This window comes from Streptomyces kronopolitis, assembly GCF_014646275.1.
GTDB lineage: Bacteria > Actinomycetota > Actinomycetes > Streptomycetales > Streptomycetaceae > Streptomyces > Streptomyces kronopolitis.
The window spans coordinates 1-51331 of sequence record NZ_BMND01000040.1 but is presented as its reverse complement, the minus strand read 5'-3'; the positions used below and the strand labels follow the sequence as shown (position 1 = coordinate 51331).

The window sequence follows — 51331 nt, the reverse complement described above, 5'->3', positions numbered from 1 at the left end:
CCCCGGCGGCCGCGGCCCCGGTGGCCACCAGCACGGCGGGCCGCCGGGCGCGGACGCCGGTGCGGCGCGGCGCGGACCGGGCGCCGCCGGACGCCTGCCCCTCGGCGGCGTCGACCGTCCGGGAGGTCGGCCCGGAGCGGCGGCGGGACCGCGGGAGGAGAGGGCCGGGGGAGGCGGCGGGAGGGGCAGCGGGGGCAGCGGGAGTGGACGTGGTGGAGGGGGCGGACGGGGCGGAGGCGTCGGCCCGGTGCACCGCCGCGTCCACCCCGGGTAAGTCGTCCAGCCGGTCGCCCGGCCCGGCGCTCCGTATGCCGTCCCCGCCCGCGCGCCCCTCGCCCATGCGCCTCGCGCCCGCCTCGTCCGCGTCCTCCTCCCCGTCGGGCAGTGACACGTACGGCCGAACGCGCAGCGGGTCGAAGTCGTCCGCGCCGATGGCCGCGCACAGGCAGGACGGGCGGCCGCCGCCGCGTACCGGGGCGGAGCAGTGCGGGCAGTGCCGTGCCGTCACGAGTGGACCCCTCCCTGGATGCCTCGAACCGGCAGCGATTATCCAGACGCCACCCGCCCCGCGCAGGCACTCGGCGACATCCGCCCGGCGGACCGAGGCTGCCCCGGCCCACCCGGCGACGCCCCGACTGTCCCCCGTACGGCCCCGGATGGCGGACGCCGCTCGGCAAGCCATATCCGGCACCACCACCCAGGATGGAAGGGATCCGAAGGCCGCCCCCTCATGGGGCGGGCGGCCGACGGCGGCCCGTAACGGGACGGCGCGCCCCGCCCGGCGGTCGCCGCGCAGTCCGCCGAAACGGCCACCGGGGCCCCGCCGCCCCGGACCCGGTACCGCAAGGGACACTCCGGCACAGAGGGAGAGGCTCATGGCGCAGGACACCGGCGCTCCCGCCGTGCCCGGCGGGGAGCGGTCCCGGCGGACGATCCTCGTCGCGATCGGCGCGCTGCTGCTCGGCATGCTCCTCGCGGCGCTCGACCAGACCATCGTCGCCACCGCGCTGCCCACCATCGTCAGCGAACTCGGCGGCCTCGACCATCTGTCCTGGGTGGTCACCGCCTACCTGCTGGCCTCGACGGCGGCGACGCCGCTGTGGGGCAAGCTCGGTGACCAGTACGGCCGCAAGAGGCTGTTCCAGACCGCCATCGTGATCTTCCTGATCGGGTCGGTGCTGTGCGGCATCGCGCAGAACATCGGGGAGCTGATCGCCTTCCGGGCCCTGCAGGGACTGGGCGGCGGCGGCCTGATCGCGCTGTCGATGGCGATCGTCGGGGACATCGTTCCGCCCCGCGAACGCGGCAAGTACCAGGGGCTGTTCGGCTTCGTCTTCGGCGGTGCGAGCGTGCTCGGCCCGCTGCTCGGCGGGCTGTTCGTGGACCACCTCAGCTGGCGCTGGGTGTTCTACATCAACGTGCCCGTCGGCATCGTCGCGCTCGCCGTCATCGCCGCCGTGCTGCACATCCCGCGCAGCCGCACCCCGCACCGGATCGACTACCTCGGCACCGCCACCATCGCCGCGGCCGCCGCCTGCCTGGTCCTGATGGCCTCGCTCGGCGGGGTCAGCTATGCCTGGGGCTCCTGGCAGATCATCGGGTTCGGGGTGCTCGGCGCCGTGCTGCTGGTGGCGTTCGTGGCCATCGAGCGACGGGCCGTCGAACCGGTGCTGCCGCTGCGGCTGTTCCGGCTGCGCACCTTCACGCTCACCGCCGTCATCGGCTTCGTCGTCGGCTTCGCGATGTTCGGCTCGATGACCTACCTCCCGACGTTCTTGCAGGTCGTGCAGGGAGTGACGCCGACGCTGTCCGGGGTCCACATGCTGCCGATGGTGCTCGGCATGCTGCTGGCCTCCACCGGCTCCGGCCAGATCGTCAGCCGCACCGGCCACTACAAGGTCTTCCCGATCGCCGGCACCGGCGTCGTCGCGCTCGGCCTGCTGTTGCTGCACCGGCTCGAACCGTCCAGCGGCGTGGGCGAGATGAGCGCCTACTTCTTCGTCTTCGGCTTCGGGCTGGGCCTGGTGATGCAGGTGCTGGTGCTCATCGCGCAGAACGCCGTCCCCTACCGCGACCTGGGCGTCGCCACCTCCGGCGCCACCTTCTTCCGCTCCATCGGCGCCTCGTTCGGCGTCTCGCTCTTCGGCACGGCCTTCGCCAACAACCTCCGCCCGCGGATCGCCGACGCCCTCGCCGGGCACCCCCTGCCCCCGGGCGTCGACCCGGCGGGGATCGCCGAGGATCCGCGGACCGTGGCGCGGCTGCCGGCCGGGCAGGCCGCCGGTGTCCTGAACGCCTACGCCGTCTCCATCACCGATGTGTTCCTCTACGCCGTGCCGCTGGTCCTGGTGGCGTTCGTGCTGGCCTGGTTCCTCAAGGAGGAGCCGCTGCGCGGCAGCGTCACCGCCCCCGACGCCAGCGAGGTGCTCTCCTCCAACCCCGTCGAACGCTCCTCCCGTGACGAGGTCGCCCGCGCGCTGTCCAAACTCGGCAGCATGGAGGGCCGCAAGGACATCTACGAGAAGATCACCGCCCGGGCCGGACTGGACCTCAAACCGGCCGCCAGCTGGCTGATCCTGCGCATCCACCGCTACGGCTCGGTGGAGCCGGGGCTGCTGGCCGAACGCACCACCGTGCCGTACGGGGTGGTCGCCGAGGGCGTCCGGCAGATCGAGGAGCGCGGACTCGGCGCCCGCGCGGGGCTGATGCTGCTGCTCACCGACCGCGGCCGGGACATCGCGGACCGGCTCTCGGCGACCCGTCAGCAGTCACTCGCGGAGCTGCTGGGCGACTGGTGGACCGAGGACCGCCCCACCGATCTCACCGAACTCGTCCGGGAGCTGACGGCGGAGCTGTGCGGCTCGGACGCGGAGGAACCGCAGCGCAACGGCACCCGCCGCAGCACGCCCCGCACCCCGCCGCCCGCCGCGCACCCACCCGACCTGGCGAAGTGACCACGTCCGTAAGGCAGTTGGGCGCCCTCGGATCGGCCCCGGCCCCGCCCGCTCAGCCCGGCAGCGGGCCGCCGCCCAGCCCCTTCTCGAAGAAGACCTCCGCGTAAGGGTCGTCGTGGTACGGCGCGATCTCCGCGAAGCCGTGCCGCCGGTAGAGCGCGACCGCCTCCACCAGGTCCCGCCGGGTGTCCAGCCGGATCCGCCCGGCCCCCAGCCGCACCGCGGCCGCCTCGGCGGCCCCCAGCAGCAGCCCCGCCCCGCCCCGTCCACGCCGCCCGGCCCGCACGAACATCCGCTTCAGCTCCGCGGTGCGCCCGTCCAGCAGCCGCACCCCGGCGCAGCCCGCCGCCTCCCCGCCGTGCCGGGCCACCAGCAGCACGCCCCGCGGCGGCAGCAGCGCGGCACCGGGGTACTCCGCCACCCCCTGTGCGATCTCCCGCGGCGTGGAGCGGCGCCCCTCGTGCAGCAGGAAGTAGCGGTCGGCGACCTCGGTGTAGTACTCCCGCAGCAGCGCCACCGCGTCCGGCGAATCCACCGGCTCCACCGTGACGGACCACGGCGAACGGAGCGGAACGACGACCTCACTCATGCCCGCATTCTCGCGGCGGCGACTGCCCATCACACAACGCTTTTCGACGGCTGCTGCCGCCGGGGGCTCAGTCCTTCCGGGGCCCGGCCTGCTGCACGACCTCGAAGGACCACAGGGTCGACCCGGAGGCGGCGGGCTTGGGCCGCTCGCCGCCCTGGTCGCCGCCGCCCTGCTGGTGCGCGGCCTTCATCGGCCCCTCCATCCAGGCCTGGAACGACTCCTCGTCGCGCCAGCGGGTGTAGACGAGGTACTGGTCGGTACCCTCCACGGGGCGCAGCAGCTCGAACCACTCGAAGCCGTCGGAGGAGTCCACGGTGCCGGCGCGCGAGGCGAAGCGCTTCTCCAGCACCTCACGCTGCTCGGCGGGGACGGTCAGCACATTGATCTTCACGATGCTCATGGCGACCATCGTGCCGCATGGTGCACACCGAACGCAGGCCAGGTCGCACGCCACGGGCCGTCAGCCGTGCAGTTTCAGCCCCTTGGTGATCTTGTCGACGATGCCGCGCGGCCCGTACACGGCGAGTCCCACCAGGTCGAGGTCGCCGGCGGGCACCGCCCGCACCGCCGCCCGGTTGTCGTCGTCGTTGCCCGTCGCGAACATCTCCGAGGTGTACAGCGCGGTCGGTACGGCGCGGCTGAGCGCGCGGCCGTGCGTACGGGCCAGCGCCGCGGCATCGGCGGTGTAGCACAGCACCGGCTCCCGCAGCAGCGCCAGATAGCCGTTTCCCGAGGCGTCCTCGTAGGGCTCGCCCATGATGTCGCCGCGGGCGTGCGCGATGCCGCTCGCCAGAAACGCGGTGACATTCAGCTTCTGCCAGTCGGCGAGGCCGTCCCGGACGATCACGGCGATCTTGGTGTCGAAGCGGGGAGCGGCCGGCGTCGTACGAGGGGATGCGGATGCGGTGGCGGTCGGTGCGGTAGTCATGGGGGGAGTCTCCTGCGGCGTCCGGGGCCCGTCTTGAACGCTGGTGCGGAGGGAACGCCGGTGCGGAACCGGCAGACTGGGGCGATGAGTCGGCAGCACGACGGGGACTGGGTGCGCTACTGGCGCGATCCGCACCGTCCCCTGGAAGCGATGCACGCGCACTTCGTCCGCCATACCTTCCATCCGCACAGCCATGACGCCTATTCGTTCGCCGTGACGGAGACCGGCGCCCAGCGCTTCACCTGCCGGGGCGCGGGGCACACCAGCGCCGCCGGCATGGTGATGGCGTTCAATCCGGACGATCCGCACGACGGGGAGTCCGCCGTCGAACTCGGCTTCACCTACCGGATCATGCACATCGGCCCGGACGTGGTCCGCGCCGTCCTCGACGATGTCACTGACGGCCGGGGCGCCTTGCCGCTGTTCGACCGTCCGGTGGTGGACGACCCGGTGCTGGCCCGCGCGCTGCGCAGACTGCATCCGGCGCTTGTCGGCGACGCGGATCCCCTGGTACGGGAGGAGCGGCTCACCGCGGCCGTCGAAGCCATGGTGCGGCGCAACGCCGCCGGCGCCAGGGCGGGCGGCGCGCGCGTACTCCCTCCGGGCGCGCAGGCCAGGGCGGCCCGGAGAGCACGCGACCTGCTCGTGGCGGACCACGACCGGCAGCTGACCGCCCAGGAACTCGCCGACGCCGCGGGGTGCAGCCGCTTCGCGCTCTACCGGGCGTTCCGCACCGAGTACGGGATGGCGCCCAGCGATTTCCAGCGGCTGCTGCGGCTGCGCCGGGCCCGCGCGCTGCTCGTCGAGGGCCGGCCCACGGCCGAGGCGGCCACCGTGGCCGGCTTCGCCGACCAGGCCCACTTCCACCGCTGGTTCGTGCGCTGCTTCGGCGTCACTCCGGGCGCGTTCCGCCGGGCCGCGTCACGCGCGTAGAGGGACCGGACCGCCGGGTTCGGCCGGGGGCGCCGCGGCGACCGCCCGTGCCCGGGAACGCCGAGGGCCCGCCCGGAATGCTCCGGGCGGGCCCTCGGGGGGTGGTGGTGCGGGTCAGGCCTTCGCGGTGGCCGGGGCGGGGTGGTGGGCCGCTTCGCGGACCTCCTGGGCCTCGGCCTCGGTCTCGACGGCGGGGGGCGAGCCGGGCAGCGGCTTGCGGGCGCTCTCCGACATCATCAGGACGGCGATGCCGCCGATCACGGCCGCCGCCATCATGTAGTAGGCGGGCATCATCTTGTTGCCGGTCGCCCCGATCAGGGCGGTGACCACCAGCGGCGTCGTGCCGCCGAAGAGCGACACCGAGACGTTGAAGCCGATCGACAGCGAGCCGTAGCGCACCTTGGTCGGGAACAGCGCGGGCAGCGTGGACGGCATCGCCGAGGTGAAGGTGACCAGCAGCAGGCCGAGCGCGGACATGCCCAGCGCGATGGCGACCAGCGAGCCCTGCCGGATCAGCAGCAGCGCGGGCACCGACAGCACCAGGAAGCCCAGGCAGCCCGCGCCGATGACCGGGCGGCGGCCGAAGCGGTCGGTGAGCCGGCCCGCGAGCGGCTGGACGACCATCATCAGGACCATCACGGCGAGCACGACCAGCAGCCCGTGCGTCTCGTCGTACTTCAGCTCCGAGGTCAGGTAGCTCGGCATGTACGACAGCAGCATGTAGTCCGTGACGTTGAAGACCAGGACCAGGCCGATGCACAGCAGCATGGACCGCCACTGGCCGAAGATCATCTCGCGGATGCCGATCCGCTTCTCGGCCTCGCGGCGCTCCTTCTCCTTGCTCCGCGCCGCCTTCTCCAGCTGCGCGAAGGCCGGGGTCTCCTCCAGCCGCAGCCGCAGGTAGAGGCCGATGATGCCCATCGGTCCGGCGATCAGGAACGGGATGCGCCAGCCCCACGAGGTCAGGTCGCTGGTGGACAGCAGCGCGGTCATCAGGGTGACCAGGCCGGCACCGCCGACGTAGCCGGCCAGCGTGCCGAACTCCAGCCAGCTGCCGAGGAAGCCGCGCTTCTTGTCGGGCGCGTACTCGGCGATGAAGGTGGAGGCGCCGCCGTATTCGCCACCGGTGGAGAAGCCCTGCACCAGGCGGGCGACGAGCAGCAGGATGGGCGCGCCCACGCCGATGGAGGCGTAGGAGGGGATCAGGCCGATGGCGAAGGTGCCCGCCGCCATCATGATCATGGTGATCGCGAGGACCTTCTGCCGGCCGATGCGGTCACCGAGCGGCCCGAAGACCATGCCGCCGATGGGGCGCACCAGGAAGGCGGCCGCGAACGCTCCGAACGTCGACAGCAACTGCGCGGTCGGGTTCCCGGACGGGAAGAAGACATGCCCGAGGGTGACCGCGATGTAGCTGTACACGCCGAAGTCGAACCACTCCATCGCGTTGCCGAGCGCGGCCGCCGACACGGCGCGCTTGACCATCGCGGGGTCGACGACGGTCACCTCGCCGGAGCCCGGTGCGGCCGCGTCCGCCGCCGGCTTCCGCTGCGGATCGGGTGCGGTCTCGGCACCGCGGCCGACGGGATCTCGGGGCCCGGGGACGACGGGGGACTGCGTCGGCACGTGCTCGCTCGCCTGCGCTCTCTTTGGACGACAACATGACACCGCCCGCCATGGCGTGGCGGGCCAGAGCCCGTCGTGATGCGACGGGCAAAGGTCGACCATAGGGGCAGACCGGATCATCACGGACGGTGTGCGGATGACCGCGCAGTCGGCCGTATACCCGCTCCTTGCTGGGTAAACGCACTGTGCGTGAGCGATTCCCGGCACTTATGTCTGTGATCCATATCGCGGCGATCCGCTGCAACCGTCGGTAGATTGTGACGTGCGCCACGCGAGGTCGGGGGTGGCCCACGGCCGGGGCCGGGCCGGGCACGCGAACGGCGCGGCGGCACTGTGCACCGCCGCGCCGAAGTGGATCGTCGCGTTCCCTCAAGGATCGGCCATGACCGCCCGCCCCGCCACTCGGACGTGGGCCCGGCCGGGGAGCGGGGGCGTACCCCTGCCGTTGCCACTCCCGCCGGGCTCCCCGCAAGGCACCGGCGGGAGCGTCCGTCACGGCATCCAGGCCTCGTACGACATCACGTCGCCGGCCCTGGTGCGGAACTCCGGCTGGGTCTTGGTGAAGGTGACCTCCAGGCCCAGGAGTTCGCCGGTGCGCGGGTCGAAGATCGCCATCTGGCGGGTGACGTCCATGGCGCCGTCGGGGCCGTCGTACACGTAGGCCTGTCCGCGGCGGCCCAGCCGGTCGGTGACCGTGCCCGCCTGGCGCAGCCCGCCCGCGTCGGCCAGCATCCGGACGATGGCCGCGGACTCCCGGGGCCCCGGCGTCCACTCCTGGCGGAACGAGGAGAGCGCCGAGAGGAGCTCCCCCGTGGTGCGGTTGCCGTCCAGACCGCCGTAGAGCCACGACAGCTGTTCGCGCAGCTTCGCCGGGTTGGTCGAGGGCCGGGTGCGGGAGGCCAGGCCGCTGTGCTGCGCCTCCGAGCCGGCCGGATAGGTCTTGTCGTGGAGGACCTGGCCGTCGCTGACCTGCCGCCAGTGGCCGTCGTTGTCGTGGATCACCGGGCGGCCCGGGTGCCGGGGGTCGGTGGCCACGACCAGTTCCGAGCCGCTGCCGTCGGCGTTCCAGTGGGTGATCCGCTCCTCGGGCACGGTGATCGGCGGCGCGGCGTGCGGGCCGGCCTCCATGTGCATGTACCAGGTCTGCAGATGGCTGCCGCGCCGCGGTCCGTCCGCGGGGCCGGCCGACCGCGCCCGGGCCTCGGCCCGGCGGGCGAGGGTGTCCAGCGAGACGGACGCGGCACCGGTGTGGAGGGTCAGGGCGGTGGGCGCGGCGACGGCGGGGGTGCTGCCGGCGCCGGAGAAGGTGAGCGCGAGGGCGGCGACGGCGGCCAGTGACGCGGCGGTCAGGCCCAGCACCAGGCGCCGCCGGGGCACGGGGCGCGGGCGGGTCCGGCGGCCGTCGCCGGTCGCCGGCGCCGCCGGGTCCGTCGGCCGGGTCAGCTCCGCCAGCCGGTGCTCCGCCCGAGCGGTCAGCGGACGGTCGCGCCAGGGGCCGTCCCCGGCCGGGGCGGGGTCGGCCTGCCGCAGCAGCTGAAGTTCGTCAGTCATGGCGGCGGCCTCCCGCTCGGGTCGGTACGGGCTGGGGGGACAGCGGGCGGGGGAGGGCGGGGCGGCGGGGAGCGGCCTCGCTCCGGGCGGTGTCCTCGCCCGGGCCGGTGTCGCTCTGCCGCGGCCGCGCCGCCTGCATCCGTTCTATCTGCGTACGGAGCCGGCCGCGTGCCCGGTGCAGCCGCATGGCGGCCGCGCTCTGCCCGCACCCGAGGGTCACCGCCAGTTCCCCGACGGTCAGTTCCTCCCAGGCGGTCAGCCGCAGCACCTCCTGGTCGGCGGGGGAGAGGCGGGCCAGCGCCTCGTGCACCCAGGACCCGGGCCGCTCCGCCGCCGGGCCGTTGTCCACGGGCTGCCGCTGCCGCGCCGCCTCGTGGTGGCCGAGCCGGAGCAGCAGCCGCCGGTAGCGGCCCATCCCCCGCACGGTGTTGGCCAGGCAGTTGCGGGCCACGCCGTACAGCCAGGGCAGTGGCGCGTCGGGGAGTTCGGCGCGGCGTCGCCAGGCGGTGGAGAAGACCTCCGCCACGACTTCCTCGACCTCGTGTGCCTGCCCGTCCAGCCGTCGCGCCACGAAGCGGCTGACCGCCCAGTAGTGCGCGCGATAGGCCTCGGCGAAGGCGTCGTCCGTGCTCATGAAACCTTGGTGTCCGGCATGGACCGGATCATCACACCCGGCTCGGTGAGACTTCCCACCCCCTCCCGCGGGCCCCGGATCCCGTGGGCGGTGAAGCGTGCGGCGGTGCCGGACACCTAACGGGCATGAGGTTTCCCGTGAAGTGGTTGACGACCACCGACCACAAGACGATCGGCACGCTCTACCTGGCCACCGCGTTCGGCTTCTTCTGCGTCGGCGGACTGCTGGCGCTGGTGATGCGCGCCGAACTGGCCCGGCCGGGCCACCAGATCATGTCGAACGAGCAGTTCAACCAGGCGTTCACGATGCACGGCACGATCATGCTGCTGATGTTCGCGACGCCGCTGTTCGCCGGTTTCGCGAACTGGATCATGCCGCTGCAGATCGGCGCGCCCGATGTCGCCTTTCCCCGGCTGAACATGTTCGCCTACTGGCTCTATCTCTTCGGCTCGCTCATCGCGGTGGGCGCTTTCCTGACGCCGCAGGGCGCGGCGGACTTCGGCTGGTTCGCCTATGCGCCGCTGTCCGATTCCATGCATTCCCCCGGAATCGGCGCCGATATGTGGATCATGGGTCTGGCTTTCTCCGGCTTCGGCACGATCCTCGGTTCGGTCAACTTCATCACGACGATCATCTGCATGCGGGCACCCGGCATGACGATGTTCCGGATGCCGATCTTCTGCTGGAATGTGCTGCTGACCGGTGTGTTGGCGCTGCTGGCCTTCCCAGTGCTGGCGGCGGCACTGTTCGCGCTGGAGGTGGACCGCAAATTCGGGGCGCACATCTTTGACGCGGCGAATGGCGGTGCGTTGCTCTGGCAGCACCTCTTCTGGTTCTTCGGCCATCCGGAGGTGTACATCATCGCCCTGCCGTTCTTCGGCATCATTTCCGAGGTCATTCCGGTGTTCTCCCGGAAGCCGATGTTCGGTTACGTCGGTCTGATCGCGGCGACGGTGTCGATCGCGGGTCTGTCGGTGACGGTGTGGGCGCACCACATGTACGTGACGGGTGGCGTGCTGTTGCCGTTCTTCTCGTTCATGACGTTCCTGATCGCGGTGCCGACAGGTGTGAAGTTCTTCAACTGGATCGGCACGATGTGGAAGGGCTCACTGTCCTTCGAGACGCCGATGCTGTGGGCGATCGGCTTCCTGATCACCTTTGCGTTCGGTGGTCTGACGGGTGTCATCCTGGCGTCGCCGCCGATGGACTTCCATGTCTCGGACTCGTACTTCGTGGTGGCGCACTTCCACTACGTGGTGTTCGGCACGGTGGTCTTCGCGATGTTCGCGGGTTTCCATTTCTGGTGGCCGAAGATGACCGGCAAGATGCTGGACGAGCGGCTCGGCAAGATCACGTTCTGGACGCTGTTCGTGGGTTTCCACGGCACCTTCCTCGTCCAGCACTGGCTCGGCGCGGAAGGAATGGTGCGGCGTATCCCCGACTATCTCGCGGCCGACGGCTTCACCACCCTGAACACCGTCTCCAGCATCTTCTCCTTCCTTCTCGGGCTCTCCCTGCTGCCGTTCCTCTACAACGTGTGGAAGACCGCGAAGTTCGGCGAGAAGATCGAGGTCGACGACCCGTGGGGATACGGCCGTTCGCTGGAATGGGCGACGTCCTGCCCGCCTCCCCGGCACAACTTCCGTACGCTGCCGCGTATCCGCTCCGAATCCCCGGCGTTCGATCTGCACCACCCGGAGATCGGACGCGGGATCGAGGCCTTGGCGGACGCCGAGGACGCGCCCACCACCGGAATCGGGGCCCGCACATGAACGAGGGAACGCAGCGGGGCCAGGGCCGGCGGAGCGGCGAAGGCGCGGGAACGGGCGGCGAACTGCCCGGCGGGGCGGGCCTGCCGCACCTGGAGGACATGCCGGGGGCCGACGGCGCCGCGATGGACCGGGCCATCAACGAGATCGAGGGATTTCTCCTCTGGGAGGCGGAGAAGGACCGGGCCCGCCTTCGCGCGGAGGCCTTCTGCGCCGGTCTGCCCTGGCTCACCGACACCCAGCGCCGGGAGGTCGAGCAGCACTACTGCCGCGACCAGCGCGACGCCGCCTGGGCGTATCTGGAGCGCATCGCGCACCGCAGCACCACCCTGCGGACCGAGTACGAGGGCGTCTACCGGGCCCTGCGGCGGCGGCTGATCACCGCGGTCCTCAGCGGCACGCTGGCGGTGGCGGCGCTGGTGGCGGTGGCGGTCGCCGGGATGGCCGTGCGTTGAGGGACGCCCCGGGCCGTCCCTGGAGGGGGAACGTCCGGGGCGTGCGCCGAGGGTGACGGCCGTGCGGGGCACGGACGTCACCCCGGCCTTTGTACCGGTGGCGCGCCGCTCAGCCGGTGACGGTGATCTGGGAGGCGGGCGCGGTGGTGTCGGCGACCTTGTAGGTGGCGTTGAAGACCGAGCTGGTCGCGGTGGTCGGGCAGCCGAACCCGCCGACGACCTTCACCGGCACCGCGGCGTTGGTGAAGGTGAGCGTGGAGGGTGCGCCGTTGGCCCAGGTGCCGGGCACGGTCGCCGCCGCGGTGGGGGCCGCGGTGACCGTGCAGGACGCCAGCCCGCTGGTCTTGAGGACGAAACCGCCGGTGGGGATGGTCAGTCCGGCGGTCACCGGCGCCCCCATCTGCATGGCGACGCCCCAGGTGCCGCTGGTGGTGACGCTCGCGCTGACCCCCGGCAGGCTCGTCGTGCAGGAGCTGTAGGTCGCCGGAGTGGTGGAACTGCTCACCGGTCCGGCCGCGTTGTGGTTGCCGGGCGCGGCCGGGACCTGCCCGCTGGAGGTCGAGACCGTGCAGGTCACCACCACCGAACCGGCCTTGAAGGTGGCCTTGCCGCTGAGCGTGGCGGTGAAGCCGTGTCCCGCCGGGAGCACGGTCGTCGACGCGGCGAGCGGCGCCGCTCCGGCGGGCAGGGCCGCCGCCGGGCCCGTCACGGCGAGCGGCAGGGCGAGGGCCGCGGCGATACCGGTGCCGGCGGCCCACCACACGCGTCTGCGGTGGGTGGGGCGGGCGGGGTGCGTCATCGTCATCGTGGGTCTCCTTCAAGGGGGGTGGGTGCCGCAGGGGCCTCGGCCGCGGCGGCGGCCTCGGGAGCCGTACCGGTCTCGGGGGCCGTGCCGTTCGCGGGTGTCGTGCCGTTCTCGGGGTCCCCGGACGCCGTGGGGTCCCCGGACGCCGTGGGGGCGCCGGATTCCGCGGGGGCGGCCGGTTGCCAGGCGAAGATCATCGAGCCGCCGAGAACCCCGAGGACCGTGCCGAGCAGAAAGCCCCCGAGGTTGGACATCACCAGCGCGGCCGCCGCGCACAGCACCGTGAGCACCCCCGCCATGCCCCGGTAGTGCGGGGCGAACCACGCCGAGAGCCCCATCACGATCATCACCAGCCCCATCAGCACGGACGGGATGCCGGCGATGCCCTGCTGCAGCATGATCTTCAACGGTGCCAGCGGCAGGGCGCAGATCTCGACGCCGGCGAGGACCGCCGCCAGGCCGCCCCAGAAGGGCCGGCCCTTCCGCCAGCGCCGCCAGGTCAGAAGCATTCCTTGGTGCCCTTGGAGATCTTCATGTTCAGGCCGGACAGCTTGAAGGTCCCCGCGTTGGTGGCCCAGGCCGTCTGCCGCAGGCTGCCGATGCTGACGTCGTCGGCCTGCTGGGCGAAGAGGTCCTGCATGCCCTGGCCGCCGTCCGGTCCCTTGTCGAGGGTGGAGGCGTCCCGGCCGATCTCGATGCCGTGGAACGACGCGTCGCCGGAGAGCTGGGTGGCGTCCACGAACAGGTTGGTCGCCTCGACGGGCGTGCTGCCCGTGCCGGCGCTGAGGTGGAGCGAGATATCGCCGATGACGGGCAGATGCGTGACCACCGACTGGCACAGGTGGTGCATCCGTGCGGACTTGATGGCGGTGACGGCGACCGGCAGGAGGTCGCCCCTGGCGTTCGTGTCCACGCTGCCGTACTGGGCGAAGCCGTCGCCCGTGAGGCTGTCGGCGGAAACCTTGAACTGCTGTCCCGAGACGGCGAACGAGGCCGCCAGTGCCCCGTTGGCCAGCGCGATGCCCAGGGCGGCGGTGCCGACGAGGGCCGGGACGGACAGCGCCGCGAACCTGCGCCATCTGATGCGTCCCGTGACGGGTCTGCCGTGTGCGTCCTTCATAACGGTGTGTCCCCTTCGAAGAGCAAGAAAGCGCGCTGTCGAACCGTGTGGGGGGCCGTGCGTGGTGCGGCGTGGGTGCGGCGTACTGCGGGGTGCGCGGCGCGGTGCGTGGGTCGGCGGCGCGCGGGCCGGCGGATGCGGGTGTGGGGAGGAGCGTGCGGTCCGGCCGGAGACGGCTGCGGAGCGGTGCGCCGAGAAGCCGAACCGCCACGTGTTACCGGTGAGTTGAATGTAAGTCTGAGCATGACAACTGACAAGGCGGAGGCGGCGGCCGTTTTCGGACATACCGCGCGCCCGGTTTCCCCGGCCCGCCCGCCACGCGCCGGGCGCCGCACCGGGTTTGCCCCCGCATGACGGCGGGGCGCCCACCCGTCCCTCCGGGTGCGCGCCCCTGCCGCCGCTCGCCGTGCCGCCGGTCAGCCGTAGTGCACCCGGAGTTCCTTGACGCCGTTGAGCCAGGCCGAGCGCAGCCGGCGCGGGTCGCCCGCCAGGGTGATGTCGGGCAGGGCGTCCGCGAGGGCGTTGAAGATCAGGTTGATCTCCAGCACCGCGAGGGACTTGCCCAGGCAGAAGTGCGGTCCGCCGCCGCCGAATCCCAGATGGGGGTTGGGGTCGCGGGTGATGTCGAAGACGCCGGGGTCGGTGAAGACCTCCGGGTCGTGGTTGGCGGAGGAGTAGAAGATCCCCACCCGCTGCCCCTCCTTGATCTTCGCGCCGCCGAGTTCGGTGTCCTGGGTGGCGGTGCGCTGGAAGGAGACCACCGGCGTCGCCCACCGCACGATCTCCTCGGCCGCGGTCGCCGGGCGCTCGCGCTTGAAGAGTTCCCACTGGTCGGGGTGGGTGAGGAAGGCGTGCATCCCGTGGGTGATGGCGTTGCGCGTGGTCTCGTTGCCGGCCACCGCCAGCAGCAGCACGAAGAAGCCGAACTCGTCCGAGCCGAGGTTCCCCTCGTGCTCGGCCGCCACCAGCCGGCTGACGATGTCCTCGGCGGGGCACTCCTTGCGCGCCGCGGCGAGGTTCATCGCGTACGAGATCAGCTCCATGGCCGCGTTGGCGCCGACCTCTTCGGTGATCGCCAGCTCGGGGTCGTCGTAGGCGACCATCTTGTTGGACCAGTCGAAGATCCGGGCCCGGTCGTCCTGCGGGATGCCGATCAGCTCCGCGATGGCCTGGAGGGGGAGTTCGCAGGCGATGTCGGTGACGAAGTCGCCGGTGCCGCCGCGCCGCGCCTCGTCGACGATGTGCGCCGCCCGGCGGCGCAGCGCGTCCTCCAGGCCGCGGATGGCGCGCGGGGTGAAGCCGCGCTGCACGATCTGCCGGACCCGGGTGTGCTCGGGCGGGTCCATGTTCAGCATGATGAGTTTCTGTACGTCGATCTGCTCACGGGTCATGGACGCGTTGAACCGGATGATCGAGGTGTTGCGGCTGGCGGAGAAGAGGTCCGGCTTGGTGGACACCTCCTTGACGTCCTGGTGCCGGGTGACGACCCAGTAGCCGTCGTCGCCGAAGCCGGCAATGCCGTGCGGCTGGGCGTTCCACCACACGGGAGCGGTCTGCCGCAGCTGCGCGAACTCGGGGAGCGGGACACGGGTCCGGTAGACGTCGGGGTCGGTGAAGTCGAACCCCTCGGGCAACGCTGGGCATGGCATCGGCGACTCCTGGTCCATCCAAAATTTCTGACGGTTCATCAGGTCATGGATCGCGGTGAAGGTAGTGACGAGTTCTCCAGGTCGCAAGAGCCGCGGCGACTCCCTTTGCGGACAAGGGCGTTGCAGGCCCCTTGCGCCCCGGAGGGCGGCTCATGAGACTGTCGTGGAACTAGAACGCGTACTAGTTCTTCTTCCGTGGGTGCCGGGACCCGCGGACGCGAGGAGAGGACGAGTCAGTCATGGCCGCGGAACCCGTCATCGTCGAAGCAGTACGCACCCCGATCGGCAGGCGCCAGGGCGCCCTCGCCAACCTGCACCCCGCCTATCTCCTGGGCGAGACCTACCGCGAACTCCTCTCCCGCACGGGCATCCAGCCCGACTGCATCGAACAGATCGTCAGCGGCACCGTCACCCACGCCGGGGAGCAGTCCATGAACCCGGCCCGCAACGCCTGGCTGGCGATGGGCCTTCCGTACGAGACCGCCGCGACCACCGTGGACTGCCAGTGCGGATCCTCCCAGCAAGCTAACCACATGGTCGCCAACATGATCGCGAGTGGCGTCATCGACGTCGGCATCGGCTGCGGGGTCGAGGCGATGTCCCGGGTGCCGCTCGGCAGCGCCTCCAAACACGGTCCCGGCAAGCCCTGGCCGGACGAGTGGAACGTCGATCTGCCCAACCAGTTCGAGGCGGCCGAACGCATCGCCCGCCACCGGGGGCTGACCCGCGAGAACGTCGACTCGCTCGGCCTGATCTCCCAGGAGCGGGCGGCCACCGCCTGGGCCGAGGAGCGCTTCAAACGGGAGACCTTCGCCGTCCAGGTGCCCACCACCGAGGAGGAGCAGGCCGCGGGCCAGGGCATGTGGCGGCTGGTCGACCGGGACGAGGGGCTGCGCGACACCAGCATGGAGGCGCTGGCCGGACTCAAGCCCGTGATGCCGACCGCCGTCCACACGGCGGGCAACTCCTCGCAGATCTCCGACGGCGCCGCCGCGGTCATGTGGGCCTCCAAGCGGATGGCCCGTGCCCTCAAGCTCAAGCCGCGCGCCCGGATCGTGGCGCAGGCGCTGGTCGGCTCCGATCCGCACTTCCACCTCGACGGGCCCGTCGACGCCACCCGCGCGGTGCTCGGCAAGGCCGGGATGTCCCTCAAGGACATCGACCTCGTCGAGATCAACGAGGCCTTCGCCTCCGTGGTGCTCTCCTGGGCGCAGACCTTCGACCAGGACCTGGAGAAGGTGAACGTCAACGGCGGGGCCATCGCCCTGGGCCACCCGGTCGGCGCCACCGGCGCCCGGCTCCTGGCCACCGCGCTCCACGAACTCGAACGCCGGGACAAGGAGTTCGCCCTGATCACCATGTGCGCGGGCGGCGCACTGGCGACCGGGACGATCATCCAGCGGCTGTAGCGGGGCCCGTCACGGGGAGCCGGTCTCCCGCGACGGGCCGGGCGTGAAGGAGACGGGGGCGTCGAAGGCGGCACGGCGGGTGGCGCGGCGCAGCGCCTTGAGCACTGTGCCGCCCAGCACGAAGGTGAGGACCACCGTGACCAGGGCCCGGGGCAGGTCCCAGCCCAGGGAGGTGGTCAGGCAGTAGGCGAGGAAGCGGGTGAGGTTCTGCCCGACCGGGTCGCCGGGGACGAAGGAGACCCCCGAGGCCATGCCGCCGATATACGGCCAGCCCTGGAGGTTCATCACCAGGCCGTAGAGGACGGCGGAGACGGCTCCGTAGGCGGCGAGCAGGGCCAGTTCCCGGCGGCCGCGCAGCCGGTCGGGCCCGGGCAGCAGGCCGGCGCCCATCGACACCCACCCCATCGTCAGCATCTGGAACGGCATCCAGGGCCCGACGCCCCCGGTCAGCAGCGCGGACGCGAACATCGCCACCGACCCCAGCACGAACCCGAACCCCGGCCCGAGCACCCGCCCCGCCAGCACCATCAGGAAGAACATCGGCTCGATGCCGGCCGTCCCCGCGCCCAGCGGCCGCAGCGCCGCCCCGGCCGCGGCCAGCACGCCGAGCATCGCGATGGCCTTCGCGTCCAGGCCGGTGTCGGCGATGGTCGCCACGACGACGGCGAGCAGCATCGGCAGCAGCGCGGCGAACAGCCAGGGCGCGTCCTGGGAATGGGCCAGACCGGACGCGGAGTCGGCCAGCAGCGGCCAGCCGAAGGCCATCACGCCGATGGCCGAGACCAGGCACAGCGCGGCGACGGAGCGGGGGCCCAGGCGCACGGCACGCACCCGGCGCCCCGGGGCCCGAGCGGCGCCCGACGGCGGCCCGTCGCCTCCGGCGCGCTGTGGTGGAAGGCCGGTCATGCGGTGGCCTCCAGCGCATCGGCCACCTGCGGCACGGTCAGCCAGGGCAGCGGCGCGAGGACCTTGGCGACCTGCGGCGCGAACGACGGCGAGGAGACCACCACCTCGTCGGTGGGGCCGTCGGCGACGATCTCGCCCTCGGCCAGGATCACCACCCGGTGGGCGAGTTCGGCGGCCAGCTCCACATCGTGGGTGGCCAGGACGATCGCGTGGCCCTCGGCGGCCAGCGCGCGCAGCACCTCGACCAGCCGGGCCTTCGCCGCGTAGTCCAGGCCGCGGGTGGGCTCGTCGAGCAGGAGCAGCGGCGGACGGGCGGTCAGCACGACCGCCAGGGCCAGGGCGAGGCGCTGGCCCTCGGACAGATCGCGGGGGTGGACGGAATCCGGCACGTCCGGCAGCAGCCGGGTGACCTGGGCCCGGCAGCTGCCGGCCGGGGCACCCGCGTCCTGATCGGCCGCGGCGCACTCGGCGGCGACGGTGTCCGCGCAGAGCAGGTCACGCGGCTCCTGCGGGACCAGGCCGACCTGCCGCAGCAGCTCCCGGGGGCCGGCGCGGTGCGGGGTGAGGCCGCCGACCCGCACCGCGCCGGACGACGGCTCGTGCATCCCGACGAGGGTGGACAACAGCGTCGACTTCCCCGCCCCGTTGCGGCCCATCAGCGCCAGGGTCTCGCCGCGCCGGACGGTCAGCTCCACCCGGTGCAGCACCTCGGTCCGCCCCCGCCGGACCCCCAGCCCGCTGACCGCCGCGGCGATCCCGTCCGGGCCGGATGCGTTCCGGGGCGGCGTTCCCGCCCCGGCCCCCGGCGCCGGCGGCACCACCCCCGACAGCCGCTCGCGCAGGGCGCCGGCCTTGCGCCGGGCGTCGCGCACGGACAGCGGGAGCGGGGACCAGTGCGCGAGGCGGCCGAGGGCCACCACCGGGGGGTGGACGGGGGAGACGGCCATGACGTCGGCCGGGGCGCCCATGACGGGGGCCGCGCCCGGGGAGGGAAGCAGGATGACCTGGTCGGCGTACTGGACGACGCGCTCCAGGCGGTGTTCGGCCAGCAGCACCGTGGTGCCCAGGTCGTGGACCAGGCGCTGGAGCACGGCGAGCACCTCCTCGGCGGCGGCCGGATCGAGCGCCGAGGTCGGCTCGTCGAGCACCAGGACCTTGGGGTGGGTGGTCAGCACCGACCCGATCGCCACCCGCTGCCGCTGGCCCCCGGACAGCGTGGCCAGGGCGCGGTCGCGCAACTCGGCCAGCCCCAGCAGATCCAGCGTCTCCTCGACCCGGCGGCGCATCACGTCGGGCGCCAGGCCCAGCGACTCCATGCCGTAGGCCAGCTCGTCCTCGACGGTGTCGGTGACGAAATGCGCCAGCGGATCCTGGCCCACGGTGCCGACGACATCGGCCAGTTCACGCGGCTTGTGGGTGCGGGTGTCCCGGCCGTCGACGGTGACCCGGCCGTGCAGGGTGCCGCCGGTGAAGTGCGGGACGAGGCCGCAGACGGCGTTCAGCAGGGTGGACTTGCCGACGCCGGAGGGCCCGACCAGCAGGCACAGTTCGCCCTCGGGGACGGTCAGGTCGATGCCCTGGACGGCCGGCGCCGCGGCGTCGCCGTAGGTCACCGAGACCTGCTCGAACCGGATCACGGGGTGGGCTCCTTCACACGCGGACCGACATCGGGGGCACGGCCGCGGGACGCGGCACGGTCCGCACGGTCCCCGCTCGGCGGGAGCGGGGCGACGAACGCGGGCAGCAGTCCCACCAGGACGGAGACGGCCGGCCAGAGGGGGAGGACAGGGGCGGTGAGCGGGACGGCGGGCGGATGCAGGGCCGCGGGCGCGTAGGAACCGGCCCAGATCATCAGGGCGGCGACGGCGATGCCGGAGCCCGCGACCAGGCAGGCCCGCCACCCCCACCGCTCGGGCCGGTAGCGGCTGCGCACCGACCGCCGGCCGCCGAGCCACAGCCCGCCGAGCGCCGCCGCCAGCCCGGCCAGCAGCAGCGGCAGACCGTAGCCGCTCCCCGAGGCGCCCAGCAGCCCGTACGTCCCGGCGCAGATGCCGAGCAGCCCGCCCAGGGTCAGGGCCGAGGTGGTGTGCCGTACGGCCCGCGGCACCTCGGCGGTGCGGCCGTACCCGCGCGCGTCCATGGCCGCGGCCAGCGCCACCGAACGCTCCAACGCGCCCTCCAGCACCGGCACCCCGACCTGGAGCAGCCCCCGGAACCCGCGGTCGGGGCGGCCGCGCAGCCGCCGGGCGGCCCGCAGCCGCTGCACATCGGCGACCAGGTTCGGCGCGAAGGTCATCGCCACGACGACCGCGACGCCCGCCTCGTAGAGCGCGCCCGGCAGCGACTTCAGCAGCCGCGCGGGATTGGCGAGCGCGTTGGCGGCGCCCACGCAGATCAGCAGGGTGGCCAGCTTCAGCCCGTCGTACAGCGCGAAGACCATGGCCTCCGCGGTGACCCGGCCGCCGATCCGGACGCCCTTCGCCCAGTCGGGCAGCGGCACTTCGGGCAGCGTGACCAGGGTGTGCGTACCGGGGATCGCGGACCCCAGGAAGAAGGCGAAGACCAGCCGGATGGCGATCACGACCAGGCCGAGCTTGACGAACGCACCGTAGGACCGGGCCCACGGCGCCTGTGTACGGCGGGCCGCGACGACATAGCCGGCCACCCCCACCAGCAGCCCCAGCAGCAGCGGATCGGTGGTGCGGGAGGCCGCGGTGGCCAGGCCGAGCGCCCACAGCCACCAGGCGCCGGCGTGCAGCGCGGTGGTACGGGTGGTCCGCGGGGCCCTCATCCGCGCCGGCGGCGGAGCTGCCACCCGGCCGCCGCACCCAGCACGACCAGGACCGCGATCCCGCCGAACAGCCCGGCGGACGGCCCCCCGCCGTCCCCGCCGTCCGCCGCCGCTCCCGGGGACGGCGACGCGGACGGCGCCTTCTTCGCGTCGCCGACCGGCTCGGCGCACCCCGCCTTCGGGTAGCCGGCGACGGCACACAGCAGGGCGCTCGCGTCATAGCGCAGCGGCCGGGCGACCGCCGCCAGCGCCTCGCCCGCCGAGGCGTCCGCGGCGACCCGCGCGCAGGTCGTCCGGGACGCCGGCGGCCGCTCGCCGCCGGGCGCGTCCGCCGCGGTGCCGAAGTCCACGACGACGCCGATCCGCTTGCGGCCCTTCTCGGCGGGGGTGTGCGCGCAGATCGCGCCGAAACCGGCGGCCGCACGGGGCTTGCCGGCCGCGGCGGAATCGGCGCTGACGGTGAAGCGGAACCCGACGACCGCGCCGTCGGCCGGCCGCAGCGAGCCCGGCCCCTCGGAGGCGTACGTCCAGGAACTGCCCTTGCCCTGCCAGAAGGACCAGTATCGGTACTCCTGCGCCTGGGCGGGCGCGGCGGCCAGGCCGGTGACCGTACCGGCCAGCAGCGCGGCCCCGGCGAGACCGGCCCGGCGCCTCACGAGGTGCTCTTCTTCCGGCGGCCGCTGAGCAGGAAGCCGAGGCCCGCGCCGAAGGCCAGACCGACGCCGATGATCCACCACAAGGCGGTGCCGCCGCCGTCCCCGGCGGCCGCGGCCGCGTCCTTGGTGTGCTTCCCCGGGAGGGACGCCGGGGCCGGACCGGTCGCGTTGAGCGCGGTCACCAGGTCGCTGCCGCCGAAGGAGCGCGGGTCGCCGCCGGTGGCGTGCGCGGCCAGCATCAGCTGGGCGTACGCGGCCGGGCCGTTCTGCCGCGCCCAGCCCGCCGCGTTCTTCTCCAGCCAGGCCAGCGGCCGCCGCGCCTCGGCGCCGTGCCCGCCGGCCGCCAGCGCCACCACGGCGTCCGCGGTGTTGCCGACATCCGGCTGCGGCTTCGCGCCCGGCATCGCGGAGACCAGGTGCTGCCCGTTCCCGTCGAGCTGGGCGACGAGGTAGGCGGCGCCGCCGTCCGCCGCCCGCGCCGCGGAGACCTTGCCCGGCTTCGCGTCCGCGCCGTCCTTGCAGGCCGGCGGCGTGAGGGGGGCGCGGTGCGCGGCGGGCTCGACGACGAAGCCCCGGCCGAGCACACCCGTCGCGGCGGCCGCGGTGGCATCCGCGTTCGGGGCCGCGCCCTTGAGCTGGAAGGTGAACGCGCCGTGCGCCGCCGCCTTGCCCGCGCAGCCCAGCCGGAAGGTGAGCAGTCCGTCGAAGGGGCTCTTGCCCTTCTTCGACGTCACCGACTCCGGCTTCTGCCCCGCCGCCGCGAGCGCCCCGATGACCACCGAGGTGGAGTTGGCGTCGCCGGGCGAGCCGGGCATCGAGGCCCAGCTGCCGTCGTCGTTCTGCACCGACTTCAGCCAGCCCACCGCCTTGCGCACCGCGTCGTCCTGCCCGCCCAGCGCGGCCAGCGCCTGCACCGCGGCGGCCGTCTGATTGGTGTCCCGCATCGTCTTGGCGTCACAGGCCTTGCCCGGCTCGGCACGGAACGCGGTGAACGCGCCGTCCGTGCACTGCTGGCCCACCAGCCACCGCACCGCCGGCGCCGCCGGACGCACCCCCACGGTGTGCTGCGCCAGCAGCGCGAGCGACTGCCGCCACACCCCGTCGTACTGCGGGTCCTTGGTGCCGTACAGACCGTCGGGCAGGTTCTTCGGCGCCTTCGATATGAGGGCCGGCGAGCCCGCGGCGTACGCGGGGGCGGCGGCCGCGCCCAGCACCAGCGCGGCGGCCAGCGCCGTGGCGGCGCGGCGCGCCGGACGGACGCCGGAGCGCGGCGAAGGGGCCTGGGGGGCCGAAGGAGCCGTGGGAGCCATCGGGTCGGTGCCTCTCGGGTCGGGTCGCGGCGGTCACACAGCCGCGCTCGGCCGCCCACCCGCGCACCGATCCGGGGATCGGGCGGGTGGCACCGGGCTCGGCTCCGTATACCTCGACGGGGCCGCGCACCAGCCGTCCGCGGGGGCGGGCGGGTGCGGTGGCGCGAGCCTTGGCCGTGCCCTTCGGGTGTTCCGGCTCGTACGGCCCGGTGCGCGCCGGCCAGGGGCGCGGCGCGGGCGGGCCGTCCTCACGGTTGCGGGTCAGCGCCGGATTTCCACCGGCTTCCCCCGATCGGGTACGGATGAAGTTGTCCCGCACACCTTAACCGGCGCCCGCCCGTCCCTCGCTCGCACGTACGAAACCGCGCCCCGGCCGGGCGGCCCCCGGCGCGAGGTCCGGCTACGGCGCTGCGTCCACCGCCTGGTACCGCACGGGACCGGGGCCCGGTACGCACTCCGCCCGGCCCAGCTTCACCAGCCGCCGCAGATGCGCCTCGGCCTCCGACACGGCGATGGTGCGGGAGCTGTAGGGGATCTCCGCCCAGGGGCGGTTCCACTCCATGGCGGTCGCGAGCTGCCAGGCCGTGCGGGGTTCGTGCAGCAGCGTCCCGAGACGGGCCAGCCGCTCCTCGTGGTGGGCGAGCAGCGCGCGGACGCGCCCGCCGGCGTCGGTGAAGGCGTGCTGGTGGGCGGGCAGCACCTCGGCGGGATCGAGCCGGCCGACGCGTTCGAGGGAGTCGAGGTAGTCGCCCAGGGGGTCGGCGGCCTCCCCCGGCCCGTCCGCCCCGTCCGCCCCGTCCTCGGGCTGTGGGTCCCCGTACAGCCCGATGTGCGGGGTGATGCCCGGCAGCAGGTGATCGCCGGAGAAGAGCCGGCCGAAGCCGCCGCCGTGCCGCGCCGGGTGCTCCTCCTCCAGGTGCAGGCACACATGGCCCGGGGTGTGCCCCGGTGTCCAGATGGCGCGCAGCCGGCGCCCCGGCAGGTCGAGCAGTTCGCCGGGGACGATCTCGCGGTCCGGCAGCGCGGCCCGCAGGCCGGGCATTCGCCGGCCGCCCCCGCCGGCTCGGGCGGTGCGCAGCGGCGCCAGATGCTCCTCCGGCGCGCCGGCCGCGGTGAGCCGGTCGAGGAGGTGGCCGAGCCAGCCGTCCGAGGTGGCCTCGCGGGTGCGGCGGACCACGGCGGTGTCCGCGGCGTGCATCGCGATCCAGGCGCCGGAGGCCTCCCGCACCTTGGCGGACAGGCCGTGGTGGTCGGGGTGGTGGTGGGTGATCAGCACGCCGTGGAGGTCGGTGAGGGCGAAGCCGCAGGCGGTGACGCCGGCGGCGAGCGCCTCCCAGGAGTCCGGGTCGTCCCAGCCGGTGTCGATGAGCACCGGCCCCCGGTCGGTCTCCAGGAGGTGGACGAGGGTGTGGCCGAGCGGATTGTCCGGGATGGGGACGGCGATGCTCCACACCCCGCCCCGGTGGTCGGTCACCTGCGTCGTCATCCAGGTCCCCTCTCGTCCCGCCGGGCGTCCGGCACCCGCCCCACTATAACTAGAACGGGTTTCAATGCGGCCGGAATCCGTTCCCCGGAAGGCCGCCCGCCGGATTCGGCCCGCCCGCCGTGGACTCCTCCCGGTAGAACTGGTATCAGTTCCTGACACGTGAACTCTGATGCAGCGTCAGAAACCTTCGGGAGGCGGCGGCGATGAGCGACCTCGTCGAACACGGAAAGCTCTACCTGGGCGGCGAGTGGGCCGATCCGGCCGGCCGGGACACCATCGAGGTCGTCTCACCCCACACCGAACAGGTCATCGGCCGGGTGCCGCACGCCTCGCGGGCCGATGTCGACCGGGCGGTGGCCGCGGCCCGCCGGTCCTTCGACTCCGGGGAGTGGGCGAACGCCCCGCTGGCGGACCGGATCGCGGTGGTCACCCGCATCAAGGACGCCTTCGCGGCCCGCAGTGAGGAGATCGCCCGGGTCATCAGCTCCGAGAACGGCACCCCGTTCACCTCCGGGGTCATGGTGCAGTCGCTGGCCGCGATGCTGGTGTGGGACGCCGCGCTCACGGTCGCCCGGGACTTCCCCTTCGAGGAGCGGCGGGCCGGGCTGCTGGGGCCGCTGCTGGTGCGGCGGGAGCCGGCCGGGGTGGTCGCGGCCGTGGTGCCGTGGAACGTCCCGCAGTTCACCGCCGCCGCCAAGCTCGCCCCCGCGCTGCTGGCCGGCTGCTCGGTGGTGCTGAAGGTGTCCCCGGAGACCCCGTTGGACGCCTACCTCCTCGCCGAGATCGCGACGGAGGCCGGGCTGCCGCCGGGTGTGCTGTCGATCCTCGCGGCCGACCGCGAGGTGAGCGAATACCTGGTCGGGCACCCGGGCGTGGACAAGGTCTCGTTCACCGGCTCGGTGGCGGCGGGCCGGCGGGTCATGGAGGTCGCCTCCCGCCATCTCACCCGGGTCACGCTGGAGTTGGGCGGCAAGTCCGCCGCGGTGATCCTGCCGGACGCCGATCTGGACGCGGCGGTGGCCGGCATCGTGCCGTTCGCCTGGATGATCAACGGCCAGGCGTGCGTGGCCCAGACCCGGATCCTCGCCCCGCGCAGCCGCTACGACGAGATCGCCGAGCGGTTCACCGCCGCCGCGAGCGCGCTGACCGTCGGCGACCCGCTGGATCCGGCCACCGAGGTCGGCCCGCTGGTCGCCCGCCGCCAGCGGCAGCGCTCGCTGGACTACATCGCACTGGGCCAGCAGGAAGGCGCCAAGGTCCTCACCGGCGGCGGCCGGCCCGCGGGGCAGCCGACGGGCTGGTACGTCGAGCCGACCCTCTTCGGCGAGGTCGCCAACTCCATGCGGATCGCCCGCGAGGAGATCTTCGGCCCGGTCATCTGCCTGCTGCCGTACGGCGACGAGGCAGAGGCGGTACGGATCGCCAACGACTCCGACTACGGCCTCTCCGGCTCGGTGTGGACGGCCGACGTCGACCACGGCATCGACCTCGCACGGCAGGTGCGCACCGGCACGTACTCGGTGAATACCTTCAGCATCGACATGCTCGGCCCGTTCGGCGGCTACAAGAACTCCGGCATCGGGCGGGAATTCGGGCCCGAGGGCTTCGGCGCATACCTGGAGCACAAGATGATCCACCTGCCGGCGGGTGCCTGATGGGGGAGCGCTGGCGGGTGGAGGTGGACCGGGGCGTGTGCATCGGCTCGGGGATGTGCGTCGCCACCGCACCGGACGGCTTCCGGCTGGACACCGCCCGGCAGTCCCACCCGGTGGCGCCGGAGACGGACGCGGAGGCCGACATCCTGGCGGCGGCCGAGGGCTGCCCCGTCGAGGCGATCACCGTGACCCTGGCCGGCAGCGGTGAGGCGGTGTTCCCGCCGGAGGAGTAAGGGGCTGCGGGGCGGGGCGGGGGGCTCGGGCCCGTAAGGGGGTGCGGGGCGGGTCCCGTAGGGGTCGGGCGGGCCCCTTGCGGGCCAACTACCCAGGCTGGGGCGGAGGTTAACGCCGCGCCCGGTACCGCGTGCGGGTCAACGCTCCCGGTCCTGCCCTGTGCGGAGGCCAATGCTCCCGGCGTGGCACGTGCGGAGGCCGGAGTCCCCGGCGTGGCGCCGCGTGCGGGTCAACGCTCCCGGTCCGGTGAGGTGAGGTCGATCAGGCGGCAGACCGTTTCGATGTCGATCTTCACCTGGGCGATCGAGGCCCGTCCCGACAGCCAGGTGATCAGGGCGGAGTGCCAGGTGTGCTCGATGACCCGGACCGCGGAGAGCTGTTCGGGGGTGGGGGCGGCGGCGGGGTGGGCCGGCTCCTGCCCGGGGTGGCGCGGGGCGGCCGGCGGGGCCATCGCGTCGAGGATGATCGCGGTGGTCAGCCGGGAGACGGTGTCCACCTCGGGGCTCACCGAGCGGTCGGCGAAGGTCAGCGCGCGCACCATCGCGTCCGCGAGGTGCGGCTCGCGCTGGAGCGCGCGGAAGGCCCGCATCAGGGTCTGCGCGACCCGGGCGCCGGGGTCCTGCTCCGACGGCGGGCGCTTGCGCAGCGTCTCGTGCATGTGCTGGAGCTGGTCCTGCATGGTGGCGACCAGCAGGTGCACCTTGGAGGGGAAGTAGCGGTAGAGGGTGCCGAGGGCGACGCCCGAGGACTCCGCGACCTCGCGCATCTGCACGGCGTCGAAGCCGCCACGGGACGCCAGCCGGGCGCTGGTGTGCAGGATGCGGCGGCGTCTGGCCTCCTGACGCTCGGTCAGGGGAGGACTCGCGGGAAGCGTCGGCCTGGCTGCCTTGGATTCCGTAGTCATATTTCCCATTCCGTGGCATTCCGTCCGCGATGCGGCGAGTGCCGGTGGTGTGCTCGGCACAGCATGGCAGGGGGGCGGGTGGTGGCGCGAATCACCTGGTGCGGCTCTTTTCGCATCGTTCTCGGCCGGTAGATTCGAGGCTCGGTGAACTGATCAGTAGCCAATCAGTTCTGAAACTTGTTCTAGATTACCGCCAGCGGTTACGCTCCGGCGAAAGTCCAGTGAGAAGGGGGCCGAGCGTGACCGCAGAGGCCGTCCAGGCAGCCGCGCCTCGCCCCGCTGAGGCCCTCTCGGCCTCCGCCCCGGCCCATGGCGAGCGACCCCTGCGCATCGCGATGCTCACGTACAAGGGAAACCCGTTCTGCGGCGGACAGGGCGTCTATGTGCGCCACCTCTCCCGCGAACTGGCCCGCCTGGGCCACACCGTCGAGGTCATCGGCGCCCAGCCCTACCCCGTCGTCGACGACGGGGTGACCCTGACCGAGCTGCCCAGCCTGGACCTCTACCGCCAGCCGGACCCGTTCCGCACGCCGAAGCGCGGCGAGTACCGCGACTGGATCGACGCCCTGGAGGTCGGCACGATGTGGACCGGCGGCTTCCCCGAGCCGCTGACCTTCTCGCTGCGGGCCCGGCGCCATCTCGCCGCCCACCGCGGCCGGTTCGACGTCGTCCACGACAACCAGACCCTCGGCTACGGCCTGCTCGGCGGCCCCGGCGCGCTCGGCGCCCCGCTGGTCACCACCATCCACCACCCCATCACCGTCGACCGGCGGCTGGACCTGGCCGCCGCCGCCAACTGGCGGCGCCGGGCCTCCGTGCGCCGCTGGTACGGCTTCACCCGCATGCAAAAGCGCGTCGCCCGCCGGCTGCCGTCCGTGCTGACCGTCTCAGGATCCTCGCGCCAGGAGATCGTCGACGACCTCGGCGTCCGCCCCGACCGCATCCACGTCGTGCACATCGGCGCCGACACCGAGCTGTTCTCGCCGGATCCCGCCGTCCCCGAGGTGCCCGGGCGGATCGTCACCACCTCCAGCGCGGACGTGCCCCTCAAGGGGCTGATCCACCTCGTCGAGGCGCTCGCCAAGGTGCGCACCGAGCAGCCCGACGCCCATCTCGTGGTCGTCGGCAGGCGCGCCGACGACGGGCCGGTGGCCGCCGCCATCGAACGGCTCGGGCTGTCCGGTGCCGTCGACTTCGTCAAGGGCATCTCCGACGGCGAGCTCGTCGACCTCGTCCGCGGGGCCCAGATCGCCTGCGTCCCCTCCCTCTACGAGGGCTTCTCGCTGCCCGCCGCCGAGGCGATGGCCACCGGCACCCCGCTGCTGGCCACCACCGGCGGCGCCATCCCCGAGGTCGCCGGGCCGGACGGCGAGACCTGCCTCGCGGTGCCCCCGGGCGACGCCGACGCGCTGGCCGGCGGGCTGCTGCGGCTCCTGGGCGACGCGTCGTTGCGCCGCCGGCTCGGCGCGGCCGGCCGGGAGCGGGTGCTGGCCCGCTTCACCTGGCGGCAGGCCGCCCTCGGCACCGCCGAGCGCTACCGCGAGGCCATCGCCCGCCAGGGCGGCGCCGCAGCCGCCCTGTCCGGGGCGGGCGCCGGCACCGCGCCCGCGCCGCGCACCGCCGGACACGTCTAGGGGGTGTCGTTCGGATCATGGCGGGCTCGCGGGGTCTGGCACGCACATCTGCGGCGTTGTCGTCGGTTGCCGACGCTCCGCGTCGACTCCCTCCTCCGCCTTGCAGCTGCACGCACCAGACCCCGCTCCCTGATCCACCATGATCCGAACGACACCCCCTAGCCGGCCCGCAGTACCTTCCGCAGCCACACCGCCACCCACCGCCGGACGAAAGCAGAACGCCGTGCTGACCGTCGACTTTTCCCGCTTCCCGCTCGCCCCGGGCGACCGCGTGCTCGATCTGGGGTGCGGCGCCGGCCGGCACGCCTTCGAGTGCTACCGGCGCGGCGCGCAGGTCGTCGCCCTCGACCAGAACGGCGAGGAGATCCGCGAGGTCGCCAAGTGGTTCGCCGCGATGGAGGAGGCGGGCGAGGCCCCGGCGGGCGCCTCCGCCACCGCGATGGAGGGCGACGCGCTCAACCTGCCCTTCCCCGACGACAGTTTCGACGTCGTGATCATCTCCGAGGTGATGGAGCACATCCCGGACGACAAGGGCGTGCTCGCCGAGATGGTCCGGGTGCTGCGCCCCGGCGGCCGGATCGCCGTCACCGTGCCCCGCTACGGCCCCGAGAAGGTCTGCTGGGCGCTCAGCGACGCCTACCACGAGGTCGAGGGCGGCCACATCCGCATCTACCGCGGCGACGAACTCCTCGACAAGGTGCGGGAGGCGGGCCTGGAGCCGTACGGCACGCACCACGCCCACGGACTGCACAGCCCCTACTGGTGGCTGAAGTGCGCCTTCGGGGTGGACAACGACAAGGCGCTGCCGGTGCAGGCGTACCACAAGCTGCTGGTCTGGGACATCATGAAGAAGCCGCTGGCCACCCGGCTCGCCGAGCGGGCGCTGAACCCCGTCATCGGCAAGAGCTTCGTCGTCTACGCCACCAAGCCGCACCTGCCCGAGGCGCCCGCCGCCGGGGCGGACGAGACCGCCGAGGCCGCGCCCGCACCCGCGCCCGCCGTTAAGACCGCGAAGACCGCCAAGTCCGCCGGGTCCAGGCCGAAGCGCGGCGCCTCGTCCGCCGCCAAGCCCTCCGCCGGGGCCGCCAAGTGACGAGTCCCGGGCGTACCGAACGGCTCGTCCTGCCGGGCGTGCTCACCGCCGAACAGGCGGCCCGCACGGTCGCCGGCATCCTCGCGACCCAGCGGCCGGACGGCGCCATCCCCTGGTTCCGGGGCCACCACCTCGACCCGTGGGACCACACCGAGGCCGCCATGGCCCTCGACGCGGCCGGCGAACACGAGCGCGCCGAGGCCGCGTACGACTGGCTGGTGCGCCACCAGAACCCGGACGGGTCCTGGTACGCGGCCTACGCCGACGGCGACGCCGAGGAACCCACCGACCGCGGCCGGGAGACCAACTTCTGCGCCTATCTCGCGGTCGGCGTCTGGCACCACTTCCTGTCCACCGGCGACGAGACCTTCCTCGACCGCATGTGGCCCGCGGTCCGCGCGTCGATCGGCTTCGTGCTGGAACTCCAGCAGCCCGGCGGGGAGATCGGCTGGAAGCGCGAGGAGGACGGCACCCCCGTCAACGAGGCGCTGCTGACCGGCTCCTCCTCCATCTACCAGGCCCTGCGCTGCGCCCTGGCGCTCGCCGAGCAGCGCGAGGAGCCGCAGCCCGACTGGGAGCTGGCGGCCGGCCGGCTCGGCCACGCGATACGCAGCCACCCCGAACGCTTCCTGGACAAGTCCCGCTACTCCATGGACTGGTACTACCCGGTCCTGGGCGGCGCGCTCCGCGGCGAGCGGGCCAGGGACCGGATCGACGCCGACTGGGAGCGCTTCGTCGTGCCCGGCCTGGGCGTGCGCTGCGTGCTGCCCAACCCCTGGGTGACCGGCGGCGAGAGCGCGGAACTGGCGCTCGCGCTGTGGGCGATGGGGGAGTCCGAGCGGGCCGTGCAGATCCTCAAGTGGATCGGCCACCTGCGCGCCGACGACGGCCTGTACTGGACCGGCTACGTCTTCGACGACGACGCGATCTGGCCCCGCGAACGCACCTCCTGGACGGCCGGTTCGCTGCTGCTGGCGGTCGCGGCCCTGGGCGGCGACGAGGCCACCACCGCGGTCTTCGGCGGGGAGCGGCTGCCGACCGGCCTCGATCCGGACTGCTGCCGGTAGGCGGCCGGCCGGGGGGGGGCCGCCGCGGTCCCGCCGGCCGCGGTCAGGAATTCAGTTCGGCCAGCACCCGCAGCGTGTGCGGGTCCGGGGCGGTGACCAGCAGGTCCGTGACCGGGCCCGCGCGCCACGACTCCAGCCGCTCCGCGATCCGCGCCCGCGGCCCCACCAGCGAGATCTCATCGGCGAAGGCGTCCGGCACGGCGAGGACGGCCTCCTCCTTGCGGCCCTCCAGGAAGAGCCGCTGCACCTGCCGGGCCTCCTCCTCGAAGCCCATCCGCGCCATCAGGTCGGCGTGGAAGTTCTTCGCCGCGTGGCCCATGCCGCCGATGTAGAAGCCGAGCATCGCCTTGACCGGCAGCAGCCCCTCGGCGACGTCGTCGCAGACCAGGGCGCGGGCCATCGGCGCGATGAGGAAGCCGTCCGGGGCGTGCGCCAGCGAGGCTTGGTAGACGTCGGTGCGCCGCGGCGACCAGTACAGCGGCAGCCAGCCGTCCGCGATCCGGGCCGTCTGGGCGATGTTCCTGGGCCCCTCGGCGCCCAGCAGGACGGGGAGGTGGGCGCGCAGCGGGTGGGTGATGGGCTTGAGCGGCTTGCCCAGTCCGGTGCCGTCCGGGCCGGGGTAGGGAAGCGGGTGGAAGGACCCCTCCGAGACCACCGGCCCCTCCCGGCGCAGGACTTGCCGGATCACATCCACGTACTCGCGGGTGGCGGTCAGCGGGCTCTTGGGGAACGGCCGCCCGTACCACCCCTCGACGACCTGCGGCCCGGACAGCCCCAGGCCCAGCAGCAGCCGCCCGCCGGAGAGATGATCGAGGGTCAGGGCGTGCATGGCGGTGGCGGTCGGGGTGCGGGCCGCCATCTGGGCGATGCCGGTGCCCAGTTTGATCCGGGAGGTGTGGGCGCCGATCCAGGCCAGTGCGGTGAAGGCGTCCGAGCCCCAGGCCTCGGCGGTCCACACCGAGTCGTAGCCCAGGCGCTCCGCCTCGCGGGCCAGTTCGAGATGGCGGGGGTCGGGGCCGCGGCCCCAGTAGCCCAGTTGCAGACCGAGTCGCATGCTGATCGCCCCTCTTCGGCGTGGCGAGGGTTCCGGGGTGGCGACGCACCACAGTGCTGACGGTGCGTCAGAGCGAGCCGTGTCCGCGCACTGTACGACCGGGCCGCGGGCAGCGCAACGGCCCCCCGCCCGCAGGGGCGAGGGGCCGCGAAAGGACCGCTGTGCGTCCGGCGTCAGCCGCGCTGGATGCCGGTGGTGTCCTGGAGGACGCCGCGACGGCCGTCCTGGGTCTGCGCGATCAGGGCCTGGCCGCGCTGCTCGACCGCGAGGTACCAGGTGCCGGGCGCGAGTTCGGCGATCGGCGCCGGCGAGCCGTCCTCGCCGTACAGCGGGCGCGCGACGGGCACCGCGAACCAGAACGGCGCGAAGTCCGACGGGGCGCCGGCCGCCTGGGTGGCGCCGGTCTGGCCGCCGGCCGTCCCGTCGGCGACGGGCGCCTGCTGGCCGTAGGCCTGGCCGCCCTGGGGCTGCTGCTGGGCGCCCGGGTAGCCGTACCCGTGGCCCGCCTGCTGCTGGGCGCCGGGGTAGCCGTAACCCGGGTTGGGGCCCGCCCCGTAGGGGGCCGCCGCGGGCTGCGGCTTCGGGGCGCCGACCAGGGCGACCTTGAGCGGCGGGACCAGCGGGGTGGCGACGGCGCCGCCCGCCAGGATCAGGGTGGCGATCAGGCCGATGATCAGGCCCGCGCCGGCGTTGGTGCTGCCGATGACGGTCCACAGGCCGGTCCACGCCGCGAAGAGGGTCAGCGCGACACCGAACTGGGCCGGATCGAGGCCGGCGACCTTGCGCTGCTGCGGCAGCAGGCGGCTGAGGACGACGATCGCCGCGCCGATCACACCGGCCAGGTACATGCTCATGAGCGTGGGCAGCGCATCCCAGGCGTTCGGGCTGGCGTAGCCCTGGGCCTGCTGGCAGTACTTGGCGGGCAGGCCGGAGCAGTCCGGGCTGCCGGTGAAACTGAGGAACGAGGCGATGAACAGCAGCACCGCTGCTCCGATCACCACGCCGTCGCCTCGAGTGAGGGAGCGGATGTTCACGTAAGGGTCCTTTGTCGGTTTCGTGGGTCCGGTCGTCGCTGTTGCGGTGCGCGCAGTGCGAGGCACGGCGGTGGGCACCCATCGTAAAGGGGAACCCGCCGCCGAATCCGGCGGGCCGTCGGGTTCGTCGTCATCGGTGAGTCATCGGTGCGTCAGGAACTGCGTGATGCCCTCGGTGATGCCGCGGGCCGCTTTCTGCCGCCAGTGCGCGTCGGTCAATTGCGCGGCGTCCTTCGGATCGCGCATATTGCCGCACTCGATGAACACCTTCGGCACGGTCGAGAGGTTGAGGCCGCCGAGATCGGAACGCACATCGAGTCCGGTGCCGTGGCCGAGGTAATTGGACGGCGCGCTGCCCGTGACCGCGAGGAACCGGCCGGCCAGCCGCTCGCCCAGCTGCCGCGAGGGCGCCACGATCGCGGCGTTGTCGGCCGGCCCGGCCGTGACCCGCGCCGGGAGGATGACATGGAAACCGCGGTTGCCGGGGGCCGAGCCGTCGGCGTGGACGGAGAGCGCCGCATCGGCGTGCGCCTCGTTCCCCCGGGCCGCCCGCTCGTCCACACACGGCCCGTACCGGCGGTCGCCGTCCTGGGTGAACACGACCCTGGCGCCCTCGCGCTGGAGGAGGGTGCGGGCGCGGCGGGCCACGTCGAGCGTGAACGACGCCTCGGCGTAACCGTCATCGGTGGAGGTGCCGGTGGTGTCGCACTCCTTGCGGGCGTTGCCGATGTCCACCTGCCGGGCGATCTCCCGCCCGTGGTCCCGGTTGTGCGGGTTGTGGCCCGGGTCGAGGAGCACGACCTTGCCCTTGAGGCTGCCGTGCGCCGTGCCGGGGGCGGGGGAGTCCTTGCCGTCCGGCGGGTGGCCGCCGGCGCCGTGGTCGCCCGCGCCGCCGGGCGACCGGCTCGCGGCGGGCGGCCCGGCTCCGTGCGCCGGGCCGCCGTCGCCGCCCGACGCCCGCCAGACCAGCCAGCCCCCCACGCCGGCGGCCACGACAGCGGCCAGTACGGCGAGGAGGACGCCGCGCAGGCGGCGGTGCGGTGGGAAAGTACTGCCGTTCGACACGTCCGCGATGGTAGCCCGCTCAGAAACCGGGGCCGGTGCGCCGCAGGACGTGCAGCGAACCGTGGAACGACACCTCGGTGAACGCGCCTGACTCCAGCGCCCTGCGGTAGATCCGGTACGGGGCCTGGCCGCCGTCCGCCGGGTCCGCGAACACGTCGTGGATGACCAGCAGGCCGCCGGGCGCGAGGTGCGGCGCCCAGCCCTCGTAGTCGGCGGTGGCGTGCTCGTCGGTGTGCCCGCCGTCGATGAAGACCAGGCCGACCGGGGCCTGCCAGACGGCCGCGACCTGCGGCGACCGGCCCACCAGGGCGATCACCTGGTCCTCCAGGCCCGCGGCGTGCAGGGTGCGGCGGAAGGTGGGCAGGGTGTCCATCCGGCCGACCTCCGGGTCGACGACGGTCGGATCGTGGTACTCCCAGCCGGGCTGCTGCTCCTCGCTGCCGCGGTGGTGGTCGACGGTGACGGCCGCCACCCCGCCGGCGCGCGCGGCGTCCGCGAGCAGGATCGTGGACCGGCCGCAGTACGTGCCGACCTCCAGCAGCGGCAGTCCGAGCGTCGCCGCCTCGGCCGCCGCCGCGTACAGGGCGAGGCCCTCGTCCACGGGCATGAAGCCCTTCGCCGCCTCGAACGCGGCGAGGATCTCCGGCTGCGGAGCGGTCGGAGCCGTGGGAGCGGGCATGGGCTTCCTCCTGCTGGTGGTGCGGTCAGGGGCTCATCGTGCCGTATGGGGTGGGGCGGGTGGTGTGCGGGTGGTCCGCGGTGGGGGTGGGGCGAGGCAGGGCGGTGTGGTGCGCTCCGGTGCCGGGGATTCGGATATCGGAACGGCGACCTCGCAATTACCGCTCCGGGGGCCGGAGGTGCGGGTGGGTTTCCGGCCGTTCTCGGTCCGTTTCCTTTGGCGGGTATCGCCTTCCTGATTCCCGGATGCCGGGATGTCGGAAGCCCGGATGTCGCGAGCCCGGATGTCGGGAAGCGGTGAATTCGCGTACGGGGAGTGGAGAACGGGGCGCGAGAGGGAGGAGTGGGAGAGAGGGAGGGGAAATGGTGAGGCGTGCGGCGGAATTCAGCGGGCCGATTCTGTGCGTGTCCTGACCGTTTCCTGTGAGCGTCCGGAGTACTCGCTGTGCGGGCCCGGAGAGTTCCCTGTCCGGGCCCCCTTACGGGGCGGGCCGCACCGTCCGGGACCTATCCGGCCGGACCTCCTCCGCGCCTCCGGGCCACACGACCCTCCGCGCCTCCGGCGACCCGCACTTCGGCCGTCACCTGACCTTCCGTCAGAATGAAACGTGTTCTAGTCTGCCCCGCATGGGCATCGGAATCACGCAAGAGCAACGTGACCTGGCCGGGGCGGTGGGGGGCTGGGCGGCGCGGGTCATGCCGCCCGGAGAGGTGCGCAAGCTGCTCGACGCCGCGCCGGGGCCGCAAGGGCCACAGGGGCCGCCCGCCTGCTGGGACCAGCTCGCCGCACAGGGGCTGCTCGGGCTGCATCTCCCCGAGGCCGACGGCGGGGGCGGCGGTGACCTGCTCGATCTCGCCGTGGTGCTGGAGGAGTTGGGCCGCGCCGGGTTCCCCGGCCCGTATCTGCCCACCGTCCTCGCCGCCGAGCTGCTGCACCGCGGCGGCGCCCGGCACCTCGTCCGCGCACTCGCCACCGGCGCCCGCAGCGCCGCCGTCGCGCTCGACGCGGGCGCGCTCACCGCTACCCGGCGGGACGGCGGCTACGTCCTGGACGGCACCGCGCCCCCGGTCCTCGCCGGCGCCGACGCCGACCTGCTCGTGCTGGCCGCGCGGACCCCCGACGGCCCGGTGTGGCTCGCCGCCGACGCCGCGGCGCTGACAGTACGGGCGCAGGAGAGCGCCGACCCGACCCGGCCGACCGCCGAGGTGCGCGCCGAGGGGGTCCTGGTGCCCGCCGACCGGCTGCTGGCCGTCGACGACACCCTGGTCCGCGATCTGGCCGGGGTGCTGTTCGCCGCCGAGAGCTGCGGCACGGCCGCCTGGGCGCTGCGCACCGCCACCGAACACGCCGCCGTCCGCGAGCAGTTCGGCCGCCCCATCGGCCAGTTCCAGGCGGTCAAGCACCTGTGCGCCGAGATGCTCGTGCGCTGCGAACAGGCCCGTGCCCTGGTCTGGGACGCGGCCCGTGCGACGGACGAGCCGCCCGAGGTCCGCGGGCTGGCCGCGGCGCTGGCCACCGCCACCGCCCTGGACGCCGCCGTCGGCTGCGCCAAGGACTGCATCCAGATCCTCGGCGGCACCGGCTTCACCTGGGAGCACGACGCCCATCTCCATCTGCGCCGGGCCCTGGTGGCCCGCGCGCTGCTCGGCGGCGGCGACACGCACCGGCTGCGCGCCGCCGCCGAGGCCGCCGGCGGCGCCCGGCGCGCGCTGCGGCTGGAACTCCCCGCGGAGGCCGAAGGATTCCGTGCCGACGCCCGCGCGGCCATCGACGGCGCACGCGGCCTCGACCCGGTGGCGGCCCGCCGGGCCCTGGCCCCCACCGGCCATGCCGCCCCGCATCTGCCCCGGCCCTGGGGACTGGGCGCCGGCCCCGTCCAGCAGCTCGCCATCCAGCAGGAGCTGGCCGCCGCCGGGGTCAAGGTCAGCGATCTGGGCATCGCCACCTGGGTGGTGCCCGCGCTGGTCGCCCACGGCACCCGGGAGCAGCAGGAGCGCCATCTGCCGCCGACGCTGCGCGGCGAGCGCCTGTGGTGCCAGCTGTTCTCCGAGCCCGAGGCCGGGTCGGACCTGGCCTCCCTGCGGACCCGCGCCGAGCGGGTGGACGGCGGTGGCTGGCGGATCAACGGCCAGAAGGTGTGGACCTCGGCCGCCCAGTGGTCGAGCCACGGCATCCTGCTCGCCCGCACCGACCCCGAGGCCCCCAAGCGCAAGGGGCTGACCTTCTTCCTCGTCGACATGGCCGCCCCCGGCATCGACATCCGCCCGCTGACGGAGATCACCGGCGACGCCCTGTTCAACGAGGTCTACTTCGACGACGTGCTGCTGCCGGCCGACGCGGTGGTCGGCGCGGTCGACGACGGCTGGAAGGTGGCCCGCACCACCCTGGACAACGAACGCGTCCACATGGCCGACCAGTTGACCTTCGACACCGGCCTGGAGCAGCTCCTGGCCCGGGCCGACGGGCTGGACGAGGCGGTGCGGGTGCGGCTGGGCGCGCTGGCGGCCGAGGCGCACGCCCTGGGCTGCATCGGGCTGCGCACCACCCTCCAGCAGGTGTCGGGCCTGGAGCCCGGGGCCGGCGCCAGCATCCGCAAGCTGGTGCAGACCCCGCACCAGCAGAAGACCGCCGAGCTGGCGCTGGAGCTGCTCGGCCCGGCCGGCGCGGTGCGCGAAGGGGCCGGCGAGCGGGCGCTGCACGGCTTCTTGATGTCGCGCTGCCTGACCATCGCCGGCGGCACCACCCAGGTGCAGCTGAACGTCGTCGCGGAGCGGCTGCTCGGCCTGCCGCGCGACCCCGAGCCCCGCCCCCTGATCTGACCCGCCCGTCCGCTCCCCAGGAGGACACGCATGGCTGGCAAGGCGTACATCGTCGGCGTCGGGATGACCGCGTTCACCAAGCCCGAGAGCGGCGGCCGGCAGTACTGGGACCTGGCGAAGGAGGCCGGCGGCGCCGCGCTCGCGGACGCCGGCATCGGCTACGAGGACATTGAGCAGGTGGCGGCCGGCTACTGCTTCCAGCCCTCGACGGCCGGCCAGCGCGCCGCCTACGAACTGGGCCTGACCGGCATCCCCGTCTACAACGTCAACAACAACTGCGCGACCGGCGCGACCGCGCTGATGATGGCGCGCCAGTTCGTCGAGGGCGGCATCGACGACTGCGTGCTGGCCCTCGGCTTCGAGACGATGAAGCGCGGCGCCCTGGGCGGCGGCGCCGGCAGCGGCGACTTCCGTACCTCCCCGGTGGCCCGCCACTACGGGGTGATGGCCGCCGCCCACGGCTTCGAGCAGACCCCGCCCACCGCCCAGATCTTCGGCAACGCGGCCCGCGAGCACATGCAGCGCCACGGCACCACCGCCGAACAGCTCGCCGCGGTCGGCGCCAAGAACCACCGGCACTCCGCGCACAACCCCTACGCCCAGTTCCGGCAGGTCCACACGGTCGAGGAGGTGCTCGCCGCGCCGACCGTCCACCGGCCGCTGACCCGGCTCCAGTGCTCGCCGACCTCGGACGGCGCGGCCGCCGCCGTGGTCGCCTCCGAGCGGTTCGTCCGGGAGCACGGGCTGGCCGACCGGGCCGTGGAGATCGCCGCGCAGGCCATGACGACGGACACCGGCGACAGCTTCGCCTCGGGCTCCTGCATCGATGTGGTCGGCCGGCCGATGTCGCGGGCCGCGGCCCGCCAGGCGTACGCGGCCTGCGGCCTCGGCATCGAGGACGTGGACGTGATCGAGCTGCACGACTGCTTCTCGGTCAACGAGCTGCTGACGTACGAGGCGCTGGGGATGTGCGCGGAAGGGGACTCCGGGAAGCTGGTCGCCGACGGCGCCACCACCTACGGCGGGCGCTGGGTGGTCAATCCGTCCGGCGGGCTGATCTCCAAGGGGCACCCGCTGGGGGCGACGGGCCTGGCGCAGGCCGCGGAGCTGGTCTGGCAGCTGCGCGGCACCGCGGGCGCCCGCCAGGTCCCCGGCGCCCGGGTGGGCCTGGCGCACAACATCGGCCTGGGCGGCGCGGCGGTGGTCACCGTGCTGCGGCGGGCGGACCGTCCGGCGGCGTGACTCCCCGGCACGAGCGGGCGGGCGGCCGGTGCGGGCCGCCCGCCGCCTCCCCCCGGCCTCCGCCTTTCGGCCTACGTCCCGTCCACGGACAGGTGCGCCGAAATCCCGATGCAGGGTGCACGTACCGAATGCGAGCATGGTCCGCATGCCGCCGATAGCCACCTCCGCCACGCTGCCCGACACCGCGCGCCGCAAGGCCGCCCCCGCGTGGCTGGTGATGCTGCTGGTGTGCTCGGGGCAGTTCCTGGTGGTGCTGGACGTCTCCGTGGTGAATGTGGCGCTGCCCGCCATGCGGACCGGCCTGGGCCTGAGCGAGCTGGGCCTGCAGTGGATCGTCAACGCCTACGTGATCACCTTCGCGGGCTTCATGCTGCTCGGCGGGCGGGCCGCCGACCTCTTCGGCCGCAAGCGCGTCTTCGTCCTGGGGCTGGCGCTGTTCACCGTCGCGAGCCTGGGCGGCGGGCTGGCGCAGCAGCCCTGGCAGCTGATCGCGGCCCGCACGGTGCAGGGCGTCGGCGCCGCCGTGCTCTCACCCGCCACCCTCACGATCCTGACCACGTCGTTCCCGGCCGGCCCGGCCCGTACCCGCGCCATCGCCACCTGGACGGCGGTCGGCGCCGGCGGCGGCGCGGTGGGCGGCCTGGTCGGCGGGGTGCTCACCGAATCCCTGTCCTGGCGCTGGGTGTTGCTGATCAATGTGCCGGTGGGGGCGCTGGTGCTGACCGGCGCGGTGCTGTGGCTCACCGAGAGCCGGCAGGGCACGGCGCGGCGGCTCGACGTGCCCGGCGCGCTGCTGGTGACCGGTGGGCTGGCGCTGGTGGCGTACGGCATCGTGCAGACCGAGACGCACGGCTGGGCCTCGGCGGCCGCGCTGCTGCCGCTGGGCGCCGGGCTGGCGGTGGTCGCGGCGTTCCTCGTGGTCGAGGCGCGGGCCAAGGCGCCGCTGATGCCGCTGGGGCTCTTCCGGCTGCGCTCGGTCTCGTCGGCGAACGGGGCGATGGTGCTGGCCGGCGCCGCGATGTTCTCGATGTGGTACTTCCTGTCGCTGTACGTGCAGAACGTGCTGGGCTACCGGCCGTTGCAGGCCGGGCTCTCCTTCATCCCGCACTCCCTGTCCATCGTCCTGGGCTCCACGATCGCGCCGCGGCTGATGAACCGGGTGGGCGCCAAGACGCTGGCCGTCACCGGCGCGGTGATCTCCGCCGCCGGGATGGCCTGGCAGGGCACGATGGACGTGCACGGCAGCTACCTCGGCACGATCCTCGGCCCCGGCATCCTGATGGCGCTGGGGGCGGGGCTGACCGCGACCCCGATCGCGTCCCTCGCCACCTCCGGGGCCGACCCCGCCGAACAGGGCCTGGTCTCCGGCCTGATCAACACCTCCCGCCAGATGGGCGGCGCGCTGGGCCTGTCGGTGCTGTCCACCGTCGCGGCCTCCCGCACGGAGCGGGACAACGGCCTCGCGGCGCTGGCGGACGGCTACGGCCTGGCCTTCCATGTCGGCTCGCTGATCCTGCTGGGCAGCATCGTGCTGATGGTCGTGGCCCTGCCGCGGCGCCCGGCGGACGCCGCGCACGGCTGAGCCGGTTCGCCGGGAGGGCCTGCCGCGTCCCGCCCGGCGCGCGACGTCCTACAGCCAGCCGTTGCGGCGCGCCGCCCGGACCGCCTCCATGCGGTTGCGGGTGCCGGTCTTGCCGATCGCCGCGGAGAGGTAGTTGCGGACGGTGGCCTGCGAGAGGTGCAGCTTGCCGGCGATGTCGGCGACCGTGGCGCCGTCCACGGCGGCGGTCAGCACATCCCGCTCGCGCTGGGTCAGCGGGTTGGGGCCGGCGCTCAGCGCCGCCGCGGCGAGGGCGGGATCGATGACCCGCTCGCCGGCCAGCACCCGGCGGATCGCCGCCGCCAGGTCCTCCACCGGGCCGTCCTTCACCAGGAACCCGGACGCCCCGGCCTCCATGGCACGGCGCAGATAGCCGGGCCGGCCGAAGGTCGTCACGATCAGCACCTTGCAGGAGGGCAGCCGCTCGCGCAGGTCGGCCGCGGCGTCCAGGCCGCTGCGGCCGGGGAGTTCGATGTCCAGCAGGGCGATGTCGGGGCGGGTCTCCAGGGCGGTGGCGACGATCTGGTCGCCCGCCGCGACCTGGGCGACGACCTGCATGTCCTCCTCCAGGTCGAGCAGCAGCGCCAGCGCGCCCCGCATCATTCCCTGGTCCTCGGCGAGGAGGACTTTCACGCTCTTCGTGGGGTTCGTGGGGGGTGGGGCGGGTGCGTCGGTCATGCCGTCAGAGTAGCCAGGTCACGGACCCCGGCAGCAATGCGCCGGGGCAGCCGCCCGCGCTACCCGTTCACCTCCCCCGCGTCCGCCATGTCGCTTGTGCCGACCGGGAGTTCGGCCGTGACGCGGAAGCCGCGGCGGCCGTCCGGGCCGCTGCGCAGGGTGCCGCCCGCCGCGGCCAGCCGCTCGGCCAGGCCCTTCAGCCCGGTGCCGCCGACCGGTCCGGGGCGGCCGCCCGTGCCGTCGCCGCCATCACCGTCGCGCAGCCGGTCCGGGGCGGCCGCCGCGACGGAGGGGCCCGGGCCGCGGCCGTCGTCGGCGATCGTCAGCCGGACCCGGTCCTCGTCGGCGTGGACGGAGATCTCGCAGTGGGTGGCGCCGCTGTGCCGCACGGTGTTGGTGACGCCCTCGCGGACCACCCAGCCCAGCAGCGCGCCGGCCTGCGGCGGCAGCGGCGGCCCGCTCTGGCGCACCACGGGATCGATACCCGCCGCCTCCAGCACCGAGCGGGCCCGGTCGAGTTCGGTGGCCAGGCTGCCCTCGCGGTAGCCGGTGACCGCCTCGCGGATCTCTGTCAGCGCCTGCCGGCCGACGGCCTCGATGTCGGCGGCCTGGGCCAGCGCGGCGTCCAGATCGCGCGGCGCCAGCCGGCGGACCGCCTCGGCCTTGACCACCACCACGGACAGCGTGTGGCCCAGCAGATCGTGCAGATCGCGGGAGAAGCGCAGCCGTTCCTTCTCGACGGCGCTGCGGGCCAGCTCCTGGCGGGTGGTGTTCAGCTCCTGGATGGTGTCGAACAGGCTCAGGACCGTGGACGTCACCATGCCGGAGAGGAAGGTGCCGTACCCCACCCCGAACGCGCCCGGGCCGGCGTCGTGCCAGCCGGTCAGATACCCGGCCACACCACTGAGCGAGATCAGCCACACGGCGAGCTTCTTGCCGCGCAGCGCGCGCACCGTGCCGGAGGCCAGCGACAGCAGCGGGAAGAACAGGAACCAGTCACCGCCGAACCCGAGGGAGATGGCGAAGGTGATGGCGGTCAGCAGCGCCAGGGCGTACAGCGGCCGGCGGGAGTCCCGCAGCCGGGGGTTGAACGAGGTCCACACCACGGTGATGTAGACGGAGTTGAAGGCCAGCAGCCCCAGGCCCGCCAGCCAGGGGTACGCCGTCTTGCCCTGGAGGACGTTGGAGAACGCGCCCAGGCCCATCAGCAGCCAGGGCAGGAAGGCGTACTTCCCCGGCCCGTCGGCCTTCCGCTCCGCCCGGCCGGGCCGGCACGACCCGGAGTCCGTGCCGTGCCCGCCGCCCGCCTCCGCGGCGCCGGCGTCCTGCTGCTTCGTGTGCTGCACTGTCGCTTCCCAGGTCTGCGCCATCGCCGTCAGGCCGTGCGTGCGGCCCGACGGTACGCGTACACCGCGTAACTGCCGAAGAGTGCCAGCCAGACGGCGAGCACCGCCACTGTGCCCAGGCCCGGCGCCTCGCCCTGCGTGACGCTGTGGCCGAGCGCGGCGAAGCGGTTGCCGGGCGTCCAGGAGGCCGGCGCCCGCAGCCAGCTCGGGAACAGCTCGATCGGGAACCACAGGCCGCCGATGATCGAGAGCAGCACCATGCAGCCCGTGTTGACCACGCCGGTGGACTGCGCGGAGAGGCGGTAGCCGTTGCCGAGGCCGAGCAGGATGAAGGGCGCGGTGCCCAGCCACAGCAGCCCGGCCAGCGCGGCCCACTGCCACGCGGGCATCCGTACGCCGTTGAGCAGCGCGCCGACCAGCAGCACGGCGGCGATGGCCGGCAGCACCGTCACCGAGGCGGACAGCCCGCGGCCCACCACGACCCGTAGGGGGCTCAGGGGCGTGACCCGCAACTGCCGCAGCCAGCCCAGCTGCTTGTCCTCGGCGACACCGGTGCCCGAGCCGATCGCCGCGCCCAGCGCGCCGTAGGCGGCCATCCCGACCATCGACGCGGTCTTCCACTCCATGGCGGCGCCCCCGGCCCCCACCCCGATGGTGGTCATCAGCACGTACATCACCACCGGCATCCCGACGCCGAAGATGACGAAGCCCCGGTCGCGCAGGGTGCGGCGGACTTCCAGCCGGACGTAGTCGAGCATCACGCGTGCTCCTTCGTGGCGGGGGTGCCGGCGGCGGCCGGGGCGAGGGGAGCGGCGGCGGAGGTGAGGGTGAGGAAGGCGTCCTCCAGGCTGGCGGGGGAGACCTGGAGCCCGCGGACGAGCCCGAGCCCGGCCAGCGCCACCACCGTCGCGTCGGAGTCCGCCGTCCGCAGCAGCGCGCGGTCGCCGCGCACCTCCACGGCGCTCACCCCGGGCAGCCCCGGCAGCGGACCGGTGGGGGCGCCCGCGAGGTCGAAGGAGACCACCGTGCCCCCGGCCCGCCGCTTGATCGCCGCGCCGCTGCCGTCGGCGACCACCCGGCCGCCGTCCATCACCACGATCCGGTCGGCGTGTTCGTCCGCCTCCTCCAGATAGTGGGTGGAGAACACGATGGTGTGGCCGCGGCGCGCGTAGGCCCGCATCGAGCGCCAGAAGGCGCGGCGCGCCTCCACGTCCAGCGCGGCGGTCGGCTCGTCGAGCACCAGCAGCTCGGGGTTGCCGGCCAGCGCCACCGCGAAGCGGACCCGCTGGGCCTGCCCGCCGGACAGCCGGTCCACCCGCCGCCCGGCGAACTCCCCGAGCCCGGCCAGCTCCAGGGTCTCGGAGACATCCATCGGGTGCGGGTAGCAGGCCGCGACGAAGGCGACCAGCTCGCGGACGGTGACCCGCGGTACGGCCTTGCCGTCCTGGAGCATCGCGCCCACCCGGCCCGCCCGCACCGCCGCCTCCGGGGTGCCGCCGAACAGCGCCACCGTGCCCTCGTCGGGCGGCAGCAGCCCCAACAGCATCGAGAGGGTGGTGGACTTCCCCGCGCCGTTGCGCCCCAGCAGCGCCACCGTCTCGCCCGCCGCGATCGTCAGCGCCAGACCGTCCACGGCCCGCACCGCGCCGTAGCTCCGGGTCACCCCGGAGAACTCCACGGCCGTGCCGCCCGCCGTCGTGGGTGGCGCCCCTGTGGTGCCTGTCGTTGCTGTCATGCCCGCCCCCGCCTCTCGTCGTCCCGTATGACGTTACGGAGAGTGGCCTGCTGCGCGGCAGAGGCGAATGTGGACGGTCGGCCCTGACAAATGTCATGGCCGGGCGGGAATTCCGTGGGCGCGCGGCGGGGCTGTGTCCGGGTCCGCCTCCGGGCCGGATGCGGGACCGCGTCAGGGTCCGTGCCAGGGACCGCGTCAGGGCCGTCTCCGGCCCGCCCGTATCTGACAATCCGTCAGAGGTCAGGTCTTCCAGCCGTCGGACGGATCGGCTATACATGAGAGCCATCGGCTAGAACGCGTTCTAGAAGTGTGCCCTGTGTGCGGTCGGAGCGCTGCCGTGGCCGACCAGATGCGACCCCGGCCCGGTCGACGGTGCGGACGGCCGGGCCGGGGTCTTCCCCACGTGGTGAAGGAGCAGCCAGCCCCATGCCCATCGACGCCGCCAAGGCCACCTCCGCCGAACCGCGGAGCACCGAACTCGCCTGGGACCACAAGGACGTCCAGCTCTACCACCTCGGCATCGGCGCCGGCGCGGCCACGCCGGAGAAGCCGCACCCCGCCACCGACCCGGACGAGCTGCGCTACACCCTGGAGAGCGCGCTGCACGTCCTGCCCAGCTTCGCCACCGTCGCGGGCGGCGGGATGGCCCTCGCCGGCGGACTCTCCGCACCCGGCATCGAGGTCGACCTCGCCGCGGTCCTGCACGGCGGCCAGACCGTCACCGTGCACCGCCCCGTCCCCGTGCGCGGCCGGGCCGTCCAGACCTCCTCCGTCCCCGCGGTGTACGACAAGGGCAAGGCCGCCGTCATCGTGCTGCGCTCCGAGGTCGCCGACGAGGACGGCCCGCTGTGGACCTGCGACACCCAGATCTTCGTCCGCGGCGAGGGCGGCTTCGGCGGCGACCGCGGCCCGTCCGCCCGCCTCGAACTCCCCGAGCGCGCCCCGGACCTGGAAACCGAGCGCCGGATCCGCGAGGACCAGGCGCTGCTCTACCGCCTCTCCGGCGACTGGAACCCGCTGCACGCCGACCCGGAGTTCGCCGCGCTCGCCGGGTTCGACCGGCCGATCCTGCACGGGCTGTGCACCTACGGGGTGACCCTGAAGGCCGTGGTCGACACGGTGCTCGGCGGGGAGGTCTCCCGGGTGGCGTCGTACACCACCCGGTTCGCCGGCGTCGTCTTCCCGGGCGAGACGCTGCGCCTGCGCATGTGGCGCGAACCGGGCCGGGTCCAGGTGTCGGTGACGGCGCCCGACCGGGACGACGCGCCCGTCCTGGCGGACACCGTGGTGACGCACCGCTAGGGGCTGTCCGCACCCCCGCCGGCCGCCACACCGGACCGGCGGACCAACCGAGAGGAGCCGTGACATGCGCGCAGCCATACTGCACGAGACAGGCCAGGACAAGCTCGAAGTCGTCGACGACGTCGAGCCGGTGGGGTTCGGCCCCGGCAAGGTCAGGATCCGGATCCGGGCGACCGGACTGTGCCACTCCGACCTCTCGGCGATGAACGGGGTGCTGCCGCAGCCCGCCCCGTTCGTCCCGGGCCACGAGGGCGCCGGGGAGATCCTCGACGTCGGCGACGGCGTCAGCGGGCTCGCCCAGGGCGATCGCGTCCTGATGTGCTGGCTGCCCGCCTGCGGCAGCTGCCCGTCCTGCAAGCGCGGCCAGTCGCACCTCTGCCTGGCCGGTTTCATGAACGCCGGCACGCCCAACTTCCGCCGCGCCGGCGGGGATGTCTTCGGCTTCGCCGGGACCGGCACCTTCACCGAGGAGGTCGTGGTCGGCGCGGGCTGCGCCGTCCCGATCCCGGACGACCTCCCCTACGAGATCGCCGCGCTGATCGGCTGCGGTGTCACCACCGGGCTCGGCGCGGCCCTCAACACGGCCAAGGTGGAGGCCGCGTCCTCGGTCGCGGTGATCGGCTGCGGCGGCGTCGGGATCTCCGTCATCCAGGGGGCGAAGGCCTGCGGCGCGGCCGAGATCATCGCCGTCGACCCGGTCCCCGCCCGCCGGGAGGCCGCGCTCCGCTTCGGCGCCACCGAGGCCGTCGCCCCCGAGGAGTTCGCCGGCGCCAAGGCCCGGATCACCGCGGGGGAGGGCTTCGACTACGTCTTCGAGGTGGTCGGCAAGTCCGCCACCGCCCGCACCGCCTACGAGATGACCCGGCGCGGCGGCACCCTGTGCGTGGTCGGCGCGGGCGCCATGGACGACACCTTCCAGGTCAACATGTTCGAGCTGTTCTTCGACGAGAAGCAGATCCTGCCGTCCCTGTACGGCGGCGGGGACGTGCTGCGCTCCTACGAGCGGGCCATCGCCCTTTGGCGGGCCGGCCGGATCGACCTGGAGGGCCTGATCACCCACCGCGTGCGACTGGCCGAGATCAACGAGGCCCTCGACCAGATGCGCGCCGGCACCGCCCTGCGCACCTGCATCGAGATCTGACCCGGCCGGTTGGGGGGGACCCGCCACCTGGCCCCGCCCCGCCCCGAACCCGCACCCGTCCACCGCACCACCGTCCCGCACCTCGCTCCACGACGACTGGAGAGGACAGGAATGGCACAGCCACTGGAGGGCCTGACCGCGATTGTCACCGGTGCCGGGCGCGGCCTGGGCCGCGCCGAGGCCCTGGAACTCGCCCGCCTCGGCGCCCGGGTCGTGGTCAACGACTACGGGCAGCCGGGCCGCGACGGCTCGGGCGAGGCCAGCGCCGCGCCCGCCGAGGACGTCGCCGCCGAGATCCGCGCGGCGGGCGGCCGGGCCGTCGCCCACCTCGGCGACGTCGCCGACCACGCACAGGCCCGCGCCCTGGTGGAGCTGGCCGTGGAGACCTACGGGCAGCTCGACATCCTGGTCAACAACGCGGGCATCCTCCGCGACCGGATGGTGTTCTCGATGACCGAGGACGAGTGGGACTCGGTCATCCGCGTCCACCTCAAGGGCCACTTCAACACCACGCACTTCGCCGCCGTCCACTGGCGCGAGCGCGCCAAGGCGGCCGGCGGCCCGGTCCACGGCCGGATCGTCAACACCTCCTCCGAGGCCTTCCTCGCGGGCTCGGCGGGCCAGCCCAACTACGCGGCGGCCAAGGGCGGCATCGTCGGCCTGACCACCTCCACGGCGCTGGCGCTGGGCAAATACGGCGTGACCGCCAACGCGATCTGCCCGCGCGCCCGCACCCGGATGACCGAGGACGTCTTCGCCGGTTTCCAGGAGCCCGAGGACGGCGCCCTGGACCCGCTCGCGCCCGAACACGTCGCGCCGCTCGTCGGCTATCTCGCCTCACCGGCCGCGGCCCGGGTCAACGGGCAGCTGCTGGTGGTGCACGGCGGCCTGGTCGCCATCGCCGAACGCCCGCGGATCGCCGCCAAGTTCGACACCGCCAAGGAGGTCTTCAGCTACGCGGAGCTGGACGAACTGCTCACGCCGTACTACGCGCGGCGCCCGGCGGGCGAGACCTTCGCGGCGGCCGAGGTGCTGGGCCTCAAACACGGCGGGGACCGGCCGCCCGCGAGCTGAACCGGCCGTGGCCGCCACCCGTGCGAAGCGGGGTGGCGGCCACGGCTCGTGGTGTGTGGTCGGCGGTCGGAAACCGCCGGACCGGCCTTATGCGTCCTGCGGCTGCTTGTCCCGGCGGTGCCGGCCGTGGGCGGTGGAGTCGGACTCCTCCGAGGCGGCCGGGCCGCGGTGCCTGCCGGAGCTTGCGGCCTCGGCGGCCTGGGCGGATGCCTCCTGCGGGCGCGCCTGGGTCGTGTCGGTTCGGGCTTCGGACATGAAAAGGGTCTCCGTCGGATCGCTTACAGCTGTACGCGTCGGGACCTCGCCCGACGACCGCCAAGGCTGACCCCGAACGGCACGACCGGTGGCCGGTCAACCGGCTGCGCTGCCCCCACCCGAAATTCTAACGGGGCCGGAAATCGCGCTCCACCGGGTCTACCGGGCCGCCAGCGGCGCCTGCTGCAAGGGAACTGGCCTGCACAAGGGGGGATGTTCGGCGCTCCGCCGCGGTTCCGCCTCCGCGCCCGGCGGTTGTGCAGATGATGTGGAGCGGTTGTCGATTTCCGGCCCATCCGGGACAATCCCGCCGCCGTGCACGACCTCCGGGGCGGCATACGGGGCCGCATTCGGGGCGGCGTCCGAGCCGCCGCCCGGTCCGGCGCCCGCGTCGCCCTCCGCTCCGGCGCCCGCCTCCGCGTCCGCCCGGGGCGGCACCTCGGCAGGCAGCGCCCCCCGCACCGCCGCGGGCACTCCCACCCGCGTCCACGTACGCACCCCGGCCGGCGGTTGCCGCACCGGCAGCAGCGGGCCGACCAGTTGCCACGGTCTCCTCGCCGGGGCCGCAGCCACTGGCACCGCCGCCCGGGCGGGCTCCACCGTCCAGGCCGCCTGCGGGGGTTCCACGGTCCGCGCCGGCTGCGCGGGCGCCGCGGCCCGCACCGCCCGCTCGGGCACCACCGCCCGCAGTGGCCCCACCGGCCGCCGCTCCGGCTCCGCCACCCGCTCCCGCCGCGCCGCCGGCTCCGGCGTCACCGGCGGCAGGGCCATCCGCAGCCGTGCCACCCCGCACGGCTCCGCCGTCGTCGTGTGCGGCAGCAGCAGTTCGCCGCCGGCCGTCCACAGACCGGCGCCGGTCAGCCACCCCCGCGGTGCCGGGAACTGCCGCAGCTGCCGTACCGAGGGCCGCCAGACGCCCAGCCAGGTGCCGTGCGCCCCGTCCACCCGGAAGGCCACCGCGCAGCTCTCCGGTGCCAGCATCTGCCGCGGCTGCATCGCGAACGGGGTGACCGTCGCGCCGGCCGGATACAGGCACTCCGGGAAGCGCACCGGCAGATGGCTGCCCAGCACGCCCCAGCCGATCCGGTCCTGACCCGGCGCGTCCGACCGGACCAGCAGCAGCCCGCTGTCCGGATCGGCCATCAGCAGGCGGTCGTTGCTGTCCTCGGTGATCTGCAGCAGCGGGCCGGTCTCGCCGCCGCGCTCCAGGTCGACCGTGACGGCCTTGGTCCGGCCCGCCCACTCCCGGTCCAGCGCCAGCAGCCGGCCGGCGCGGTCCAGCCAGGCGCCGCCCGAGCAGCGCCCCGGGATCTCGGCGACCCGCTCGGGCCCGCCCGCGCCGCCGTGCAGCAGCCACAGCGTGGTGCGGTCCGCGGCGGGCGCCAGGGCGTAGCCGCGGGTCCCGTCCGGTGCCGGCGGCAGCAGGGTCAGCTCGGGCGCCTCCACCGCCCCCAGCAGGAGTTCACCCGTGCCCGGGCCCGCCGGGTAGAGCAGGGAGACCGCGAAGCGGTCGGCGACCCGGCGCGCGATGAGCACCCGCCCGTCGGCCAGCGGCAGCAGCGCGCTGTCCGGCTCCTCGGGCTGGGTGCCCTGCAGCGGCACGGCGTACGGCTCGGGGCCGCCCAGCGTCCAGCGCTCCGGGAACCAGCTCCCGGCGGCGTCGTCGTGACGGGCGAGCCGGGCGGCGTACGAGCCGTCGGCGGCGATCGTCAGGGTCGCGCGGTGCGGGCGCGTCGGCGCCGCGGCGCCCTCGGTGGCACAGATCGTCATCGGGCGGTCACCTCCAGTCGGCATCCGAAGGTAGGTTTCGCACGTCCGGCCGAACAGGGTGAGTTGCCGCACTTCACGCATAAGGATGGCAGTTGTCCGATTCGCCGGTGGCGGACAAGGCGGCTGTGCATATGCCCGCCCGGCCGACGGCTCCGGCCGCTGCGGGCGGCCCCGGCGCGGCGGGCCCGCCGCACCCCCGTACGGTGGCCGCGGAGCCCGGGGCGGGACGGCCCGCGCGGTGTCATGGCCGGGAGGTAACCTTCCACCCGTGCCCGTACTGTCTGAAGTCCTCTCCGCGCTCGATGCCCTGTGGCCCCCCGAGCGGGCCGAAGGGTGGGACGCCGTCGGCACGGTCTGCGGTGATCCCGGCAGCGAGGTCCGCCGGGTGCTGTTCGCCGTCGACCCGGTCCAGGAGATCGCCGACGAGGCGGTGCGGCTCGGCGCCGACCTCCTGGTCACCCACCATCCGCTCTATCTGCGCGGTACGACGACGGTCGCGGCCTCGACCTTCAAGGGCCGCGTCGTGCACACCCTGATCAAGCACGACATCGCCCTGCACGTCGCGCACACCAACGCCGACACCGCCGACCCCGGTGTCTCCGACGCCCTGGCCGGCGCCCTGGACCTGCGCGTCCTCGGCCCGCTGGTGCCGGACCCGGAGGATCCGGCCGGCCGCCGCGGCCTGGGCCGGATCTGCGAGCTGCCGCATCCGATGACGCTGGCCGCGCTCGCGTCGTACGCGGCCGGCCGGCTGCCCGCCACCGCGCAGGGCATCCGGGCGGCCGGCGACCCGGACCGCGAGATCCGCACCCTCGCCGTCTCCGGCGGCTCCGGCGACAGCCTCTTCGGCGCCGTCCGGGCGGCCGGTGCGGACGCCTTCCTCACCGCCGACCTGCGCCACCACCCGGCCTCCGAGGCCGTCCAGAGCGCCGCGGACCGCCCGCCGGCGCTGCTCGACGCCGCCCACTGGGCCACCGAGTGGCCGTGGTGCGAGCAGGCCGCGGCCCAGCTCGACGCGGTCTCCGACCGGCACGACTGGGGACTGCGCACGCATGTCTCCCGTACGGTCACCGACCCCTGGACCGCCCACGCGGCGTCCACCCCTCTCTTCACCCCGACGCACACCACAGGAGCCCCACGCTGAACGCCGCGCCCGCCGACCAGATCCGCCTTCTCGACGTCCAGGCCCTGGATGTCCGGCTCTCCCAGCTCGCCCACCGGGGGCACAACCTCCCCGAACTGGCCGAGCTGCAGACCCTGGAGGGCGACCTCACCCAGCAGCGCGACCTGCTCGTCGCCGCGCAGACCGAGGAGAGCGACACCACCCGCGAGCAGACAAAGGCCGAACAGGACGTGGACCAGGTGCGCCAGCGCGCCGCCCGCGACCAGAAGCGGCTGGACTCCGGCGCCGTCACCTCCCCCAAGGACCTGGAGCACCTCCAGCGCGAACTCGCCTCGCTGGCAAAGCGCCAGGGCGACCTGGAGGACATCGTCCTGGAGGTCATGGAGCGCCGGGAGTCCGCCCAGGAGCGGGTCACCGAGCTGACCGCCCGGGTCGAGGCCATCCAGTCCAAGGTCGACGACGCCACCGCCCGCCGCGACGCCGCGTTCGGCGAGATCGAGGCGGAGCGGGCGACGGTCGCCAAGGAGCGCGAGCTGACCGTCGCCGACATCCCGGCCGACCTCCTCAAGCTCTACGACAAGATCCGCGCCAAGGAGGGCGGCGTCGGCGCGGCCCGCCTCTACCAGCGCCGCTGCGAGGGCTGCCGCCTGGAGCTGAACATCACCGAGGTCAACGACGTCCGCGCGGCCGCGGCCGACACCGTCCTGCGCTGCGAGAACTGCAGCCGCATCCTGGTCCGTACGCCCGACTCGGGCCTGTAGGCCATGGCCCGCACCCTGATCGTCGAGGCGGACGGCGGCTCCCGGGGCAACCCGGGGCCGGCCGGCTACGGCGCGGTGGTCCTCGACCCTCAGACCGGTGAAGCGCTCGCGGAGGCCGCCGAGTTCATCGGTACGGCGACCAACAACGTCGCCGAGTACAAGGGCCTGGTGGCCGGTCTGCGGGCGGCGCACGCCCTGGATCCCGAGGCGGACATCCGGGTGCGGATGGACTCCAAGCTGGTCGTCGAGCAGATGTCGGGCCGCTGGAAGATCAAGCACCCGGACATGAAGCCGCTGGCGGCCGAGGCCGGGTCGGTCTTCCCGGCCGACCGGGTGTCGTACGAGTGGATCCCCCGCGCGCGGAACAAGCACGCCGACCGGCTCGCCAACGAGGCGATGGACGCCGGGAAGGCGGGCCGGCAGTGGGAGCCGCGGGACTCCCGGGCGGCGTTGGCGGCCGGTGCGGCCGCGCCCGCCCGCGCCGCCGCGGCCCAG

Annotated in this window: 45 protein-coding genes and 2 pseudogenes; 19 read left to right on the top strand and 28 right to left on the bottom strand. The window is 73.9% G+C overall.

Features of this window, described 5'->3' with window-relative positions; all coding sequences use genetic code 11:
- Nucleotides 1-508, bottom strand: a pseudogene (locus IEY78_RS29355) (hypothetical protein); the annotation flags it as partial.
- 148 nt (nucleotides 509-656) lie between these two features.
- Here IEY78_RS29355 and IEY78_RS29350 point away from each other — a divergent pair.
- Complete coding sequence (locus IEY78_RS29350) at nucleotides 657-2954, top strand: MDR family MFS transporter (RefSeq protein ID WP_373294270.1); 2298 nt, start codon at nucleotides 657-659, stop codon at nucleotides 2952-2954.
- Between the two features lie 52 nt (nucleotides 2955-3006).
- On the opposite strand, the gene IEY78_RS29345 is transcribed toward IEY78_RS29350, so the two are convergent.
- From IEY78_RS29345 to IEY78_RS29335, 3 genes are all read right to left on the bottom strand, one after another.
- Complete coding sequence (locus IEY78_RS29345; RefSeq protein WP_189103390.1) at nucleotides 3007-3543, bottom strand: GNAT family N-acetyltransferase; 537 nt, start codon at nucleotides 3541-3543, stop codon at nucleotides 3007-3009.
- Between the two features lie 67 nt (nucleotides 3544-3610).
- On the bottom strand, nucleotides 3611-3943 hold the full coding sequence (locus IEY78_RS29340) for an antibiotic biosynthesis monooxygenase family protein (RefSeq protein ID WP_189103388.1): 333 nt from the start codon (nucleotides 3941-3943) through the stop codon (nucleotides 3611-3613).
- Nucleotides 3944-4003: 60 nt separating this feature from the next.
- Nucleotides 4004-4471 carry a DUF2000 family protein gene (locus tag IEY78_RS29335; RefSeq protein WP_189103386.1) on the bottom strand — a complete coding sequence of 156 codons (468 nt, stop codon included), beginning with the start codon at nucleotides 4469-4471 and terminating at the stop codon, nucleotides 4004-4006.
- Nucleotides 4472-4555: 84 nt separating this feature from the next.
- Here IEY78_RS29335 and IEY78_RS29330 point away from each other — a divergent pair, with 84 nt between their 5' ends.
- Complete coding sequence (locus tag IEY78_RS29330) at nucleotides 4556-5404, top strand: AraC family transcriptional regulator (protein ID WP_189103384.1); 849 nt, start codon at nucleotides 4556-4558, stop codon at nucleotides 5402-5404.
- 114 nt (nucleotides 5405-5518) lie between these two features.
- Here IEY78_RS29330 and proP read toward each other — a convergent pair whose 3' ends face one another.
- The 3 genes from proP to IEY78_RS29315 all read right to left on the bottom strand — a co-directional run bounded on the left by proP (nucleotide 5519) and on the right by IEY78_RS29315 (nucleotide 9215).
- Nucleotides 5519-7030 (bottom strand): glycine betaine/L-proline transporter ProP, encoded by a 1512-nt coding sequence (gene proP / locus IEY78_RS29325; RefSeq protein ID WP_189103382.1) that lies wholly within the window; start codon nucleotides 7028-7030, stop codon nucleotides 5519-5521.
- 492 nt (nucleotides 7031-7522) lie between these two features.
- On the bottom strand, nucleotides 7523-8581 hold the full coding sequence (locus tag IEY78_RS29320) for a CU044_5270 family protein (RefSeq protein ID WP_189103380.1): 1059 nt from the start codon (nucleotides 8579-8581) through the stop codon (nucleotides 7523-7525).
- Nucleotides 8574-9215, bottom strand: a complete 642-nt coding sequence (locus IEY78_RS29315) for an RNA polymerase sigma factor (RefSeq protein WP_189103378.1) — start codon at nucleotides 9213-9215, stop codon at nucleotides 8574-8576. The genes IEY78_RS29320 and IEY78_RS29315 overlap by 8 nt, the downstream gene beginning before the upstream one ends.
- A 137-nt stretch (nucleotides 9216-9352) precedes the next feature.
- On the opposite strand from IEY78_RS29315, the pseudogene ctaD reads away from it, so the two are divergent.
- Nucleotides 9353-10987 (top strand): annotated as a pseudogene (gene ctaD / locus IEY78_RS29310) (aa3-type cytochrome oxidase subunit I); the annotation flags it as partial.
- Nucleotides 10984-11439, top strand: a complete 456-nt coding sequence (locus IEY78_RS29305) for a hypothetical protein (RefSeq protein ID WP_229700238.1) — start codon at nucleotides 10984-10986, stop codon at nucleotides 11437-11439. The pseudogene ctaD and the gene IEY78_RS29305, both read left to right, overlap by 4 nt.
- Nucleotides 11440-11548: 109 nt before the next feature.
- Here IEY78_RS29305 and IEY78_RS29300 read toward each other — a convergent pair whose 3' ends face one another.
- The 4 genes from IEY78_RS29300 to IEY78_RS29285 form a co-directional block, all read right to left on the bottom strand.
- The gene (locus IEY78_RS29300; RefSeq protein WP_189103376.1) at nucleotides 11549-12244 is read right to left on the bottom strand and encodes a hypothetical protein; all 696 of its coding nucleotides are present in this window, start codon (nucleotides 12242-12244) and stop codon (nucleotides 11549-11551) included.
- Nucleotides 12241-12753, bottom strand: a complete 513-nt coding sequence (locus IEY78_RS29295; RefSeq protein ID WP_229700237.1) for a DUF6114 domain-containing protein — start codon at nucleotides 12751-12753, stop codon at nucleotides 12241-12243. Before IEY78_RS29295 ends, IEY78_RS29300 begins: the two co-directional genes overlap by 4 nt.
- The gene (locus IEY78_RS29290) at nucleotides 12744-13364 is read right to left on the bottom strand and encodes a DUF6230 family protein (protein WP_189103374.1); all 621 of its coding nucleotides are present in this window, start codon (nucleotides 13362-13364) and stop codon (nucleotides 12744-12746) included. The genes IEY78_RS29295 and IEY78_RS29290 overlap by 10 nt, the downstream gene beginning before the upstream one ends.
- 416 nt (nucleotides 13365-13780) lie before the next feature.
- Nucleotides 13781-15013, bottom strand: coding sequence for a cytochrome P450 (locus IEY78_RS29285; protein ID WP_189103372.1), 1233 nt, complete (start codon nucleotides 15011-15013; stop codon nucleotides 13781-13783).
- A 239-nt stretch (nucleotides 15014-15252) separates the two neighbouring features.
- Here IEY78_RS29285 and IEY78_RS29280 point away from each other — a divergent pair, with 239 nt between their 5' ends.
- Nucleotides 15253-16422: a steroid 3-ketoacyl-CoA thiolase gene (locus tag IEY78_RS29280; RefSeq protein ID WP_189103370.1), complete on the top strand. Its 1170-nt coding sequence runs from the start codon at nucleotides 15253-15255 to the stop codon at nucleotides 16420-16422.
- Nucleotides 16423-16431: 9 nt separating this feature from the next.
- On the opposite strand, the gene IEY78_RS29275 is transcribed toward IEY78_RS29280, so the two are convergent.
- From IEY78_RS29275 to IEY78_RS29250, 6 genes are all read right to left on the bottom strand, one after another.
- Nucleotides 16432-17328: an ECF transporter S component gene (locus IEY78_RS29275; RefSeq protein ID WP_189103368.1), complete on the bottom strand. Its 897-nt coding sequence runs from the start codon at nucleotides 17326-17328 to the stop codon at nucleotides 16432-16434.
- Nucleotides 17325-18965, bottom strand: a complete 1641-nt coding sequence (locus tag IEY78_RS29270; protein WP_189103366.1) for an ABC transporter ATP-binding protein — start codon at nucleotides 18963-18965, stop codon at nucleotides 17325-17327. Before IEY78_RS29270 ends, IEY78_RS29275 begins: the two co-directional genes overlap by 4 nt.
- On the bottom strand, nucleotides 18962-20119 hold the full coding sequence (locus IEY78_RS29265; RefSeq protein ID WP_189103364.1) for an energy-coupling factor transporter transmembrane component T family protein: 1158 nt from the start codon (nucleotides 20117-20119) through the stop codon (nucleotides 18962-18964). The genes IEY78_RS29270 and IEY78_RS29265 overlap by 4 nt, the downstream gene beginning before the upstream one ends.
- Nucleotides 20116-20775 carry an SCO2322 family protein gene (locus tag IEY78_RS29260; RefSeq protein WP_189103362.1) on the bottom strand — a complete coding sequence of 220 codons (660 nt, stop codon included), beginning with the start codon at nucleotides 20773-20775 and terminating at the stop codon, nucleotides 20116-20118. Before IEY78_RS29260 ends, IEY78_RS29265 begins: the two co-directional genes overlap by 4 nt.
- Entirely contained in the window at nucleotides 20772-22085 is a 1314-nt protein-coding gene (locus IEY78_RS29255; protein ID WP_189103360.1) for an SCO2321 family membrane protein, read from the bottom strand. Before IEY78_RS29255 ends, IEY78_RS29260 begins: the two co-directional genes overlap by 4 nt.
- A 400-nt stretch (nucleotides 22086-22485) precedes the next feature.
- Nucleotides 22486-23571: a Strvi_7410 family MBL fold metallo-hydrolase gene (locus IEY78_RS29250; RefSeq protein ID WP_189103358.1), complete on the bottom strand. Its 1086-nt coding sequence runs from the start codon at nucleotides 23569-23571 to the stop codon at nucleotides 22486-22488.
- A gap of 203 nt (nucleotides 23572-23774) precedes the next feature.
- On the opposite strand from IEY78_RS29250, the gene IEY78_RS29245 reads away from it, so the two are divergent.
- Together IEY78_RS29245 and IEY78_RS29240 are read left to right on the top strand one after the other, a co-directional pair.
- The gene (locus IEY78_RS29245) at nucleotides 23775-25226 is read left to right on the top strand and encodes an aldehyde dehydrogenase (protein ID WP_189103356.1); all 1452 of its coding nucleotides are present in this window, start codon (nucleotides 23775-23777) and stop codon (nucleotides 25224-25226) included.
- On the top strand, nucleotides 25226-25459 hold the full coding sequence (locus tag IEY78_RS29240; protein ID WP_189103354.1) for a ferredoxin: 234 nt from the start codon (nucleotides 25226-25228) through the stop codon (nucleotides 25457-25459). The genes IEY78_RS29245 and IEY78_RS29240 overlap by 1 nt, the downstream gene beginning before the upstream one ends.
- A 230-nt stretch (nucleotides 25460-25689) precedes the next feature.
- Here IEY78_RS29240 and IEY78_RS29235 read toward each other — a convergent pair whose 3' ends face one another.
- On the bottom strand, nucleotides 25690-26364 hold the full coding sequence (locus IEY78_RS29235) for a TetR family transcriptional regulator (protein ID WP_189103352.1): 675 nt from the start codon (nucleotides 26362-26364) through the stop codon (nucleotides 25690-25692).
- 239 nt (nucleotides 26365-26603) lie between these two features.
- On the opposite strand from IEY78_RS29235, the gene IEY78_RS29230 reads away from it, so the two are divergent.
- The 3 genes from IEY78_RS29230 to IEY78_RS29220 all read left to right on the top strand — a co-directional run bounded on the left by IEY78_RS29230 (nucleotide 26604) and on the right by IEY78_RS29220 (nucleotide 30158).
- Nucleotides 26604-27998, top strand: coding sequence for a glycosyltransferase family 4 protein (locus tag IEY78_RS29230; protein ID WP_189103350.1), 1395 nt, complete (start codon nucleotides 26604-26606; stop codon nucleotides 27996-27998).
- A gap of 223 nt (nucleotides 27999-28221) precedes the next feature.
- Entirely contained in the window at nucleotides 28222-29091 is an 870-nt protein-coding gene (locus tag IEY78_RS29225) for a class I SAM-dependent methyltransferase (RefSeq protein WP_189103348.1), read from the top strand.
- Nucleotides 29088-30158 carry a prenyltransferase/squalene oxidase repeat-containing protein gene (locus IEY78_RS29220; protein WP_189103346.1) on the top strand — a complete coding sequence of 357 codons (1071 nt, stop codon included), beginning with the start codon at nucleotides 29088-29090 and terminating at the stop codon, nucleotides 30156-30158. The genes IEY78_RS29225 and IEY78_RS29220 overlap by 4 nt, the downstream gene beginning before the upstream one ends.
- A 43-nt stretch (nucleotides 30159-30201) precedes the next feature.
- Here IEY78_RS29220 and IEY78_RS29215 read toward each other — a convergent pair whose 3' ends face one another.
- The 4 genes from IEY78_RS29215 to IEY78_RS29200 form a co-directional block, all read right to left on the bottom strand.
- On the bottom strand, nucleotides 30202-31212 hold the full coding sequence (locus IEY78_RS29215) for an LLM class F420-dependent oxidoreductase (RefSeq protein WP_189103344.1): 1011 nt from the start codon (nucleotides 31210-31212) through the stop codon (nucleotides 30202-30204).
- A 173-nt stretch (nucleotides 31213-31385) separates the two neighbouring features.
- Nucleotides 31386-32246, bottom strand: coding sequence for a DUF5336 domain-containing protein (locus IEY78_RS29210; protein ID WP_189103342.1), 861 nt, complete (start codon nucleotides 32244-32246; stop codon nucleotides 31386-31388).
- Nucleotides 32247-32387: 141 nt separating this feature from the next.
- The gene (locus IEY78_RS29205; RefSeq protein WP_189103340.1) at nucleotides 32388-33311 is read right to left on the bottom strand and encodes an N-acetylmuramoyl-L-alanine amidase; all 924 of its coding nucleotides are present in this window, start codon (nucleotides 33309-33311) and stop codon (nucleotides 32388-32390) included.
- Nucleotides 33312-33330: 19 nt separating this feature from the next.
- A complete protein-coding gene (locus tag IEY78_RS29200) occupies nucleotides 33331-33990 on the bottom strand; it encodes a class I SAM-dependent methyltransferase (RefSeq protein WP_189103338.1) in 660 nt (219 codons plus the stop codon).
- Between the two features lie 626 nt (nucleotides 33991-34616).
- Here IEY78_RS29200 and IEY78_RS29195 point away from each other — a divergent pair.
- The 3 genes from IEY78_RS29195 (at nucleotide 34617) to IEY78_RS29185 (ending at nucleotide 39633) form a co-directional block, all read left to right on the top strand.
- On the top strand, nucleotides 34617-36809 hold the full coding sequence (locus IEY78_RS29195; protein ID WP_189103337.1) for an acyl-CoA dehydrogenase family protein: 2193 nt from the start codon (nucleotides 34617-34619) through the stop codon (nucleotides 36807-36809).
- 30 nt (nucleotides 36810-36839) lie between these two features.
- Nucleotides 36840-38051, top strand: a complete 1212-nt coding sequence (locus IEY78_RS29190; protein WP_189103335.1) for a thiolase C-terminal domain-containing protein — start codon at nucleotides 36840-36842, stop codon at nucleotides 38049-38051.
- A gap of 136 nt (nucleotides 38052-38187) precedes the next feature.
- Entirely contained in the window at nucleotides 38188-39633 is a 1446-nt protein-coding gene (locus IEY78_RS29185) for an MFS transporter (protein WP_189103333.1), read from the top strand.
- 48 nt (nucleotides 39634-39681) lie between these two features.
- Here the strand turns inward: IEY78_RS29185 and IEY78_RS29180 are convergent, their stop codons facing one another.
- From IEY78_RS29180 to IEY78_RS29165, 4 genes are read right to left on the bottom strand one after another with little or no spacing between them, the layout of a single operon-like run.
- Nucleotides 39682-40329, bottom strand: a complete 648-nt coding sequence (locus IEY78_RS29180) for a response regulator transcription factor (RefSeq protein WP_189103331.1) — start codon at nucleotides 40327-40329, stop codon at nucleotides 39682-39684.
- A gap of 59 nt (nucleotides 40330-40388) precedes the next feature.
- Nucleotides 40389-41699: a sensor histidine kinase gene (locus IEY78_RS29175; RefSeq protein WP_189103330.1), complete on the bottom strand. Its 1311-nt coding sequence runs from the start codon at nucleotides 41697-41699 to the stop codon at nucleotides 40389-40391.
- A 5-nt stretch (nucleotides 41700-41704) separates the two neighbouring features.
- Nucleotides 41705-42433: an ABC transporter permease gene (locus tag IEY78_RS29170; RefSeq protein ID WP_189103328.1), complete on the bottom strand. Its 729-nt coding sequence runs from the start codon at nucleotides 42431-42433 to the stop codon at nucleotides 41705-41707.
- On the bottom strand, nucleotides 42433-43410 hold the full coding sequence (locus IEY78_RS29165) for an ABC transporter ATP-binding protein (RefSeq protein ID WP_189103326.1): 978 nt from the start codon (nucleotides 43408-43410) through the stop codon (nucleotides 42433-42435). Before IEY78_RS29165 ends, IEY78_RS29170 begins: the two co-directional genes overlap by 1 nt.
- A 426-nt stretch (nucleotides 43411-43836) precedes the next feature.
- Between IEY78_RS29165 and chsH3 the strand changes: the two genes are divergently transcribed.
- The 3 genes from chsH3 (at nucleotide 43837) to IEY78_RS29150 (ending at nucleotide 46927) form a co-directional block, all read left to right on the top strand.
- Nucleotides 43837-44712 carry an enoyl-CoA hydratase ChsH3 gene (gene chsH3 / locus IEY78_RS29160; RefSeq protein ID WP_189103324.1) on the top strand — a complete coding sequence of 292 codons (876 nt, stop codon included), beginning with the start codon at nucleotides 43837-43839 and terminating at the stop codon, nucleotides 44710-44712.
- Between the two features lie 64 nt (nucleotides 44713-44776).
- A complete protein-coding gene (locus IEY78_RS29155) occupies nucleotides 44777-45853 on the top strand; it encodes a Zn-dependent alcohol dehydrogenase (protein WP_189103322.1) in 1077 nt (358 codons plus the stop codon).
- A gap of 111 nt (nucleotides 45854-45964) precedes the next feature.
- The gene (locus tag IEY78_RS29150; RefSeq protein ID WP_189103320.1) at nucleotides 45965-46927 is read left to right on the top strand and encodes a 3-oxoacyl-ACP reductase; all 963 of its coding nucleotides are present in this window, start codon (nucleotides 45965-45967) and stop codon (nucleotides 46925-46927) included.
- 87 nt (nucleotides 46928-47014) lie between these two features.
- On the opposite strand, the gene IEY78_RS29145 is transcribed toward IEY78_RS29150, so the two are convergent.
- Both IEY78_RS29145 and IEY78_RS35200 read right to left on the bottom strand, forming a co-directional pair.
- On the bottom strand, nucleotides 47015-47182 hold the full coding sequence (locus IEY78_RS29145) for a hypothetical protein (protein ID WP_189103319.1): 168 nt from the start codon (nucleotides 47180-47182) through the stop codon (nucleotides 47015-47017).
- Between the two features lie 159 nt (nucleotides 47183-47341).
- Nucleotides 47342-48952, bottom strand: coding sequence for a hypothetical protein (locus IEY78_RS35200; protein ID WP_189103317.1), 1611 nt, complete (start codon nucleotides 48950-48952; stop codon nucleotides 47342-47344).
- Between the two features lie 268 nt (nucleotides 48953-49220).
- On the opposite strand from IEY78_RS35200, the gene IEY78_RS29135 reads away from it, so the two are divergent.
- From IEY78_RS29135 to IEY78_RS29125, 3 genes are all read left to right on the top strand, one after another.
- Entirely contained in the window at nucleotides 49221-50096 is an 876-nt protein-coding gene (locus IEY78_RS29135) for a Nif3-like dinuclear metal center hexameric protein (protein ID WP_189103315.1), read from the top strand.
- On the top strand, nucleotides 50093-50836 hold the full coding sequence (locus IEY78_RS29130; RefSeq protein WP_189103394.1) for a zinc ribbon domain-containing protein: 744 nt from the start codon (nucleotides 50093-50095) through the stop codon (nucleotides 50834-50836). The genes IEY78_RS29135 and IEY78_RS29130 overlap by 4 nt, the downstream gene beginning before the upstream one ends.
- Nucleotides 50837-50839: 3 nt before the next feature.
- Nucleotides 50840-51331: reverse transcriptase-like protein (locus IEY78_RS29125; RefSeq protein ID WP_189103313.1), on the top strand; the 492-nt coding region annotated here is incomplete at its 3' end.

Bases quoted from the DNA above. Each gene is read 5' to 3' on its own strand.
- IEY78_RS29350 (WP_373294270.1), top strand. From the start codon at position 657: ATGGCGGACGCCGCTCGGCAAGCCATATCCGGCACCACCACCCAGGAT.
- IEY78_RS29345 (WP_189103390.1), bottom strand. From the start codon at position 3,543: ATGAGTGAGGTCGTCGTTCCGCTCCGTTCGCCGTGGTCCGTCACGGTG.
- IEY78_RS29340 (WP_189103388.1), bottom strand. From the start codon at position 3,943: ATGAGCATCGTGAAGATCAATGTGCTGACCGTCCCCGCCGAGCAGCGT.
- IEY78_RS29335 (WP_189103386.1), bottom strand. From the start codon at position 4,471: ATGACTACCGCACCGACCGCCACCGCATCCGCATCCCCTCGTACGACG.
- IEY78_RS29330 (WP_189103384.1), top strand. From the start codon at position 4,556: ATGAGTCGGCAGCACGACGGGGACTGGGTGCGCTACTGGCGCGATCCG.
- IEY78_RS29320 (WP_189103380.1), bottom strand. From the start codon at position 8,581: ATGACTGACGAACTTCAGCTGCTGCGGCAGGCCGACCCCGCCCCGGCC.
- IEY78_RS29315 (WP_189103378.1), bottom strand. From the start codon at position 9,215: ATGAGCACGGACGACGCCTTCGCCGAGGCCTATCGCGCGCACTACTGG.
- IEY78_RS29305 (WP_229700238.1), top strand. From the start codon at position 10,984: ATGAACGAGGGAACGCAGCGGGGCCAGGGCCGGCGGAGCGGCGAAGGC.
- IEY78_RS29300 (WP_189103376.1), bottom strand. From the start codon at position 12,244: ATGACGATGACGCACCCCGCCCGCCCCACCCACCGCAGACGCGTGTGG.
- IEY78_RS29295 (WP_229700237.1), bottom strand. From the start codon at position 12,753: ATGCTTCTGACCTGGCGGCGCTGGCGGAAGGGCCGGCCCTTCTGGGGC.
- IEY78_RS29290 (WP_189103374.1), bottom strand. From the start codon at position 13,364: ATGAAGGACGCACACGGCAGACCCGTCACGGGACGCATCAGATGGCGC.
- IEY78_RS29285 (WP_189103372.1), bottom strand. From the start codon at position 15,013: ATGCCATGCCCAGCGTTGCCCGAGGGGTTCGACTTCACCGACCCCGAC.
- IEY78_RS29280 (WP_189103370.1), top strand. From the start codon at position 15,253: ATGGCCGCGGAACCCGTCATCGTCGAAGCAGTACGCACCCCGATCGGC.
- IEY78_RS29275 (WP_189103368.1), bottom strand. From the start codon at position 17,328: ATGACCGGCCTTCCACCACAGCGCGCCGGAGGCGACGGGCCGCCGTCG.
- IEY78_RS29265 (WP_189103364.1), bottom strand. From the start codon at position 20,119: ATGAGGGCCCCGCGGACCACCCGTACCACCGCGCTGCACGCCGGCGCC.
- IEY78_RS29255 (WP_189103360.1), bottom strand. From the start codon at position 22,085: ATGGCTCCCACGGCTCCTTCGGCCCCCCAGGCCCCTTCGCCGCGCTCC.
- IEY78_RS29250 (WP_189103358.1), bottom strand. From the start codon at position 23,571: ATGACGACGCAGGTGACCGACCACCGGGGCGGGGTGTGGAGCATCGCC.
- IEY78_RS29245 (WP_189103356.1), top strand. From the start codon at position 23,775: ATGAGCGACCTCGTCGAACACGGAAAGCTCTACCTGGGCGGCGAGTGG.
- IEY78_RS29240 (WP_189103354.1), top strand. From the start codon at position 25,226: ATGGGGGAGCGCTGGCGGGTGGAGGTGGACCGGGGCGTGTGCATCGGC.
- IEY78_RS29235 (WP_189103352.1), bottom strand. From the start codon at position 26,364: ATGACTACGGAATCCAAGGCAGCCAGGCCGACGCTTCCCGCGAGTCCT.
- IEY78_RS29215 (WP_189103344.1), bottom strand. From the start codon at position 31,212: ATGCGACTCGGTCTGCAACTGGGCTACTGGGGCCGCGGCCCCGACCCC.
- IEY78_RS29200 (WP_189103338.1), bottom strand. From the start codon at position 33,990: ATGCCCGCTCCCACGGCTCCGACCGCTCCGCAGCCGGAGATCCTCGCC.
- IEY78_RS29195 (WP_189103337.1), top strand. From the start codon at position 34,617: ATGGGCATCGGAATCACGCAAGAGCAACGTGACCTGGCCGGGGCGGTG.
- IEY78_RS29190 (WP_189103335.1), top strand. From the start codon at position 36,840: ATGGCTGGCAAGGCGTACATCGTCGGCGTCGGGATGACCGCGTTCACC.
- IEY78_RS29185 (WP_189103333.1), top strand. From the start codon at position 38,188: ATGGTCCGCATGCCGCCGATAGCCACCTCCGCCACGCTGCCCGACACC.
- IEY78_RS29180 (WP_189103331.1), bottom strand. From the start codon at position 40,329: ATGACCGACGCACCCGCCCCACCCCCCACGAACCCCACGAAGAGCGTG.
- IEY78_RS29175 (WP_189103330.1), bottom strand. From the start codon at position 41,699: ATGGCGCAGACCTGGGAAGCGACAGTGCAGCACACGAAGCAGCAGGAC.
- IEY78_RS29170 (WP_189103328.1), bottom strand. From the start codon at position 42,433: ATGCTCGACTACGTCCGGCTGGAAGTCCGCCGCACCCTGCGCGACCGG.
- IEY78_RS29165 (WP_189103326.1), bottom strand. From the start codon at position 43,410: ATGACAGCAACGACAGGCACCACAGGGGCGCCACCCACGACGGCGGGC.
- chsH3 (WP_189103324.1), top strand. From the start codon at position 43,837: ATGCCCATCGACGCCGCCAAGGCCACCTCCGCCGAACCGCGGAGCACC.
- IEY78_RS29155 (WP_189103322.1), top strand. From the start codon at position 44,777: ATGCGCGCAGCCATACTGCACGAGACAGGCCAGGACAAGCTCGAAGTC.
- IEY78_RS29150 (WP_189103320.1), top strand. From the start codon at position 45,965: ATGGCACAGCCACTGGAGGGCCTGACCGCGATTGTCACCGGTGCCGGG.
- IEY78_RS29145 (WP_189103319.1), bottom strand. From the start codon at position 47,182: ATGTCCGAAGCCCGAACCGACACGACCCAGGCGCGCCCGCAGGAGGCA.
- IEY78_RS35200 (WP_189103317.1), bottom strand. From the start codon at position 48,952: ATGACGATCTGTGCCACCGAGGGCGCCGCGGCGCCGACGCGCCCGCAC.